Below are 57,671 nucleotides of genomic sequence, written 5' to 3'. Positions count from 1 at the left end.
CATTGGTCAACACTGCGAATGCAAGCTTCCGGTTGGGAATGAGATAAAGGATCGAGCTCGCACCCGGCTGCTCACCGGTATGGGCCATGACCTGCACTCCCTCATAGCTCCGAATCATCCACCCCAGACCATAATTGGTGGGTGTGACGTCAGTGGTGAACTGTGGCGTCCACATTTGTTGAATGAGTGTTGGGTCCAGCAACCTCCCCGATTCAAGCGCCATGGCGAAGCGGGTAAGATCGTCAGCGGTGGACAACAGCCCTCCTCCCGGAACCTTGTTGCTGGTGTCAGTGGGGCGCGCATTCTGAATATTGCCGTTCGATGCGAGTGAATACGAGCGGCTGCGGTGCGGAACAATCTCAAAAACATCATCGGTCCGGGTTGCAACCATCCCTGCCGGTTTGAAGACTACTTCCTGAAGCAAGTCAGAAAACGGCTTTTTTGATGCTCCCTCCAGCACGCAACCTATTACATCGTATCCGTAGTTGCTGGGCTCGAACTTTGTGCCGGGCGCGGCAATCAGAGGATCATCCGCAAAGATGGCCAGGCTGTCGGTGATGTTCGCGTAATGGATGTCGCTGAATAACTCCGGAACTGCGCCGGAGTCGGCGCGAAAATTCCGAACGCCGCTCAAATGCGACAGCAACTGTCGAGTCGTAACCCTCCATGGTTTCTGGGGAAATGCGGGGCAGTAATCCTGAATGGGCGCATCGAGGTTGAGCTTGCCTTGTTGCGACAGGACCATCGCGGCAGTCGAGGTGATCGGTTTTGCGATGGACCCGATACGGTACAGCGTATCGCGAGTGGCGGGCGTCTGATTCTCGAGATCGGCCCATCCATAGGCCCGCGAAAATACGGTCTTACCGTTGCGCATTACTGAAATTGATAACGCAGGAATCCTGTGCATCTGCATCTGCTTGCGCACAATTGTGTCAATCGTGCCCGCAAGCAACTTGGAACCAGTCCGCTCCTGTGCATTCATTGCAAACGGAAGTAAAAACAAGGACGCAAGTACGAAAAGGCGTGGCACGAAGAGGGTTGCAGCGGTCGGCATGAGCGCCCAGCATATCGCAAAGCAGGTTGTCCCGACATTCGCTTTTTATTTCTGAACAAGTTTTTATCTTCGGTTCAGAATCGTTTAATCCTGCGGGTATGTAGTAACACGGGCCAAGAAAGCCGGGAATTGAACGTGTAAATCAGCATGTGACTCATGACAAACTGGAGAAGCAAAATGCGACGAGTGCAATTGTTTTTTGTTGGTGTGGTTCTTCTGTGTATGTCTGCGTTGGCCGCCGAGCACCCAAAATTTAACGAGACGCTGCACGCCAAAGCCAACCCCAATCTCCCTGTTTATAAGAGCGCTGGAACCCTCTCCGGGTCTATGAAAAGTGTGGGCGCCGACACCATGGAAGCATTAATGAAGCTATGGATCGCCGATTTCCGCCAGATGTATCCTGATGTCACCATTGACATGGAAGCTAAGGCCTCGGGCACAGCCGCTCCTGCGCTCACCGAAGGCAGGGCCCAGCTCGGTCCGGTTGCGCGCGAGATGCTGCCCAACGAGATCGCTCCCTTCCAGCAAAAATTCGGATACGCGCCCTTCGCAGTGAGGGTCGCCGGGGGCAGCTTTCGGACTCCGGGCAAGACCCATGCGATTGCATTCCTGGTCAACGCCCAGAACCCGATTCACAAGCTTACGTTTGCGCAATTGGACGCAATTTATTCCAAGACCCGCAAGCGCGGCTACAAAGAGGTGACCACTTGGGGTGATGTGGGGGCGAAAGGTGAATGGGTCAACAAACCGATCCATCTCTGGGGCCTGATTCGGCCCAATGGTATTGCCAACTTTGTGCAGGAGCGGGTATTGGAAAACGGTGAATACAAAGACGGCATCACCGAACGCACGACTGTCGGTTCCCTGCCTGCTCTCGACGCGATCGCGCAAGGCGTCGCTGCTGACCCTTACGCCATTGGCTACTCGGGATTCAGCAGCGTCATAAAAGGCACGCAGCCGCTTGCTCTGGCCGTCAACGATAACGGCCCCTACTACAAAGGTACATTCCAGGAGGTGGTACCCCAGACGTATCCCTTGAGCCGCGTTGTTTACATTTACTTGAACCTCGCTCCAGGACAGGCACTCGACCCGAAGATCAGGGAATTTTTGAGATTTGTCCTGAGCAAACAGGGGCAGCAGGATGTGGAGAAAGAAGGAGTTTTCCTGCCGCTCCCCCAGCAAATGGTAAAAGAGGAACTTCAGAAAATCGAAGAACACTCAGGGCCAGATAAGGTAGGCCAGCATGCCAGAGTGAATGAACTCTCTCATGGCTACTGAGGCCGTCAGTGCATGAATGAATTTTCATCTTTTGTTCAGGATTGGTTCATTCCGGCAATTTATTGTGCTGAACGGTCACCGGAAAGACCGGCATTCCCTCACCGGAAGTAAGAAATCTATCTGAAACGAGGTATTCTTCATGTCCCTATCGAAGACAGGTACGTCGCGGGCCAGTGGCAGACCGCATCAATCCTTCAATCAAGAAAGCCTGTTTTTCCAGAGATCAGCTTCAGCAGCGGGCACAGCCGCCCAACGCAATTGGCTTTGTTCAGGGTATGGGCGGCAATTCTTCCAGGTGTCACTGCTTTGCCTCATGCTGCTGAGCGTTCGCGGCACTTCGTGGTGCCAGGCGGAAGGCGCAACCCTTCAGGGCACGGTCAGTGATCCAACAGATTCGGTCATTCCCCACGCAACCATCAGCATCACCAATGAAGCTACCGGCGCGATACGAAACTCAGAGACGAACTTTGCTGGAGTTTATTCTGCGCAAAATCTTGCAGCAGGAAGTTATCGCGTGGTGGCAACAGCAACCGGTTTCCATGAGAGAGGGATCACTGGATTAGTCCTGACCGTCGGCGCCGTCCGGACTGTTGATATTACTTTGAGTTTGGCGGCGAACACGACACAGGTTGAAGTAACTGCAACCAGCGGTTACAGCGCACCGGCTGTGGAAACTGCGACCTCTTCAGTCCAAGGGGTAGTGGATGATAAAACCGTGCGCGAGTTGCCGCTCAATGGGCGCGACTGGACCAGTCTTGCGGCGCTTCAGCCAGGCGTTTCGCAAATTTTCAACCTGTCAGGTGATATTGCAACCGGAAGCGCCCGCACCAACCGGGGACTTGCTTCACAACTGACCATTGGAGGCAACCGCCCGCAACAGAATAATTACCGGCTTGACGGCATCAGTGTGAACGACTATGCAAACGGCGGACCAGGAAGCGCCCTGGGAGCAACTCTGGGAGTTGACGCCGTCCAGGAGTTTTCCGTCATTACCAGCAATGCGCCCGCTCAGTACGGCCGCAGCTCGGGAGGGGTCATTAACTCCATCACTCGTTCCGGAACGAATTCGTTCCATGGGTCGGTATATGAATTCTTGCGCAACAGCGTCTTTGACGCACGTAATTTCTTTGACGGTCCCAGCGTGCCCTCGTTCCGCAGAAATCAATTTGGCGGCTCCATTGGCGGTCCGATCATCAGGAAGAAGACGTTCTTCTTTGCCGACTATGAAGGGGTCCGGCAGAGCCTCGGTGTCAGCCAGATTGCGATTGTGCCCACGGGCGCCGCTCGGCAAGGACACCTGGCCTCAGGCAACGTAATCGTGAACCCGAATGTAGTGCCCTACTTTTCTCTTTACGCATTGCCTAATGGCGCAATATCAGGCGACATCGGGCAATACAACTTTGTTGGGCAGCAAGTCACCAATGAAGACCTCATTACCACGCACCTGGACCACAATTTTTCCCAGAATGACACCTTCCGCGCAACAGCGCTTTATGACACCAGTTCCAGCAGTTCTCCAGATAACCTCGACGAACTGGTCCTCGGTGCAGTTTCACGCCGTGCGGCAGGCATTCTCGAAGAAACGCATGTTTTCTCGCCGCATCTCGCCAACGTGGTTCGTTTTGGGTATACGCGCTCTGCGGTGGGAGCGCCCACCACCGCGTCGGTTATCAATCCGGCGGCGGTCAACACCGCCCTCGGATTCATTCCCAACAGCCCTCCGGGGCAAATACTCATTACCGGCATCTCCCGGTTTGAAGGAGGGCCGGGAGGATTGGGGCCATTCTTCTATCACTACAACTCTTACCAGCTTTACGACGACGCAACTTTCGTTCACGGGCAGCAAACCATCTCGTTTGGCGGGTACGTCGAGCGGATTCAGAATAATGCTTTAGGCGGCGTGCTCCCGTTCGGCGAATACAGCTTCGGATCACTGAAGAGCTTTCTCCAGAATAAAGCGACATTCTACGAGTCCGCTCTGCCGGCGACGCCGCGCACTCCGCGTGATCTTCGGACAACGATTGCAGCCTTCTATGTGCAAGATGATTGGCGCGTGCGTGAAAACCTGACGTTGAATTTAGGTTTGCGCTACGAGATGGCCACTGTGCCCAGCGAAACCGCAGGAAGGCTCGGTGTCTTAAAGCAACTCACTGATCCACAACCTACAGTTGTGTCTGGCTATTTCTCCAATCCAACGCTTCACAATTTCGAGCCTCGTGTTGGCTTTGCTTGGACCCCCTTTCGCAAGGGCTTGACCGTTTTCAGAGGGGCCTTTGGCGTCTATGACGTGCTGCCACTGCCTTACCTTTTCAATTTGCCTGCGATCGGGTCGGCGCCATTTTATCTGGAAGGCCGCAATACCACTGTTCCGCTCGGCGCATTTCCGACCAACGGATTTGCCGGCAAGGTCCCACTGACGAAGCAAGCGTATATCCAGCCGAATCCGGGCCGTAATTATGTCATGCAGTGGACATTCAATATGCAGCAGCAACTCTCGCCCAGCACAGTCTTCACGCTTGGATACATTGGCTCCCATGGCATTCACCAGCCGTTCAACTCAAACGACATGAATATCGTTCTGCCAACAAGCAAGAGTCCGCTGGGATATCTCTGGCCGTCACCGGCCGGGAGCGGTACCGTGCAGAATCCGGCAGTCGGAGCAGTGACCGGGCTATTATGGGTAGGCAGTTCCACCTATCACTCCATGCAGGCCGAATTCAAATACAACCTCTTCAAAAGGCTTCAAGGCCGCGTCTCCTATACCTGGTCAAAGAGCATTGATGACAGCTCATCCTCAGTGGCCGGCGCTACCTTCTCGAATTCGGCGGCGAACTTGCCATACTTCGATATGTCCCTAAATAAAAGCCTGTCGGATTTCGATATTCGCCACGTCTTCTCGGCCAACTACCTGTATCAAATTCCCGCTCCGGGAAAACCTGCCTGGGCCTGGCCTTTACGCGGATGGACTTGGGGAGGTATATTTTCTGCTCGTACGGGCCTGCCTTTTACGGTTATTACCGGCGGTGATCCTTTGGGAACAAACAGCACCTCGTCGTTCGATTATCCTGACCGGGTCGCGGGATGCGGCAATCTTGTTCATCCACAAAGCGTCAACTACCTCAATTTGAGTTGCTTTTCTTTCCCTACGCCCAGTACCCGGCTTGGAAATAATCGCAGAAACAGCATCATCGGCCCTGGGTTGTTCGACGTGGATATGGCTCTCATCAAGGAGATTACTTTTACTGAGCGTTGGCGAATTCAATTCCAGGCGCAGGCATTCAATTTGCTGAACCGGGTTAACTTCGCGCCTCCACTAACCACGCAGCAGCAGATTTTCAATGGAGGCGGCAACCTCTTGCCCACGGCTGGCCAACTGACCAGCACGCTAACCAGCCCTCGGCAATTACAGTTTTCGCTAAAGGTGCTTTGGTAGAGGTTGCCGAAGGCCACAAACTTTGAGAGGAGAAAGAACAGTAATGACACGATTTAAGTATTTGGTTGGTTTATTTGCACTTCTGGCCGTTTTCGGCAGCGTTCATCCCGCTTTGTCGCAGACGCCAAAAAATAAAATCTACGCACAGAAACTGGTGGATGATGCTATTGCCAAGCACCCCGACTTGCTGGTGCTCGCCATGCATGTCACTCCGCCGAACGGCTCTGACAACATTATTATCGCTTCTAACATAGGACGAATTGGCAAGAAGGCCGACGAGGACGATCTCCGAGTGGTTCAAACCGGCAAGTCCAACCTGGAAATCAACAAAAAGGGAGACCGTTTCGAAGTAGAGTTGGTATTGCAGGACCGTTCTGGGAAGACAATCGGTGCCCTCGGTACGGTTTTCGCCTACAAGCCGGGCGACAAAGAGTCTGATTTTAACGACCGCGCTGAGAAGATCAGAAACGAGCTTCGCGTCCAGATCACTTCACTGGAAAAACTCTTCGATTCGGTTGAATAGAGCTATCTCGCTTTGTTGACATCTTTGGTTAGAGACGCAGTTTGCTGCGTCTCTATGCCACATTTCGATTATTTACGCGGATGTCATGCTTCGTGTGCCGTGTCGAGGAATTCCCAACCTGAACAGGATAGCTCTGGAGTTTCCCGCAAAAGTTGGCAGTTAGACTTTTGACGAACGAGAGGGTTACAATACGCCGGATTCGCTCGACGTCCAGGATTTAGCACCTATTTCACCCAATCGGAGACTCTCAATGAACAATGTTACCAGGCGTGGTTTCTTGAAGACTGCCAGCATTGCGGCGGCGGCGGGATCTATTCCAATTTCAGCCTTGCTTCCAGGACAACCGCTTCAGGCAGGAGTTAAGGAAGCTGCACGGAATCGCACTTTCCCATTCAGTTTTGGAATCGCATCCTACTCCTTTCGCACGTTCAAGCTGGAAGACGCCATCGAGATGACGAAACGCTTAGGGTTGAAGAAGCTCACCTTAAAGGAGATGCATCTCCCTTTGAATAGTTCGGATGAGCAAATCCAGGCGGCGGTGGAGAAGATCAAGCAGGCCGGGCTCGAAGCTGACTCCTGCGGTGTGGTTTACATGAAAACCGAGGAAGAGGTCCAACGAGCCTTCGCGTATGCGAAGAAGGCAGGCATGAAGATGATTATTGGCGGTCCGGAGCCAGCGCTGCTCCCAGCGGTCGAGCACGCAGCTAAAGAGACAGACATTATTTGTGCCATTCACAATCACGGGCCTACAGACCGCAACTTCCCCAGCCCGGAGAGCGTGTACAAGGCTGTCGCCAACATGGACAAGCGGATGGGGTTATGCATCGACATCGGGCACACACAGCGGATCGGGTTGGATCCGACGGAACAGTTCTCCAAGTGCTTTGATCGAGTACACGATTTTCACCTCAAGGACGAATCGGCGTCCCAGCCTAGCGGCACGACAGTTGAAATTGGCCGGGGCGTGATCGACGTCGCTAAATTGCTTCGGGAGGCAAACCGGCTCAAGTACTCGGGAACCTTCCACTATGAATTCGAGAAAGACGAGAAGGACCCGCTGCCCGGCCTGGCGGAATCGGTAGGTTACGTGAACGGTGTGTTGGCCGTTATGTGACGACGCGAGACGCGGGAATAGCTTCCGAATTACGGACACTCTCTAGTTTCAAGGCGCTTCAGCAACAGACAATAGGCGAATCGGTCCGAGCAAACCGGCGGGCACTGGCCGTATCTTGTCCATGTCCTGGGCTTCGAAGCGTACGCCATAACGCAAGTTGAGCAGCCGGTAATCGGGCAATGCGTGGCCAGCCATGTAGTTGACCGCGAGATTACCTACAACAATCTTCACGTGATTGTTGCCATGCTTCAGGTAAGACGTAATATCCAGCGAATATGGCGGCGACCAAACCGATCCCGCGCGACTGCCATTCACATAGACGACTGCTGCCTCGCGCACCGGGGCATCAAGCCAGGCCTGCATGCCTGCTCGCAGATTCTGTGGCGGAATGGGTTTCGCTTCCCCGAAGTCGAGCCGCACCGCGAGGCCGGGTTGCAGCATGTTTTCCGGCACGGTTACATCTTTCTCATATGTGGCAAGACCGGAAAAATAGCGCGTCTCTTTGTCATCGGTCCAGGATTCCAACCGGTCTATCGTTTTTGATTTGCTGTCTTGGCCGAACGAAATCTGCCAGCCCGTGCTCAGATCAACGGGGGCGGGAGTCACAGGCGCACGTCGCGCAGTGAGCGGCGGCAGAGAACGCCGTGAAAAAACCAGCACACGCGAAGCATAAGGCTCCAGGTTCAGCGGAATGGTTATTCCTCTTTTTGTCAGATCTTTTGTCTGAACCAGCGCTTTTGCCTTCGAAACTCTCCCAGTCATAGGGTCCCACCACTCTGCGTTCCCGGCTGCAACGCGAAAGGTGCCGTTCAAACTCACAGGTGTATTGCCGGTGTTCGCCACAAAATAAATTTCTGCGTCCTTGGTTCTACGGTGCACAAAACCGATATCCGGAGCAGGCGCGGAAAATGAGATGTCGCTCTGCAACAAGCTGGCCAGTTGTTTTCCAAGCTGCTTTTCGTCTTCGACGAAATGCGCGACAGCCGACGGGCCTTCGAACAAACTGCGCGAAAGATCACGAACCTGGCTGTTTTCCGCGTCGGCTGCCAGAAAGCCAGGGGCTAACGAAGGCAGGCGGCGTGTGGCAATCAACACCCCGCCACCGTGAGCAAAGTCCGCCAGTTTTTGCAGCGTCTCAAGCGGTATGCGTTCGACATCGGGCAGAATGACTACCCGGTATCTGCCCGGCCCAAGCGTCAGACTGTTTTTTTCCAGGTGGCCAGTTTGCTTGAGAGCATCGTCATCGAAAAAGTCCAAATTGAATCCAGCTTCGAAAACTTGCGGCATCACATCGATGCCAACTTGATCGCGAAGGGTCTCAATCAGGTGGACTCGCCCAGCGGAAAGGCTCGCCCAGGCATCGCTGTTGGGAAGATACAGAGCGACATCATTGGCAGGCTCTCCTTGTCGCAGCAGGAAGCTAAGCCGGTGCAGATACGCGGTCACATCGGGCATCACGATCCACCACGGATTTTTATCGTCCAGAGCACCCGAGGCATAGAAGCGCCATCCCGGATACTCGACACCCTCCGCGGTATAGGGCCAGCCATGCCCCACCAGTTGGTTGATTCCCTGCAGAAAGTGAAGATCTGCCTCAGCTTTGATGTCGAGAGGAGTCGCGCGAAAAACCGGCGAGTGGATCCAAGTCCAGGTTTCTGACGACGTTACCGGACGCCCATAAATATGGCTGGCCGAGGCAGCCCAGCGTGAACCGCGGACCACCTGCCACTGCGGCCCCTCGCCTTCTGGCAGATCTGACAGCGCATTGCTCGACATCTCAGCCGGAGGCATGCCATAACCTTGCATGCGAAATAATGTTTTATTTTGTTTGGCCCACCCCCGCATGGAAACAACGAAACGCTCGTTGAATAGCTCCGTAAGTGTCTTCCCCCAATCATGCCGAATGGCCCCGGTTTTTGGTCCGATATCGAATACCAGAGCAGGAAGATACCGCTTGAGGTCATAGCCTCTCCGCTTTTGGAACTCCTCCAGGAAGTCACCCGTCCAATCGGATTGAAATACTTCCAGGCTGTCGCAGAAAACTGCATACGGAGGTGTGCCGCGAAAAGCCTGCATGAGCCGGATACCAACTTTCTGTTGATACTCCGCAACAGCCGCAGCATCGTAATGATCCACCACGAACCCTTCGGCCCCTACTGCAGACCGCTTTACGGTCATTCCCGTGCGGCTCGAAATAAAGAAAAGTAGTTCGTGAGGCCCACTGAGGCCGGCAGGGAGTTCGACCAGGTTTTCTCCGTTGACGGTAAGCTCATGCAAACTTTCCGGTGCGATCGCCTGTCCCTGGATATCAGCCAGAAAAACCGCGAGCAATTTTTCGCCGGCAGTCATACTCGGCACCGACACGCGTTGCGAATCGCTCGCGACCTTCACACGCTGCAAGCGCAATTGCCCGGCGGCATGATTGATGGGAACTTGCGGCCCTCCGTAAGGCCACCCGCTTCCCAGGGTGAGATCCATTCGAAGTCCGAGCTCGTGTGCTTTTTCAGAGGTAAACTTCAGCACATCAAGAAACTCGTCGGAGAGGAAAGAAAGGTTTTTTATGCCGACATCCGGATCATCGGGAACAAGAGGATAAACCGGCTGCACCTCGAAACCGCCTATCCCCGCAGCTTTCATTTGCCGCATTTCACGCTCGAGCTCGGGCTTGGTCACTGCCGGCCCGAACCACCACCAGCGCATCATAATGCGGCTGTCATCAGGTGGATCTTGAAAGAGGCGCTGGAGTCCTCCTATTTCGGGATTGGTAAAGACCGGCGGAACCGACGCTTGTTGTGAAAACGCCGCAACTGAGAAAAGCATTAAGAATAGAATGTCCCATATTAGGAATTTAGCTGAGTCGCGAAAAATTCTTTTCAATCGCATTGATGCATCTTCCCGAGTCTGCAGGGTTTCACGCCGGCCATCTTCATTTCTTCGCTGTCCCCTGCTTGTTCTTCGCGAACCACTCACTTACTTCTGCATCTAATGCCTTCAAGTCCGGCTTCTTCTGGGCAATCGCGAGTGATTCCTGATATTCCTGATTCAGGTCGCCCAGGTCAACGCTCGAACCCACACGAATGAACAGCGGAATCTGGTAGAGTTCCGCATCAACGGTGACCGTCTGGCCACCCTGGTAAATCTTGTCTGGCCGCCAGGCATAACGCCATCGCTCACCAGCGGGCAGGTAGACTTCCTGGGTGCGCCTTCCCTTTTCCCATATTGGGGAGACAAGCAAATCTGGCCCATAAAGATACGTATGCCAGTTCGCCCACGCCTGTGAAGCCTTAGGATCAACCAGAAAAACCGGGCGCACGATTGGTGTACCTGTGTCATGCGCGGTCCGAGCGCTCTTGTAACTGTAGTCAGCCAGGCGCACATGCACCCTTCCGTAAAGCCGCCAGAGCGCGATCAGTACAGGGTCGTAACTCGGATCACGTGGCAGGTTCCAGAATCCAACGTTCTGGGTTGGACCGACCTCCATGATCGGGGTAAAGCTGCTGAAGGCCAGCCAGCGTCCGCAGACTTCCTGGTCAATTGCCTTATTGGTATAACCGCAGGTATCGGAACCCCAGTTGGGATAGCCCATCACAGCAGAACGCTGCACGGCGATGATCGCCGCCCGCAGGCCTTCCTGGGTGCCGGTAATGTCACCAGCCCAGAACACTCCGTAGGGTGAACTGCCGGTGTAGGCGGCACGAGGCATGAGGACGAAATCATCATCCTCGCGATATTTTTTTGTCACATCATATGTCGCCTTGAGGTACATGACGGGATAAGCATTGCGGTTTTCGCGGAGCGAGCGGCCATCAAAAACGTTGTAAGGACCGCCGTCTGGGATGTCCTCTTCAGCACGATCCATCTTAAATCCAACGACTCCCAGCTTAAGCAACTTCGCCACACCATCTTGCCAATACTTCTTTGCCGCCGGATTGGTCAAATCCGCCAGTGGATAGTTATTTCGTGTCGGCTTCTGGCCGGGCAAGGTATAGCCTTTCGCCATGGCTTCTTTCGCCATGTTGCCCTGGAAGAACGGGCCGATCCACATCATCATTTGCATATGTTTTTCATTGACCCAGCGGATCGTCTCAGGAAAATTGGGCAGACGCTTGGCATCAATTTCAAAATCGTCGTATCCCAATGGCCCTGGCCCCCACGGACGGTCAATCCAGTAAACACCGTCGGGAATGCCGAAGGCTTGCATCATCAGCACATCTTCCATGACCTGGGAGTTGAACGGACCCGTCACTGGCGTGCCGTCATAGTACTCCGACAACTGCGTGTGCTCGTCACGCCATCGCCAAGGCGTGTACATCCACTTAGGAGGCAGGAAGGGCGGGCCGGCATCGAGCGCATGCTCACGTACCAGTTCCATGGGGTCATCAGAGATATACACTTTGAATTCGAGACTTGGACCTTCAAATTCAATCTTGACCCGCTGGGGATCGCTCGCGGCGAAATCAACACGACCCGGCCACAGGCTCTTTACAAATAAACCATAGCCACGGGATGAAACATAGAATGGAGCATATATAGAGGTAGTGGGCTTGAGGATCATCTCAATGGTTTGCCCGCGTAGATCCATGGCCTGCTTCAGGCCAGGCGCCCATGAAGCCTGTTGCGGCCCGTCCACTACACGTTCCATGAGCCCGGTGTAGTATTCTTCCTGCGTCGAAGCCACGGCAAAGCCCCATTTGGTAATGCCGGAGTCAGGCTGAGCACCCAAGCGAATGATGAAATTGTGGCCTTCCCGTTTGACCGAGATATTCACCGTGCGGCCGTCAGCCATCTTGGCTTGGTTTTCGAATCCTTTGCTCTGAAGGCTTCGCTCCTTACCAGTAATTTGCGCGGGGAAGGTTGTGCGTCCCTCGGTGGTCTCATAGAAAAATCCGTCGAGCCGGAAGGCGCGTTTTCCACCGCCTTGATCCTGTGGCAAAACCAAAGCAGCCTCGCCGTCTCCAGTCTGAGAGGACGCAGCTTGCTGGCCAAAACCAACGGTTGACGAAAACAAAACCAGCAGCAAAGCTGCCAAACTTTCTCTGATCATCATTCTTCTCCTGAGCACTGTTAGCGTTTGCCGTCCGTTGGTCCCGGCCAATCATCACTGCGGAACGGGGCCGCCGGCAGTCCCGTTTCGTTGGTAAGGTTAGGATGCTGCGGATTATTGTTGAACGCATACCGCACTGCCTCGGGATGCGGCACCAGACGAGACCGAACTTCCACCCGATCTTTTCCAGCAATCGTCGCATCGACCCAATGCCATTGATGGTCCGCCCCGGCGATAGCAAACTCGTCGAGTTTGCTGCCATCTTTGATTTTCAATCCTTGCCCCACTTCGCCAAACGTAAGAATGATCTTCGACCCACTTATCTTTGCCTTGAGAAACATTGGGCCTGATTTCACCATCTTGCGGCCATACACATCCACCAGCGCCCATCGGCACATGCGCTTGCCAACTTCAAGCTTGTTTTTAGGATGAATGTCATGAGCTTCACCTATATCAATCGTTACAATGAGTCCACTTTTGGGAATTGTCAAAGCGGTGCGCCGCTGTGCCTCACGCAAAAAGCTCCAAGGCTCATCGGTGGGCTCGGGGCGGACGTCTCGATAGCTCGGAAGCTGGATAATGCCGAAGGGGAAATCTCCCTGTCCCCAGCGCTCTCGCCAAGCCCGAATCATTGTGGGCAAGAGGATGCCGTACTGTTGCGCACGGTCCTCGTTTGATTCTCCCTGATACCAAATCGCGCCGCGGATGGCGAATGGTATGAGTGGCTCAATCATGCCGTTGTAGATGGAAGCGGCAATGCGGTAGGGGCGCAGCGCATCCGGATCGCGCGGCGCGTTGGGTGCGCGAGTGCCGTTGGCCTTTGCCTTCTCGACCGCATCACGCCACTGTTTCATCTTTTCATCAAACTCAGCCTTGACCCGGGGCCTCTCTTCGTCCCAGATTTTGGTGCGCTCCACGCACGGACGAAGATCGTCCGATGCCAGAATATACTCCACCGGTGTCCAAGCTTCGGCCTGCGACCCGCCATATGACGAATTAATCAAACCAATAGGAACCTGCAGCTCTTTCTGCAACTCTACCCCGAAGTGATAACATGCCGCGGAGAATGGCTTGACTGACTCTGGCGAAGACACCTGCCACATCCCCAACTTGCCGGTCTTGCGTTTGAACGCAACCTCGCGGCTTACGTCGAAGAGAAGAATGGTGGGGTGATCGGCGGCCGCAATCGCGGCGTCGCCGTCATTGGTCTCGGGCAAGGTGCGCTGCATGTTCGACTGGCCTGAACAAAGCCAGACCTCGCCCACAAGAACATTTTTCAATTCGATCACGTTGTGTCCGGTGATTGTTATGGTGGCGGAGGCTGCATTGGCAGGCATGGGATCAAGGTCAACGCGCCATTTGCCTTCTTGGTCGGCTTTGGTTTTCTTGACCTGGCCCGCGAAGCTAACGGTAATGGCCTCATCCGGATCGGCCTTGCCCCAAACTGGTACACGCTGGTCGCGCTGGAGCACCATTCCATCACTCAAGATATCGGGCAGCGTGACATCCGCGTAAGCCGCGGAGACGAGCACCGTTATCGTTATTATTAGTGCCCAAGAAAGCTTCTTATTCCAATTCATCATGCAGGTCATTTATTTCTTCAATTGCCTTCTGGCTTTGCCTCCGTACTCATCGGACTTGTCGGCAAACTCCAGTCCGGAAGCGCGTCGGGATGGCGGGGATCAAAAGGCCGCAGGTCATCAACTAGGTATTTTGTAAGACCAAGCTTGTTCTCTTTGATGCCCTCGACCACGCATTTGGCCAGCTCATAGGCTCCGTAAGCATTGAAATGGGTATTGTCTTTAAGTTCGGCCTCCTGCCCCGGAAAAGTTCCCGCAGGATAGTGCACAAAAGCCTTCAATGTTCCGTCCGGTCCCATGGCTTCGAACAATGTTTTGCTCATGGCATTCAGGTCTATCAGCGGCACGTTTTCATCTTTGGCTAACAAGCGCATGGCCTCGGGATAGTCTCCGAGCGTGTTTACTATCTTTCCGTCTGCGTCGAAGTTTCGGCGGTGCATTGAAGTCACCAGCACTGGAATGGCCTTGCGCTTTCGTGCTTCATCAATGTAGAGCTTGAGAGTATCTCTATAAGTGGTGAATGGATCTACATGAGAAGAGCCCGGCTTCTGGTCATTATGCGCAAATTGGATGAACAGATAATCGCCGGCTTTGATCGTCTCCAGAACCTTCTCCAGACGGTGCTCTCCCATGAAGCTCTTCAGAGACTCTCCTGATTCAGCGTGATTGGCGATGGCGACACCCTGCTTAAAGAACCGGGGCAGCATTTGTCCCCAGGCGGCCCAGGGCTCCTTCGCTTGATCGGTCACGGTAGAGTCTCCCGCAATATAAACGGTGATGGCATCATCAGCCTTGCTGATCTCAAGCGTTTGAACACACGGATGGGTATTGTTGAATTCAAAGGTCAACTGGTCATCCCAATCCAGATTGGATTGCTCGTCGCGCTTTAATCTGACCATCTCGCCCGAGTTCAATTGACTACGCCGAACGTTGATCGTGAACTTTCGAGTTTCGAACTTCCCCGACGCCGTATGCACTTTTTCCAGCACCAAACGGCGCGCTTCCATCTTGAGAGTGGTTGTGGATTCGCTCGATTTATCGCCCAAGGTAACCGAAACGCTGTAATTCCCCTCGGGCACATCAACCGTAAACAAAAATGGTTTGCCGTCAGTACATAAGCTGCCAGGCGGCGTCTTCGCTTTACCCGGCTCTTTTGCGGGCACCGGCAAAGCGCCAATAAAACCGTACCCACGGTCTTTGACGTAGGCGGCGGTTGGCAAAACCTGGAGATAATCCCGTTCAGCCTTTCCCTGTCCGAAACTGAATTTGAAATTTGTCTTGCTGGGCTGGGCCAGGGCGGTTCTCGGGGCTATTCCCTGGAACAAGGCCATGGCGATTGCAACGACGGCGACAACCGAAAGGCGCCTTGTTTGCACTATTAAATCCTCCACGTGTAAATACTCTTACCTCCGCTATTTCTGCGGATATGTAATCAGGATCCACAATGCTTTAATGTCACTTTAAGCCAGGTTCTTGATTTTCTCGTAAAGCGCGTTCAGCGGCAGCGGCGGGTTTGATCCCACCACCGGCTGAAGAATTACGAAGGTGCTAATGTATGCTGCTTCGATCAGAAATAAAACTTTATACCGAACTGGATGTAACGCGGCAATCCGAGATCACGAAGTTGTCCGAAGTTGGGGTTGTAGGCTTGCCGCAGGCGCCATAGCTTGTACCCGTTTAAAGTTCTGATGTCGAAGGCATTTGCGTTTGTGGTGGCAAAGCCCGTGGGAAGCTGAATATGGAAGAAGTCCAGTGGCAACGCGCCCTTGCCACCGTTCGCCCGGAAACTGTCCACCATCGCTTCAATCGAGTTCAAGGTACCTGCTGACACCGGTTGCCCGTTGAAAGCCGCCCAAGCGGCGTATTCTGCGTTTGTGAGACTGGTGGGGGTTGCCACGCCCGACGGATAGGCGACACTGATAGTACCTTCATTGGGCGCGCCCATAAAGTCGGGACCGGAGTTACCGGAAGTCAACTGGAGGATAGGATGATTGAGAACGTTGACAGCATCCACGCGGATCTGCAATCTGCGCTTACCGTCGCCGCCGAGACTGAAAGTCTTCTGCACCGAGACGTCGAAGTATTGCTGTATCGGTCCACGGACATCAAGAGTACGAGAGGCATTCCCCAATTGGCCCTTCACGGGACGCATAAATGCCGCGGGATTGAGGTAAGGTTCGCAAACGCTGCTGGCTATGCAGTTGCGGTTGTAATTTGGGTTAATCAGCGGCACGCCGGGAACAATGTCTGGACGAACGGTGTGCGTCAGGGTAGCGTTCAGGCCGTTCGCGTCTGAGATTGTCGGCAAGAAAGGATATTCACTTTGCAGCCGGAAGACCCCGCTCGTAGTCCAGCCGCCCAGTAGAGTATTGAGCAGTGTCCCCGCATTGGTCAGGAACCTGTGGCCCTGCCCGAACGGGACGTCATAGATGTAAGTCGCGCTAAACGCATTCTTGACGTCGTAGGCAGATACCGAGCGATCAAGGCTAAGCGGCGCTCCAAAGGTTACATCACCGCCCTGCGTCGTGCCTGACGTAAGCACGTTCTTGTCAGGACCGGCGTCGGAGGCATTGTCAATGGATTTACCGTAGGTATAGTTGGCGGTAAACGTCAGGCCTGTGCCCACTCGCCGTTGCATACTTACATAGCCGGCATGAAGGATGCTGCTTCCCCCCGAATCAAAATAGGTAAAGAGATTATTGAAACCTCCATACACACTTGCCAGACTTCCTAGAGGTATCGAAAGCGGATTTCCAGCCAGATCTCTGCGGCCAAGTGGATCAACAATAGTGGTATCTGGCGTTGCCGGAGTACCGGTCTTCGTAGCACCGGGAGGTAGTTGCGTCGCGGTGTCCATGGCCTCGATAAGGTTGAAGTCACGAGGATTGGAATTAATCTGCGGCAGGAACAGATGCGTTCCTTTGCTGCCGAGATAGCCCAGTTGGAAGATGGTATTGCGGAACGGCTCCCACGTCATGGATAAATTCCAGTTCTGCACATAGGGGATCTTTGAATTATTCGAAACCGCGAATCCCGGAATACCCAAACTGCCCAGATAAACCAGCCCGTTTGTGGGGATGTTCAGCGCGGTCTGCGGCGTAAGCGAAGGATTCAAGAGCGGCGGATTGCTTGACAATCGTACCGCAGAGGTCGGATCAACTGCGCCGGTTGATCCGGTCGTCGTGGTTGATATATTGACCGTCCCGCCAAAATCAGGATTGGGTAGCCGGTTGTTTCCCGTAAGAGGAACGTGAGAAAGTCCGTAACCACCTCGAATCACAAGGCTTCGCCCTCCTGAGAATGGAGACCACGCGAAACCAATGCGCGGTTCGAAGTTGTAACGCTCGATTGGAGTGAGGTACTTTGACCGTCCACCAAGTCCGGCGTAAGCAAACGGGGGGACAATGATGGAGCTAACCACTTGTCCGCTGCCAGGAAGTGTGACCGGTGTAGTCAGCCCGAAGCTTTGTGCCAACTGCGGCAGGAACTCGCCCTGCAGATTGTTTTTCTCTACGCGCGGCAGTTGCAGGGAGTAACGCACGCCCAGATTCAGCGTAAGGTTGGGTTTCAGCTTCCAGTCATTCTGTATGAATGCAGCGGCGCTGTTCCAACGGTAGTGGTACGAAATCAGGACTGGGCGATCCAACACCAGGTTGGGTACTCCTAGCAGGAAGCTGGCAAACGGATTCCCTCCGTTGGCCGTGGACGTTGAGCCGAACACCATGCTGGTCTGGGCAGTCCTGAAGTCCCAGCGGCCGCCCGAGGCGCCGAAAAATGGAATCACATTCAGCAGCGAATGGTCCAGATCAATGCCGAACTTCCAGTTCATGTTGCCGCGGGTCATGTAAACCGTGTCCGCGATGTTGTATCGCTCTTCAACGTTGTAATTGTTCGTAGATCCCGAAGAACCGATATTAGTAAAGGCGTCGAACCCATTCGCATCCGTGCTGACTTGAAAGAGGGGCGTTCCACCCTTGGTAAGACTGGGGAGCCCCAACTCCGTGGCCAGGTTTTCGCCTGACTTGATGTTGAACCGCGGCGAAAAGTCGTTGCTGAATGTGCCGCGCGTGTAGTCGAGACGCACCTCGTTCATTATGCTGGACGAAAAGGTCTGAGTATCTGAAATCACAGCTTGCTGAGAATAGCTGTAGGATCCGCCATTGCCATTCACGTCACTGCCGAAACCAGTTGTGCCTACCGCCGGAACCAGCGTGTAGCGGAAGCTCATATGGTTCGAGTTGGTAAGGGTATGGTCTACCTTGGCTGTATAACGGGTTTCATTCTGCTGCACAAAGCGATGGACCAGAAAATTCTTTACGTTTCCATTCGCATCCAGGAAATATGCGCCCGCGTGCGGCATGAACTGCAGCGCCTTGAGCGCCGTTGGGTCCAAGTAGTTCTGGGGGATTACGTTAGGTGTGGCAAACTGGACAGGAGTGGTCAAAGGCGTCATTTGGCCATTGGCTCCGAGAGTGAACTGCCGAAAAATTGTGGCAGGCCCGACCGACGCGAGACTAAATTGCTGCGCCACACTGTTTGGCAGCCAGCCGCTGGTCGTGCGCGTTAAGCCGGTGAAGTCCCCGTTGCGCATGGCGTCAGTGGGAAGCAGTGAGCCCACCGTCAGGAAGTCCTGGCGCCAGCGGGGTTCGAAGGCAAAGAAGAAGAAAGTCCGATCATGGCCGTTATAAAGCTTTGGGATCACCACCGGTCCGCCCACCGTCAGCGAACCCTGGTTGCTGCGCAGATTGTTGGGAGGAGGATTGAGCTGTGTCGTAAACTGTCTTGCACTGGTCGAGGGGTTGCGTGTATACCACAGCGCCGTGCCGCGCAGATCATTCGTTCCCGATTTAGTAGTCGCGTTAATAACACCGCCACCGGTCTGGCCGTATTCCGCCGAATAGGCCGAGGTCTGTACGGTGAACTCCTGCACCGTCTCGGGCGTGAAGCTTACGACTTCGCGCGCAATTCCGATGCCCGTATTGTTGGCCCCATCGGCCAGGATCGCGGAGCTTCCCGGACGGCCGCCACCCAAACTCAAATTGAAACCAGGGACCGGTGCCCCCGCGGTGACGCCGGGATCTTCAGTGCCAACGACTCCATTCACCGTAGGAGCAGTGATGGCCAAGTCAAGCACGCTTCGGTTGTTCAGCGGAATGTCCGCGATCTGGCGCTCTGTAACGGTTTGGCCAACAGTGCCCGATTGGGTGTCAATCAGCGGCGCGTCCGAGGTGACATCAACCGTCTCAGTGGTCGCTCCCGGCTGCAGCACAACGTTCTTGGTTGCCGTTGTTGCGGTATCCACTTTGACGTTCTCAATGACTTCCTTTTTGAAGCCGCGCGCCTGTACCTCGATGCGGTAAATAACCGGCTCCAGGTTCTGGGCGCTGTATGAACCGGCGCTCGATAGATGCAGCCTTATCCCTTCGTTGGTGCCCACATTGGTAATCACTACGGTTGCATCCGCCACAATCAGACCATGCTGATCGGTAACCGTGCCGCTTATACCGCCTCGGTTGCTTTGGGCTGCGGCCCAGACGGACAGCAACAGAATCAAACCCATCACACATGTACAAACCAATTTGCTTCGATACGCTCTTAACATTGCGAGACTCCCCCCTCCGGAATCAACTTCGGTGCAGGAAAAAGTGGTTTGTTATCCCCACATTTCCAACCCAAGGGCCAGTTGTGCTGCGAACCCAGCGGCCGCAAAAGCAATCAACCACCCCAAACCCCCGCTGAACACTGCGCGGTGAGCATATTTACCCGCCTGTTTCGTTCAATCAAGCACTTTCTTCCAATAAGCCTGTGTTTTGCCCTACAAAACAGGATAAGGCGAACGCTGAGCTGGATAAGTACCTACAAACAAGGGAGTTGGATGCATGTAATCTTGCTGATAGGTGCGCCCCTTGCTTTAACACAGCCTGCAATTTTGTTATATACTGCGAAACGCGCTCGGGCATTCTTGGAGAGGAATTGCAAATAAAAAACGTGAATCCTTCAAATCACGATCGCTATATAGTTCAGTCGGTAATACACGCTTCGCAGGTTCTTGCCGCCTTTCACTACAAGGGCGAAGTGTTGCGATTGCGTGATGTTGTTGCCCGCACCGGGTTCAACAAGGGGCTGTGCTTCCGGCTTCTCTACACGCTGCACGCCTGCAACATCATCGAGAAAGTAGGTGTGAACGAATACCGGCTGGTATCTGATCTGCGTCCCGGCCGCCGCTACCGAATTGGGTATGCCGGGCATGGCCAGGATGCCTCGTTCCCGCGCGAGGTCGCTGCCAGCCTGGTTCGCGCTGCCGAAAGCGCACAGGTTGAATTGATCATGGTGAACAACCGCTATAACGCCAAGATTGCCCTGCGCAATGCTGATTACCTGCTTCGGGAAGCAGTTGATCTGGTGATTGAGTTCCAGGCAGATGAGGCAGTCGCGCCTGCGATTTCCAGAAAATATCTGGAGTGTAATATTCCCATCATCGCTATTGATATCCCACATCCCGGAGCAACTTATTTTGGCGCCAACAACTATGAAGCAGGCCTCCTGGGCGGACGACATCTGGGCCGCTGGGCTAGCAAGCATTGGCAAGGTGCAGCCGATGAGATTGTGCTGGTGGAAATCTCTCGTGCGGGTTCAGTACCGCAGGCACGAATTCGAGGCATGCTGACCGGCATTCATGAGGTGATGAGCGTCCCCGACTCCTGCCGCATCCTGCACATTGATGGCGACGGCCAGTTCGGGGTCAGCCAGGATCGCATGCGCAAACATCTTCGGCAATCGAAATCCAAGCGCATTCTTGTCGGTGCCGCCACCGACTCCAGCGCCCTGGGCGCGCTGCGCGCTTTTCAGGAGGCCGGACGCGCCTCCGAATGCGCCATCGTTGGCCACAACGCCGAACCCGAAGGTCGCGCAGAGTTACGTGAACTCAATACGCGTCTCATCGGTTCGATTGCTTATTTTCCGGAAAAATACGGCTCGAGCGTGATGCGGCTTGCTTTACAACTTCTGGACCACAAACTGACGCCGCCAGCCGTATTTATTCGGCACCAGTTGATTACTCCGGAAAACGTGGACCACATCTACCCCAACGACACACTCATGGGTTTAACTCCGCCCTCTTAGACGACGGGTCTCTTCAATTCTGCTGCAAAGAAACCCGAAACCCTTACACGTAGCTTACGGTCGCACCCAGATTGCGCTCCTTACGTTCGCGAGTAATACGTTCCAGGTAGCCACTCTCTTTGAAACTTTTGAGCGGATCTTCGGGCAACCCCTTGGCTTTTCTCCACTCACGGATTGCCGGGCGCACATCCTGCCAGAATGCGCCTCTAAGGGTCTCCTCGGCTTCCACCAAAGAGCAGTTTTTCTGGAACGCTGACAACCGCTCATGGTTTACAAGCGCTGCCTTTGCATAGAGCTCTTGCGCCGTGCACACCGTCTGAATCATCGCTTCAATCTTCCCTTTCAGATTGTGGCTTTGGTCCACCATGTAAGCAATATCTGCAGCGGCTTCGGTCTCCCACTGGTACATGAGAATCTCATGGAAAATCCGAAAGACTTGATAGGGGTCAATCGAACCTAGAGTCAGATCGTCATCGGCATAGCGCCGGTCGTTGAAGTGAAAGCCGCCAATCATCGTAAAGTGCAGCAGCCATGCCACGATCTGCTCGATATTCTGTGCCTGGTAATGGTGGCCGGTATCAACCAGCACGAGGGCCTGAGGACCAGCCGCCTTCGCCAACAGAAACGCCATGCCCCAATCGGCGATGTCGGTGTGATAGAAGGCTGGTTCAAAGGGCTTATATTCGATCAGCAAGCGTTGCCCAGGTTTGAGCGCAGAATGAACTTCTTTCAGTCCCTCTTCGAAGTATTCGATTCTCTTTCGCATGTTCTGCGTTCCCGGATAATTGGAACCATCCGCGAACCACGGAGAAATATCTCGGCAACCTAGAGCATCGGCGATGGAAATACATTCCAGGATGTGATCCAGCGCTTTGCGCCGAATCTCAGGATTTGGATTGCCGGCGGATCCGTACTTATATTCCTGGTCCTGGAAAACGTTCGGATTAATCGAACCTGGGCGGATGCCATATTTCTTGATCAGACCTTCAACCGCTCCAACGTCTTTTAATCCTCGGGGAAGGTCCCACTGCACGTGCAGTGCCAGAGTTGGGCAAGCACCCGTGACCGCATGCACCTGGGCAGCATCGCTGAACTTCTCTTCGATTGAAGTTGCCGCCGCTGACTGGATGAATTTCCCGAAACGGGTACCCGTATTGGCAAACCCCCACGATGGCAGTTCTACTTTCAGTTTATCGAGCGCTTGCCATACGACCGTTGCTGATTCATCTTTACTCATGGTGTCTCCAATCGAACACAGAAGCTTCAATCCAGCCGAGATTTCCGCTTATCGTGCTGCGCCTTCCAGAGAGCAGATTACAGGCTGTGCACCAAGCACTCCAGCCCATTGGGCGACCGATGAGTGTTTCACCCCGGCTGCAGTCATGTCGCCCCGAAGAGCAGCAAGCTGGATTGCAAAATTGCCAACCGTCGAACTCTCACTTGACCCAACCAGAACTTCCAGCCCGGTGCGCTCGGCTGTAAGTCGGTTCAAGTAATCATTTTTACTGCCACCACCCACGATATACAACCGGGTCATTTTCTTTTTGGTAGCGTCTGCAATGTCGTTCAATACGCTGGCGTAACGAAGGGCCAGGCTATGGAAAATGCTGTTGACCATGAGCGCTATGCCTTGGTCTCCCTCAGGAAAGGGTTGGTACCCGGCGTGTTGGCGCTGCGCATTGATTTTGTTGGGCATATCCCCGGATGAGAGCAAACCAGGAGCGTCCACATCGAAACAATAATCGGGCGCAGGCAGGGTCTCGCATTCTTTGATCAGCTCTGCAATGTCGCACTTCCATCCTCGAGATTCCCAATGTTGCAGGCACTGACGCAGGAGCCACATCCCATTTACATTTTTCAAAAAGCAGATCTTCCCGCCCGCGCCTCCCAGGTTCGTGAAGTTCTTAGAACGTGCCGCGTCATGCATACAGGGAGAATCGAGCAGCGTCCCAACCAGCGACCATGTCCCGGAACTGATGAATGCCCAGTCGTCGCCATCAGCAGAGATGCCCGCAATCGCAGATGCTGTGTCATGGCAAGCAGGGACAATAAGTTTCGTATTCTTGAATGCGGGCCGACCGGCTAATTTTCCCTCCATAGCTCCCACAACAGACCCGGTTGGCACGATTTCGGGAGCGGCAGAGAGGTCAAGCCCGGCAGCCTTAAAAATTTCCTCGCACCACTCATGTGTTCCAAGGCTTACCAATTGCGTGTGGGTTGCATTCGTGTACTCGGCAACGGGCTTGCCACCTAGTCGGTATGTGATGAATTCAGGCAAATTAAGCCACTTTGCGCTCTGGTCTGTCGCACTTGGCCCGTCTGCGTAGAGCTGGTACAGCGTGTTGAGAGAAAGCAACTGAATTCCTGTAAGTGCGTACAGTCGGTCTGGCAGAATGCGCTGACGGACTTCTTTCTCCGCTGCAATCGTTCGTTCGTCGCGATAGCAAAATGGATTACCAGCGATTTTCCCGTCTGGCATGAGACGAACGTAATCCACCGCCCAACCGTCCACACCGACCGCCGCGATTCCTTCTTCCGCAATGTTGGCGCAGAGCCGCAGTCCTTTCTCGACACCGAGCAAAATATTTTCCAAGTCCCATCGGAGTCCACCTCGCTCAGAGATCGGAGAGTTCGGGAATCTATGAACAAGCCGTATTTCTGGAATTCCGTTACTCCAGCGCAAGAGCGATACACGACAACTCTCAGCACCTAAATCAACGGCCACGTGGGCTTGTGTACTCATCTGCTCCCCCTCGGCTATCGAAGGAACGCCTCTGTAAGGCCACCGTCTACGGGAATCAGGTGGCCGGTCGTGCACCGCGATTGCGGTCCAGCAAGAAACAATATTGCCGCTGCGCAATCTTCCGGATCAATTGGCTGATGCGTCAGAGTTCGTTTGGCATAGAAGCCAGCCAGTAAATTACGGAGTTGATCGTAGGTAGCCGACGTCTCAAAGGGAATTCCATATTTCGTCAGCGAGGCTATCACGCGCTCTCGCGGAAACATGGTGGAACCCTTAACTACGGTTGCCGGACTGATCCCATTCACGCGCACCTTGGGCGCCAAAGAAATCGCCAATTCACGGACCAGATGGTTCACCGCGGCCTTGCTTACATCATAGGCTTCGCTGCCGCACTTCGGGACCACGGCGTTCGCTGAGCTGGTCAGCACGATACTCGCATCGAGGTTCTGCTCTTGAAAAACATATGCGGCTTCTTCAGCAAGCCGGTGATTGGCGGTAACGTTCAAATCGAGGGTCACGCCCCATTGAGCGTCTGAGATGCGCCCATCCGGCGACGCTGGAAATATCGCCGCTGTATTAATGAGAATATCTATGCCGCCATAGAACGCGATTGCCTCGCGCAAAGCTTTTCGGATCGCAACACGTTCCCGGATATCCATGGCAACAGCCATTGCACCTTCTTTGCCAATGCTCTTCTGCGCCTGCGAGGCAGCGTTACTCGCCGAATCTATGTCACGATCGGCAACCACGACATGTGCGCCGCGTTGCGCAGCAAGCTCGGCGACTGCTCGTCCGACTCCACTGCCACCGCCGACCACTACGAGTACGCGCCTGCTTAACTCCTTCTCCGGAGGCTGCCGGCGGATCTTCGCCTCTTCCAGTTGCCAGTACTCAATGCGAAACGCTTCCGATGGAGGCAACGCTACGTAGTTCGTATGCACGTTGAATGCACTCGTTTTCGCTGCAGGCGCGGCTTGCGGCAAGGTCTTGGGCACGCGTCCCGATTCCAGCGACGTCGCCCCTTCCATCACGTGAATTGCATTCGTATAAAACTCTCCGGTGATTCGCGCCTCGGTTTTGTTCTTCCCAAAACTGAACATGCCGATTCCCGGTATCAACACAACCGTGGGGCTCGCATCACGCATCTTGGGAGAGTCGGATCCAGCAAATGATTCGTAATATTGCTTGTATTCGTCACGATATTTTGTCAACGCTGCGTCAATGCTCTCCCGCAAGCCACCCAGGTTGCTGGTCGGCTCCCAGGAAACAAACAGCGGTCGAATCTTGGTCCGGATGAAGTGATCAGGGCAACTTGTCCCCAGGTGAGCAAGTTCCCCGGCATCCTGGGAGTTCACGAATTGCAGCACCTCTGGCAGATCATTGAAACTGCCGATCATCCGCTGGTTTTTGGAAACCCGGCCACGCACGAAAGGAAAAACATCGAGCGCTAGCTCATGATGGGTTTCCAAGGTTTTGCATCGGGTTCCACCGAATAGACCACTTCCCTTCTGCTCCACGTGCTCAAGAACGAATTGGCCCAACTGATCAATGATGGTGATCGTATTCAGGTAGCACTCGCGTTGCGTCTCACCCCAGGTGAACAGGCCATGCCCGCCCAGGACGATTCCAGTGCATTTCGGATTGGCCTCGACGGCCTTGCGCAGCATCATCGCCAGTTCGAACCCGGGACGCTGCCATGGCACCCATACCAGTTTTTGTTTGAAGCGGCGGTTGAATTCCTGCATTTTTTCCAATCCATTGGCCGCGGCTGCCAGCGCAATACCCCAATCAGGGTGCAGGTGGTCAATGTGCTCATACGGCAGGAACCCATGAAGCGGCGTATCAATAGAAGCAGCAACTGTATTGTTCCCAAATGCGCACAGCGGATACATCTCTACCATCTCATCTTCGAAATCTACACCGCGATAGCGGTCTGCCAGTGCGTGCAGCTTGCCAAGATACAGCGTCGCGAACCCTTTTCTGTGAATACTGCCAATGTCGCCACCGCTTCCCTTGATCCACAGCACCGTCTGCTTTGAGCCGTCAATAGGGTCGGCGTCAGTAATTTTTGAACTCGTGTTTCCCCCACCGAAGTTCGTGATGCGTAAATCTGAACCCAGCACATTCGAGCGGTAGCGAAGAAGGTCGGGAGCGTCAAGCGAGCGCGCAATCTGGTCATCCCAGCGATCTTCGAGATAGCGAAGCTTTTCTTGGACCTTCATAAACACCATCCTGCAACGAGAGCAAAAAATAAAATTAAGCGAAATAAAATTATGTATACACGAACTCACGCACATTCTCAAAAATTGAAGTTGTCAATGTTATTTTTATCGAACACAAATGGCGCGCCCAAGCGGACCTCATCGCCAACAACGTCAATTTTCCCGAGCCTTCCGGCTTTGATTCCGGTGTCGCCGCGCTTGAGCTCTCCCAAGCTCAGCGCGTTGGAGGCATAGACGGTCAGATAACCCAGATCAACCGTGTTCCACAAAATAATGCTCTTGATGGTGCCATCTTTGACGTAGGGCTTGCACATTGTGGGCAGTGACAGGCCGGTGACTTTGACGTCCGAGCGGCCCGATTGCTTCACTGCCTCGGCAGCTCCGGGGACCGCCGGCGCCGCAATCGCCATGATCACTTTCACCTGAGGATAGACCTTGAGCAGGGTTTGCGTCTCGGCAAACGCGCGGTCGCGATCGCCGTCACTGGGCTGGATGGCAACGAGCTTGACCTGAGGATACTTCTCCGCCAGCCGCTGCCTGATGTATTTGATCCACTCGTTCTGATTCGCTGCGCTCAGGCTAGCCGTGACGATTGCGAAGTCTCCCTTGCTGTTGAGAATTCCCGCGGCTTCGTCGGTCAGCGCGTAGCCGATGCCTTGCGGAGTCGCCTGATTGATCAGGAAATCGCGTGCATCCGGCTCGGCATCTGCATCCCATGTGATAACGCGGATGCCCTTGGCCCGGGCTTTGCGCAACACCGTCGAAATTGCGGCTTTGTTCTCGACACTGACCGCAATCACATCCACGCCGCGAGTGATCCATGATTCCACAACTTCGTTCTGCTTTGCCGGGTCGAGATCGGTCGGGCCATCCCACAGCAAATCAACGCCCAGCTCTTTGGCAGCCTCCTCAGCGCCCTGGCGGCAACTGATGAAATACGGATCACCCTTCGCTTTGGGCATCATAGCAATCTGGGTTCTGTGTGCTCGTGGAGTGCTTCCTGTTCCTGAAGCGGCGGACTCACTCTTGTGTCCATCTATGAGCTCCTGCCGCAACGAGTGCACGAGCAGCCAATTACTTCCTGCCACAATCAAGGCTCCGGCCAGAATCGCGGCAGTCAAGACCCCAACCTGCCAGTTCTTCATCTCTATCTCCTCTGAAGTAGTTTGTGCCGTCCGTCTGTCACTGGTAGAGAAACGCTTCAACCCAACCGTGGCCAGCAACAGCACACCCGTTAGGATGCCAGTCAGCTCCGCCGGTCCGCCGCTCATGCGCAATCCATTTTCCAGGATCACGATGGCATACAGACCCAACACCGTGCCGAGTACCGTGCCCCGGCCTCCTGTGATGGAAGCGCCGCCCAGCACAACTGCGGCGATCGCAATTAATTCGTATCCTGTTCCTGCATCGGATTTCGCTTGCCCGAGATGCGCCACGTAGATGATTGCCGCCAGGCTTGATGCCAGCCCTGATAACAGATATACAACGCTCAGGCGGCGGGCAACCGGCACTCCGGCATAACGCGTTCCTTCCACAGAGTACCCGATTGCATAAAGCGTACGGCCAAATGCCGTGCGATGCATGCACCAGACAGTCACTGCAACTGCCACCAGCAAGATCGACAACTGTGCCGGAACCACACTTCCAATATAACCCTGGCCCCAAAAAAGGAAGCCTGGCGGAAAACCCGAGTAGTTCTCAATGCCACGCGTCAGCCCTTCTGCCATACCGCGAAACAGCGAGAATGTACCCAGGGTCACAATCAGCGGAGGCAGCTTCAAACGGGCGATCAAGAGTGCATTCAATCCCCCGCCTGCCAGACCAACCAGCAGCGCAGCACCTGCAGCCACGGGCACTGGCAGGTGCGCGTCGCGCCACAAGCTTCCGAAGACCACTGCTGCCAGCCCCATCATGGAGCCTACCGAGAGATCAATACCGCCGGAGATAATCACCGGTGTGAGTGCCAGGGCAAGCAGTCCAATCTCCACGCTCGACCGGAGCACCTCGAATGCGTTGACCGAGCTGAGAAAATTGTTTCCCGTCAGGCTGAAGACGGCGCACTCAAAGAGCACGACCAGCAACAAAGTCCATTCGTAGTTCGGAAACAGCCGTTCCCGCCACGGCTCTCTAGTCTTGATGGAGGGCCGTGCAGAAGAAATTGAATCTGCCATGTTTCAGTTGTCCCAGCGTAGCATCAGAAACCGCTGCCGCCAGAATGATTGCTCCTTGAATCGCTTTTTCCCAAAATGGATTGATCCCGGCAAACGTCAGCGCGTTACCAATCGTGCCCAGCAGCGCTACACCGATGAAAGTTCCGAGCAGCGTACCGCGTCCACCACTGATCGCAGTCCCGCCGACTACAACCGCAGCGATTACCTTTAACTCCAGGCCAACACCTGCGTTGCTCGGCACCGCTGAAAAGCGCACCGCATTCAGAATTGCGGCCAGCCCCGTAAGCACACCCATCAGGATGAACACGCTGAAGACCGCGCGTTTCGGGCTGATGCCCGCCAACCGCGCTGCCTCTGTGTCAGAACCAACAGCGTACACCGCACGGCCGGCCACCAGATGACGCAGCCCCCAGGCAAAAATCAAGAACACGGCGAACGCAATCGCCACAATCAATGCTTCGCCAGTCTTCTGGCCAAGGCCAAACCATTGAAAATTATCCGGCAAGTCCTGAACCCAGGCGCCTTGTGTGATCCACTGCGATGAGTTGCGCCACACTGCCATGGTTGCCAGCGTCACGATGATCGAAGGTAACTGCAATCGCGCCACCAAAACACCATTCAGACTACCGATGATCGCACCCACAACAAGAACGCACGGTATCAGCAGGATGATCGGTACTCCAGCCTTCGCCAGCCATGCTGCCGTCAGACTGCATACCGCAAATTGCGAGCCAACTGAAATGTCAATCTCCGCCACCAGGATTACCAGGGTCATTCCAACTGCAACCACCAGTACGGGAATGTTGTTCATGATGAGATCGCGCCAGTTCGCAGCGCTGAAGAACGAAGGCGCAACCAAAGCGGCCACAGCCAGCAACGCGGCGTAGGCGAGCATGACCGCAAGCTCTCGGCGGTAACGGTTGAGGTAGAAACTCAGACGGCGTTGTTTGTGTTGGCTCATTACAGAACGCTGCCATCTGCCGCAGGTGTCATTGCTTCTCCGGCTCCATGCCCGAGCGCCAGCCCAAGAATTTTTTGTTGCGTAGCTTCATCGCGCTCCAGAATCCCGGCGATCACGCCGGCGCACATCACGGCAACCCGATCGCACATTCCAAGTATTTCCGGCAGCTCCGAAGAGATCATGAGGATGGCCATACCTTGAGCCGCAAGCTCGCCCATCAATGCGTGGATTTCCGACTTGGCGCCCACGTCTATGCCCTGGGTCGGCTCATCCAGGATTAACACTGCAGGCTTGGTTGCCAGCCACCTGCTCAGCACGACTTTTTGCTGGTTGCCGCCGGAGAGTGTCGCCACCGGAGCGAAAATTGCCGGCGTCTTGATGGCGAAGCGTCGCACGTAATCAATCGCTGTCTCTCTTTCGCTTTGAAAGTTGATGGCGCCTCGACGCACGAGTGCGTTGAGAGAAGCCAGCGTAATATTCGTGCTGATGGACATCTGAGGAATCACGCCGTGATGGCGCCGGTCTTCGGGCAGGTAAGCAATACCATGCCTGATCGCTTCTTCTGGAGTACGAACGCTGACGGCTTTGCCGTGTACCAGAATCTCTCCAGACTCCGCTGGCGTTAAACCGAAAATAGTTTTGGCCAGTCCGGTCCGCCCGGCGCCCACCAGTCCGGCAAATCCCACGATTTCACCTGCTCGAATTGAAAGATTCACTCCTGCGCCGCCCGTACTCGGGCGCTTGAACTGGCGAAGTTCCAAAACCGTTGCTCCAAGCGGGACGGTTTTTTTTGGGAAAACCGCGGAGAGCTCCCTCCCAACCATGAAATGAATCAACTCCTGACGGCTCACCTCAGACATGGAGCGCGTGGTGATGACCGAACCATCACGCAGCACTGTTACCCGATCGGCAATGACTGCCAGTTCATCCAGACGATGAGAAATGTAAATGATCCCCACACCCTGGGTACGCAACTCTTGCAAAATGCGGAAAAGACTTTCAGTATTTTTTTCGGAAAGGCATGCAGTTGGCTCATCCAGGATCAGGACTTTGGCATTGGCGCCGAGTGCCCGCGCGATTTCCATGAGCTGTTGCTGAGGCATGGTCAGTTCACTCGCCTCAGCATCGGGATCAATCTTCGCGCTGATCCGCTCCAGCAACTCGGAAGCGCGCCGGCGGCGGGTTTTCCAGTCCACCGTCCTCCAGAATTCCGTTTTTTCAAGGCCCAGTGCGATGTTCTCTGCGACCGTGAGGCCGGGAAAAACGCTTGGTTGCTGGTAGATGACTGCGATCCCTAATGATTTTGCAAGATTGGGCGAATTGTGCGTGATGGTCTTGCCGTTCACTTTGATCTGGCCGCAATCCGCCTGCACCGCGCCCGTGATGATCTTGATGAGCGTGGATTTGCCCGCTCCATTTTCACCCACCAGCGCATGCACCTCGCCTGCGCGAAGTTCAAAGGAAACGCCTTTGAGCGCACAAACCCCGTCGTAAGATTTTGTAATGTTGCTGGCGTGAAGCAAGCCGTTGTTACTCATGATTCGTATGTGACTTCTGATGTTCCTTTAGATGCAAACCAGCTTGTCTCTCACAAATGGGTTGCGGCTGTATCGTATGAGCTTTTTCGGTTAGCGGTCAAGTTTGTTAACTGAACAGCTTCAAAGTTCAATTGCCTCGAGGAGTTTGTGCCTGATGAATCTCCACCTCGACGATGCTCAGTGTTCCGTTGCTGGTGAGGCCCACGCCGGTAGCCGCGCCCTCCTTGGTATCCGCCAACTCGGTCAGATTGATTCCGCCTTGGCCCTGCGCGGGCGCGGTCAACTGGATGCGCATGTGTGTTCCCGTAACGGGTTTCAGCGGCAGGTGCACATATCCCAGGCTGACCGGCGTCGTACCCGCAAATACTTCTTTTCCGTTAACCGTAATGCGAATCGGATAGCACCGGTTGCGCCAGCTCATGAGTTTCATCACAACTTCGTCGGGCATCGCCGGATGATCAAACGCGTATTCGATCCATGCCGTATCCAACTTGCCATCGTTCTCCCAGTGAGTGGTTTCGTTGTCGTCGAAACTCCGAATGGCTTGTTCAGAGTTCGCGCCCGCGGTTGTTGAAGCGATGTGCACCATGGCACTCGACATCTGATACGAAGGACCAGCCGGGGTAGGGCCGCGCAGCAGATAGGTGTGCAAACCTGCGTCCCGCTGTTCGAGTGAGAGGCCTCCGGTCACCTGCACCGGCTGAGAAATAATCTCGGCCGAAGCCGGTCGAAGTCCATCGGATTTGGCAGTGAGCGTTATTTTTCCTGCTTGTGGCCCAGCCCTGAGGATCACACGATTTATGCCGCCCTCCACCGGCAGGTCTTTGGAGAGGATATAGTTTTCCGGTCCCTGCGCAATTCCACCGCGCCACTCCGCCGGCCCTTGAAGATCAAAATGAATCATGTTGAGGACCGTTGGGCAGCGATTGCCGTCTACATCCACAGCTTCAACATCCACCAAGGCCAGGTCGGAGCCGTTGGCCAGCAAACCCTGAGGTCCGGTATGTATTCTCAGGCGAATTGCCACAGGCGTACCTGTGGACTTCAACTCGGCTTCGGCGATCTTCTTACCGCTCGCATCATAGCCCACTGCTTTCACCGTGCCCTGCTGCCACTTGATATTGGAAAATGTGTAAAGAAATCGGTAGCTTTGCTCCCCGAACCCTTTTGATTCGCCATTGACGAACAATTCAACCTTCTCGGCGCTCGAAACCACATACACGTTCTTCTCCGCGCCGGGCGCATAATCCCAGTGCCCGATGATGTGTATCCGCGGCTCTTCGACATTCACCCAGCCATCCCACATCACCTGGTTGGCAAAATAGCCGTCTTTAGGAATGCGCATGGCATCCACTTCTCCACTGCGCCGGTAATTTTCCTCACCGCGAAAATGGGTGTTGGAATCGGAAAAGATGATGTTCACACCTCCGGCGTTCGTCCGCTCTCCCGTTCCCGGACGCTCACGCCAATAGTCGTACCAGCGCCGCACATCTTCGATGGCATGCGAATCTTGGTTCCGATTGTAATCCGGGCTGTCTTTGTGAAACGGAGGAGTGAAATCATCCCAGTATTTGCGCAGACCTTCATCGCGCGAGTATTCCATCGCCCACAGCGGCTTGGTAAGGCTCTTGTTGATGTAGAGCATTTCGCCGCCGTACTCGGCTACCTTGCTGTCGAGCATCTCGCGCGCACCTGCTGCCCGGCCGCCATGCGGATCAAACTGGTCGCGAAGCGCCTTCATCTGTCGCATGTGTTCCTCGGAAACGCCTTTGTTGCCCGATTCGTAGAACAGGATGCTGGGATTATTGCGGTTGTAGATGATGGTGTCGCGCATCAACTCCACGCGCATCTCCCAGTGCCGTCCGGTCGCGTCTCGTTCGGCGTCGCCTGCAGGCATCGCTTCCATCAATCCCACGCGGTCGCACGACTCCACGTCCTGCTTCCACGGGGTCACATGCATCCAGCGAATCAGGTTGCCGTTGCCTTCGACAATCAGACGATTGCTGAAGTCGCTCATCCACGCCGGCACGGAAAGCCCCACGGCCGGCCATTCGTTGGTAGTCCGCTGTGCATACCCTTTCAGATGGATCACGCGATCGTTCAACTTGACCATTCCGTTCGAAAATTCGGTCTTGCGAAAACCGGTGCGTATGGCCACATCATCAACCGCATGACCATCAACCTTGAGAACACTGTGGACCGTGTAAAGATAGCCGTACCCCCAACTCCAAAAGTGCAGCCCGCTCACTTTCGCCGAAGCCGTCAGGGTTTTCGTTTTGTCGGGCGCCAGCGTGTAGCTTCCTCCCGAAAAGGCCGCAACCGTCTTACCGTCCAGGTCCTCGAGCCTTATCTCGTACGTGAATTTCTTAGCAACGGAGTACTCATTCTTCACCTGCGATTCCGCCGTGATCCGCGCACTCCCACCCTTAATGTCGAAATCCTGCGCGTAGACATACACGCCCGTGGTGCCAAGCGTGGAATAAAGCGGCAGCGTCTGATACAAGCGGTCAGTCATGTGCAGGTAGACGCTCTTATTGATGCCGCCGTAGTTAGCGTAAAAGTTTCTGTCTGCCCACTCAAACGTCGAGTTGGATGCTTTTTCGCGATATGTCCAGGAGTTGTCAACGCGCGCCGTCAGAACATTTTCTTCGGGTGCGGGTTTCGCGGCATCGGTAATGTCGAAGCCAAAAGCCATGACGCCGTTCTCATGCCGCCCGATGAATTTGCCGTTGAGGTAGAACTCGCCCGCGTGACGAATGCCCTCAAACTCCAAAAAGATTTTCTGGTTCGCACTCCCGGGAGGAAGCGTGAAATGCTTGCGGTACCACGCAATACCCACCGGCAGATCGTGGATGCTCTTGCGAAACGCGTCATCTTCGTTCCACGCGTAGGGCGTCGAGACAGTCTTCCACGAGCTATCATCGAAGTCTGCCTTTTCAGCGCCGTCTAAGTCACCAGCCTTAACTTTCCAGTTCGGATTGAAATTGTATTTGGTCCTTTCTGCCGCGTCGGCGACAGTGACAAATGCCAGAAATACCAAACAGACTGCGGCTAGAAATTTCTTAAAGCGAATACCGACGACGCGCGATTGCGACATGCGCCCCATCTTATCCTGCAGCGAAGAAGTTTGAAAATCGGCAACGATGTAATTTCGCCCTGCGAAAAATATCACTCTGCCTTGATCATTCACTGTCTGCGCAGATAACATACGCGGGACAAAATTGCGAAGGTACCCGGTGTTGAGAAATAACACGCCAATTTGTGAGCGACAATGAAGAAAACCGTGATGACCGCTTTTTTAGTTTTGCTACTAACGGCAGGGTTCACTGCTACAGCCGCTGCCACGAACCACAAGAAAGCTTATGTCATCACCGACTTTGGCGCAGTTGGCGATGGTCGCACACTCAACACCAACGCGATCCAAACTGCAATTGATCGCTGCGCGGCCGCAGGTGGCGGAGTCGTGATAATACCAGTGGGCACATTCCTGAGCGGAGCGATATTCCTCAAACAAGGTGCTGATCTTTTTATTGAAAAAGACGGTGTGCTGAAAGGTTCCACGGACCTGAACGACTATCCGCTGGTCAACACTCGCTGGGAAGGAGTCGAGCGTGAATGGCCGGCGGCCCTGGTCAACGCCACCAATCTGACCGGCGTCGAACTTTCCGGCGAAGGGACGATCGATGGCTCGGGAGACCAATGGCTGCAACTTGTCCAGCCACATCAGGGCCCGGTGTCACCGGAAGATCCAAGCAGAAGGCGCCCACGACTGATTTGCTTTCAGGAAAGCCGCCGAGTGCGCATCAAGGGGCTGCACTTGCTAAACCAGGCGATCTGGTGCCTGCACGTCCTCTACAGCGAGGATGTAGTTGTGGAAGACCTCAACATTCGTGCTGCGCACAATATCCCCAGCTCAGATGGCATTGACGTGGATTCCAGCCGTCACGTTCGCATCCGCCGCTGCGACATTGACGTCAACGATGACGATATTTCCATCAAGTCGGGCAAAGATGCCGACGGGCTGCGGGTCAACCGGCCTAGCGAAGATATCGTGATCGAGAAATGCCGCTTCGCCTACGGACACGGCGGGGTCGCCATGGGAAGCGAAACTTCCGGTGGCATACGCAACGTTGAAGTACGTGATTCCATCGCCGAAGCGGACAACTGGGCCGTCGTCCGCTTTAAAACCCAGCCTAATCGTGGCGGCATCGTGGAAAACATTGTCTTCCGCAACATTCAGATGCGTGATGTGCGCCAGGCGTTTGAATTCAACATGGAGTGGCGAATGGTCCCACCCATCGCTCCACCGGCGAAGCCCTTGCCTGTATTCCGCAACATAACCCTCATCAACGTTACTGGCACAGCTAAGTCTGCAGGCGTGATCCGCGGTTTGAAAGATAGCCCGATTCAAAACATCAAGTTCAAGAATTGCAATGTGTCAGCAGAAAAAGGTCTGGTGATTGAACACGCCGAAAAACTCGACATCTCCGGGTTAAAGCTGACAGTTAAGCAGGGGGAACCCGTTATCAATCGAGATGCTCTTGGGGACAAACAATGAAGCGGCACCTTCATACACAACTCGCCATTTGTGCAGTATTTCAGATCTGGATTGCAGTTTCACTCGCTGTGGTTTCGGCGAGTGCTGTTCCGTCGGCCCAGCATTCAGAGCGAGTGCGTGTCAGCAACTCGTTCGACAGCGATTGGCGTTTCAGCAAGGGTGATTCTGCAGACGCGGAAACAAATCAATTTGATGATGCCGCATGGCACACTCTGAATGTTCCCCATGACTGGAGCATTGAAGGCCCCTTCGACGGTGCCAACCCTGCTGGCGCCGCTGGTGGTTTCCTGCCCGCTGGCATCGGCTGGTATCGCAAGCATTTCGCCCTGCCATCAGATTACTCTGATCGCCGCGTGTTTATTGATTTCGATGGTGTCATGGCGAACAGCGACGTCTGGATCAACGGCTTCCATCTCGGTAAGCGGCCCTATGGATACGTCAGCTTTCGCTATGAACTTACCGGGCACCTTAATTTCGGTGGCACCCAAAGCAACCTGATCGCTGTGCGGGCCGATAACTCAGGCCAACCCGCCTCTCGCTGGTACAGCGGCGCGGGCATTTACCGCCACGTTCGCATGGTGGTAACCAACCAAGTCCATTTCGAACATTACGGAACATTCATCACCACGCCCAATGTTACTGCCGGCCAAGCGACGGTACGCGTGCAGAGTAGTGTTGTCAATCAATCGGACACGCCACAGAACGTAACACTCGAAATCACTTTACTCGGTCCTGATCAGAGGCCGGTGCAAACCGTTAAAAGTAAATCGCAAACCATTGCGCCGGGCAAACCCGCCGACTTTCAGCAGGAGATCACCGTGCGTGCTCCATCGCTTTGGGATATCGAGCACCCGCATCTCTATCGCGCAATCGTTCGTCTGCGTTCCGGAGATGTCACTTTTGACGACGAAGACGTCACGTTTGGTATTCGTGATTTTCACTTCGATGCCGCAACCGGCTTCTGGCTCAACGGACGCAACCTGAAAATCAAAGGCGTTTGCCTGCACCACGATGCCAGCGCGCTGGGCGCGGCAGTACCTTTGCGTGCCTGGGAGCGCCGGCTGGAATTATTGAAACAACTGGGTGTGAATGCGATTCGCGCCGCGCACAATCCGCCAGCACCTGAATTTCTTGACTTGGCCGACCGCATGGGATTCCTGGTGATGGATGAAATGTTCGACGCCTGGACTGTCGCTAAGAATCCTTACGACTACCATCTCTACTTTCAAGACTGGTCCCTTCGCGATGCCGGCGACACCGTGCAGAGAGACCGCAATCATCCCAGCATCGTGATTTACAGTGTGGGCAATGAAATTCGTGATACCACAAATGCCGAATCTGCCAAACAGACGCTCAGTTCACTGGTCGCAGTGTGCCATAAGTTCGATCCTACGCGGCCAGTTACGCAAGCGCTCTTTCGGCCCAACGTAAGTCATGACTACGATAATGGCTTGGCTGACCTGCTCGATGTTGTCGGCCAGAACTATCGTGAGAACGAAATTCTCGCCGCTCATCAGGCCAAGCCGAGCCGTACAATTCTGGGCACTGAAAATGGCCACGATTACAAAGCCTGGCTGGCGTTGCGTGACAATCCTCCATATGCCGGCCAGTTCCTCTGGACCGGTGTTGATTACCTGGGTGAGGCGCATGTATGGCCTACCGTCGCTGCCGGAGCCGGATTGCTGGACCGCACCGGTACGCCACGCCCGCTTGCCTTCCAGAGACAAAGTTGGTGGAGCGAAAAACCGACGGTGTACATCACCCGGCGTGTGCATCCAATCAAGGTTGCACCGGCAGATGCTGGCAACGAAGCTTGGATGCAACGGCGTGTACAAGTATTGTTCCCTGATTGGACGCCGCAAACCAATACTGGGCGCGACCATGAAGAAGACGTTGAGGTATACAGCAACTGTGACAAAGTCGAGCTTTTCCTAAATGGGAAATCCCTGGGCTCGCAACCGCGTCCTTCCGATGACACACCACGTACCTGGACTGTCCCATTTGCACCAGGAACACTTAAAGCGGTGGGAACAAACCGCGGCAAAATCGCCGCTACTCACGAACTCCAGACTGCTGGCAAACCAGCAAAACTTTTGCTCACTACCGATCGCGAGAAAATTGTCGCTTCTTGGGATGATGTTTCTTACATTACAGCCACAATCGTAGATGAAAACGGAGTCCTGGTGCCCGATGCCGGTAATCTGATCAGCTTCAAAACCTCCGGCCCGGGAACAATTGTGGCCGTAGACAGCGGAGATAATGCCAGTCACGAGCCGTTCCAGGCTACTGAACGTCACGCCTTCCAGGGGCGGTGCTTTGCCATTCTCAGGGCAAGCGGTTCCTCCGGCCCGATTGTTATCAATGCTTCGGCGCCCGGTCTTGCTAATGGCACGCTCACAATACAGACCGTTCCACAAGCTACTGGCAATGAATAACGAAGCTTTTGACGTTTCGTCCAATAAAACAGGATAGCGATCTCGCTGCCGTGCTTGAAATTCCACACCAAACCTCTAACCGACTCATTCAAGACTGCTTATGCCATCTAGTTTGGGTTCAATTTGTTTTGCATTGAAAAACGCACTCATTTGTGAGGAAAGAAGTTGCACTCTGCCAGCAGAAGCGATATACGACTGAGCCTGGCTACAAAACTAATAGGCACTCGAATTAATAAGCACACGAAAAGCTGAGCAACGCTGGCTGAGCAATTTCTGAGGGAAGTCAATATGCGCATGATGATCAAACCAGACCGCTATCAACCAAGCGAAGTTGCGGACCCGCCCCATCATTGGCGCTATAAGCCTTCGAGTCTGTTAACAATCTTGAGATTTTATGGTGACAAATTCGTGCGGCTTGTCCGTGGGATAGATTACATTCGCACCCTGGTCGAGTATGGAGGCGGCTGCGGAGAAGCCGAAGATATGATTCCTCTTGAAGCCATTAACTTGGTGCTTCCTTCTTACCAGGAAATAGAACAATACTGTGATCAGTTAGGCCTGCATGATACCGGAGAACATGTTCGCAGAGTCATGAAAGAGCTGCGCTCTTCCCATAACGTTCGTACCTACAGTCAGTCCATCATCGAACTGCAAAGCCGTCTGGCGGAAGAACTCTCAGATCATGTTTTTCTGCGCATGGAAAGACCTCACTACTACGGAAAGAATCCGCGCTTTTCTCCGCTCGTGGCTGAAATATATCCAGAAATTGCCAATGACATCGTGGAAGCGGGGAATTGCCTGGCCGTGGGCCGGGGAACCGCCTGTGTCTTCCATCTCATGCGGATCATGGATTTCGGACTGCAGAAAATGGGTCCCAAACTGAAGACCCAGAAAATGCAAAACAAGAACTGGCAGCAGATATTGAGCCAGTTCAATGGAGCTGTCAGTCGAATGCCGGAGAGCACCTCTGCCTTAAAAAAGAAGAAAGAAGTCTATACCGAAATGGTCTCTCTGCTTGAGAGCGTGAAGACAGCCTGGGGCGATGCTGCAATGACACCTAAGCAGGTCTATACCGTAAAAGAAGCCGAGACATTGCTGGGTGCAGTAAATGAATTCATTGTTCATGCTGCTGCCATCCTGAATCCTAAATCTTTCAAAACGCCTGTTAGCAAGACTCGAAGCATATCAATAACGCCTTATCTGCAAAGCCTGCAAAGTCTGTCGTTGAAAGCCGCGGCGGTTCGTTAAAGCTGGATGCTTTGATCGCCCGAATTCCAACTATGCCTACGGTGTGCCGTGACCGAATACTGCCGGTCCGTGTTTCAATTTTGTGTTTGAGCCGCCAGGCGAAACCCTGAGCAAGAAACTGATGAGCTTTTGATGAGCGCCGTCCCGCGCGAATCAAAAGCCAGGGTGTAGCAGCCTTGTTTTGGCTGCCTTTGATATTAGATAAATGGTGAGCGGGGAAGGAATCGAACCTTCAACCTACTGATTAAGAGTCAGGTTTCCCGATTGGTTGCCCAGATACTAAGTGCAGTTCTAACACTAACTTGACAACTAAATGCCCGCATGGACGGATTCCAGCAAGCGTTGAAAAAGTTGGGAAAATCGAATGGAGTATGACTGCGAAGGACACAAAAAGGACACAATTCCCTATCTCTGGCGAGCGATCTGAGGCTGACTTCTGAGTTTTCAGATTCGTTGAAAGCACGATGACGGCCGTGCCCTCTTCCTGTACTCACTAAGTGCGGTGGCAGCAAGGGTTTTGGGCCTTACCTTCAGAGAAGACCATCTTATAGGGATATATATTAAGGATAGATAAGACAAAGCCGTCGCGTGGGCACGTTAGGCCCACTGCCGTGATAGAAACGCTTTCTGATGGTACTCACTAGCCCTGTTGAAGTACGTTAATGTAATCTTTCGTATATCTTATTGGACCCAGATTTTCCTGGGCCTTGACTCATTCTTAGTCTGAGGTATCGCCGTGAAAGGGCGATACCGTAACGGGCTTTACAACAAACTTAGTGGGCGCAGGTGGCTCAGTAAGTACGTCTAAGACCCAGCAAGAACACCTTATCGTTACATTATTGTTACGTAAAAACGGAGGACATCTCGAAGAGGGTTACCGTTTCGCCGCGCGAATGGGCTTGGGCCGCACGACGCCAGATGTTACTCGTCTCTTTCTTTCCAGAAAAGCCACACCATGTTCCCATTTATACCGCGGGGAGGTTGAAGGCAGGGTGCAGTTGCGGGACGCTTCACAATTCCGGATTCGCAGGGTTCTAGCAAACGATAAAGTGCAAAATGTCGATCGTTCAGAGAACTGCTTGGCATCAAGGAGTAGAGTTACATACTCAGAAGTGGCTTTGTCGCCGAACGAGCGCCCTCCGTGGTGGATGGAGTTGGAATGCGCTCGGCGGGCACGATGAAAAATCGCGCCCGCTGAGCGTTGCAGCGGCGGTTACTGGACCTCAATGCCGCTGATGAGGGCCTTGTCGGTGACGCTGGTGAATACGATCACGTATTGGCCGTTCGAGTTGGCGTTGGACATGAACGACTGGATGAGTGCGCGGTTCTGCCCACCCGCCGTCTTGAAGACATCGAAGTTGGGGAGTACCTGCGTCCCGTTGAGGCTCACGTTAAACACGCGCTGACCGACCGCTGTCCAGAACGTTTCGCAGAAGTGCAGCCGCACGGTGTGGCTCGATCCCGCGGTAAAGCCGGGAATCGTGTAGCTGAACGTCGTGCCCGCGCCGGGCGTCGCCGTCACACGCGCCGTCTGGTATACCGCCGCGGGCGCCGGGTTGGGCTGGCCATTCAAGTTGATGGCGTTGGCGTGATTGATCGTCGCGCCTCCGGTGAAATCCACGTCGGCGGAGAACGGCGCCACCGCCGGCCCGCCCGCGTTGATCTGCACGCCCGCGCAGGGCGACGTTGTCGCGCTGGCCGGACTCGACGCTGCCGAGGAACCGAATGCGTCTGCCGCCGTCACCGTGTACGTGTAGGCCGTGTTGCAGGCCAGCCCAGTATCACCGAACATCGTGCCGGTGAGGCCGCTCGCGGCCGCCGCCCCGTTGCGCGTAACACTGTAGGTGATCGTGCAGCCAGACGGAGCCGTGCTCGCCGTCCAGCCCAGGTTGATCGCGCTGCTCGATGCCGCCGTCGCGCTCAGCCCAGTAGGCGTGGTCGGCGCAGCACTGCAAGCACAGGCCTGGGTTGTGGCCGTGGCCTGGTTCGACGCCGCCGAGGAACCGAATGCGTCTGCCGCCACCACCAGGTAGTAGTAGGGGGTACTGCAGGTCAGCGCCGTGTCCGAATACGCCGTAGTGGTCAAGCCGCTGGCCACCTGGTTGGCACTCGAAGGCGTGAAGCCCGCTGTCGTACTGCGGTACACGTTGTAGGTGATGGTGCAGTTCGACGGAGCCGTGCTCGCCGTCCAGCCCAGGTTGATCGCGCTGGTCGAGATGGCCGTGGCGCTCAGCCCAGTAGGCGTAGTGGGCGCACCGCCGCATGCAGCCGGCTGCGTGGTGGCATTGGCCTGGTTCGACGCCGCCGACATGCCGCCGGAGGTCACCGCCACCACCAGGTAGTAGTAAGTGGTCGAAGCGCTCAACCCAGTATCGGAGAACGCCGTGGTGGTCAACCCGCTGGCCACCAGATTGGCCGACGACGGCGTGAAGCTGGGCGTGGTGCTGCGGTACACGTTGTAGGTCGGCGTGCAGGACGAGCTGCTCGCCGTCCAGGTCAGATTGATCTGGCTGCTGGAAACGGCCGTGGCCGCCAGATTCGTGGGCGTGCTCGGGGGCGTGCATGTAGTGCTGGTTTCGCCCGCCATCACTTCGATGCCGCTCACCAGCGCCTTGTCGGTGACCGTGGTGAACAGGATCACGTAATTGCCGTTGGCATCGGCGTTGGCCGTGAACTCCTTGATCACCGCTTTGTTGGCCGCGTTGCCGGCCGCCGCGAAGATGTCGAAGTTGGCCTGCACTTGCGTGCCGTTGATGCTTATGTTGAAGACGCGTGAGCCAACCGTGGTGTGGAATGTTTCGGCAAAGTGCAGGCGCACGAGCTGGCTTGATCCGGGAACGAAGCCCGGAATCGTGTAGCTGAACGTCGTGCCCGCGCCGACCGCCGCCGTGACCCGAGCCGTCTGATACACGGCCATGGGCGCCGGATTGGTCACCCCGCTCAGGTCAATCGTGTTGGCGTGGTTGATGGTCGCGCCGCCGGAGAAGTCCGCGTCGGCCACGAACGGAGCCACCGCCGGGCCGCCCGCGTTGATTTGCACCGGCGGAATCACCCGGATGATGGCCATCATCCCACTGTCCTCATGGGACAGAATGTGGCAGTGGTAGACGAAGTCCCCGATGTCCAGCCCGCGGAAGTCCATGCGCACGGTCACGTTCGGATACGGCCCTGTTCCCGTCCACGCCGGAATGTGCACCGTGTCCAGATACTGCATGTCATCGGTGGAGACGGCCACGCCGTCGCGCTGCAACAGCAGGAAGTGAATCTGGTGAATGTGGAAGTCGTGCACCTCGGTGGTGCGGTTCTCCACCGTCCAGTCTTCGACCGATCCTTGCGTGGTCACGATCGCCGGCGGATTGTTGGGATTGAAGACCGCGGGCGTGGCCCCGTTGACGGTGATGAAGAAGTCCGGACTCGACTCGGAGAAGTACAGCGAGCGCGTGGTGTTCGGCGTCGCCGCTGCCAATCCCGCGAAGCGCTGCGGTCCCGCCTTGCCGACTGCCGCCGAGTGCACCGGCGCCAGCGCCGTAGCGCTGAGCTGAATGTTGGCCAGCGTGCGCTGCGGAACGCTGGCTCCGGACGCTCCTGTATCCACGGCCAGTGTGATCAGCGAAGCGCTGCTGACCGAGGCCGTTGGTCCGGTCATGATGAACTCGGCGCGGCCGGCTGGCGAAAGCAAAATGTCCTGCTTGGTGATGGCTGTGCCCTGCCCGCCTCCGTCCTGCGAGCCGGTGGGCACGCCGTCCAGCGCCACTACCGTCAGCGGCTGCACCACGCCGTCATACACGAGCTGCAAGTCCATGGGCGTATCCGCCGACGCGTTCAGCACGCGCCAGAACTGCTGCTCGCCCGCTTTCATCTGGATGATCGCCGGCGTCTCCGACGGCGAATCAATGGCCACGTAGTTGAGTGACAGGTCCTTCGAGGGCGATCCCGCTCCGCCCGTCCCCGCCAGCGTGTTGTCGCGCACCACGAGAATGCGCGTGGGCAACCCGGCCACCGCTGGCACTAAGTTCTGAATCCCCTCGACCACGATCGCGCCCGTGGCTCCGCCCAGCACTCCCGTTTCCGAATTCATGTGCACGTGCGGGTGATACCAGTAGAGTCCGGGCGGCTCGTCGGTTGGAAACGTTACGTTGTAGGTGAAGCTCTGTCCCGAATTCACCAGCGTGTGGATCACTTCATCCTGATGGCACGCCGGGGACATGTTCGTCCCGTGGTAGTGAATATTCACCGACGAGGCGTTCATCAGCGACGACGGCCCGCAGGGACTGTTCACCGTCATCCCGCCGGTGGCCGGCGGCAATGCGTTGGTCAAATTGATCGTCAAATGATCGCCTGGATTCACATGCAGCGTCGGCGACTCCGCCCCAGTGGACGTGGTGAAGCAGTAGACCGTTCGCCCGGCCGCATCTGTATCCGTGTTGTACGCCAAGTTCACCGTCAGCGTCCCGCCCGAGCTGAATAGATCGACTGGCGGATTCACCACGCTCCCCGGCGCAAATCGCGGACACACATTCCCCGGCGGCAGAGTTGTCGCGGAAGCCTGGTTCGACGCGGCCGAGGTGCCGCCGGTGTCGACTGCTTCAACCAAGTAGAAATACGTAGTTGAAGCCGTCAGTCCCGAGTCGACGAAGGAGGCCGTCGTCACCCCGCTGGCGACCTGATTGCTGGTGGAAGGCGTGAAGCCGCTGGTCGTGCTGCGGAACACGTCGTACGTCACCCCACCCGTACACGTCGTCGTGACCGCCCCCCAACTTAAACTAATCGCGTTACTTGAAGTCGCCGTGGCAGCAAGCCCACTCGGCGCCGTCGGCGGCATGCAGCCTGAAGGAGTTGTCGCAGAGGCCTGGTTGGATGCTGGAGAGCTTCCAGCGGAATTGACTCCTTCGACAACGTAAAAGTATGTTGTGCTGGGCTGAGCCGTGGTGTCGCTGAAAGTGGTTCCGTTTACTCCGCTGGAAATCTGGTTGCTGCTGGAAGGCGTGAAGCCGCTGGTCGTGCTGCGGAAGATGTTGTAAACAACGCCTCCCGTGCAGGTCGTAGTGCTGGCCGTCCAGCTCAGGTTCACCTGATTGCTTGAAACAGCTGACGCCGCCAGACCGCTCGGCGCCGTCGGCACCGTAGTGCAAGTGTTTACCGAGCCATAGGCGATGATCGTGTTGCCGGCCGGCACATAAACCTTGCCGTTCGCGATGGCAAGGTATTGAAATGCCCCGCCCGCTCCCGTGGCATCACCGGAGGACATATTGCTGTTCCAATAATCGGGAGCGGAAACATCCGCCGGATTCATGGCGTGCAGCTCGCTGCCTCCAAAAGCCCACAGAATGGCGCTCCCGCCGGTAGGCGTCGAGGAGATGGCCAGCGTGCCGCCGCCGGTAAACGAGGATTGCTTGCACGGCCCGCTGCCGGTGTTTCCTCCGGCATAGCAGAACTGCTGGAGGGCACTTCCGCTAGCCCAAATGTAGGCATACTGCGCGGAACCGGAATTCCAAGCGATCGGGGAATGGCCAATGGTCGAATTCGTGCTGTAGGTGTTGATGGCGGCGTTGCCAAGATGCGCTGAATCCACCAGATACAGGGAGCCATACTTGCTCGGTCCCTGGAAGATCTTGCCTCCGGTCCCCGGCATGATCACCATGCCACCGCCGTTCAGATCCTGGTCACTGTTGCTATGGGTTTGCGCATTTGGCGGCAGGAAGGAGGAGGTCACGGTGCCAAGCGCGGATGGGCTTATCTGCACGATGCTCATCGACCAGTCCCCGTTACCAATCGAGCCGTTGCCGGTTTCGACAAAGATGTTCGTCCCATCATAGGCGGTGCCGTCGCCGCCCCCCCAAAGCCCGCCCTGGTTTCCGGCGTTGGCGCAGGTGTCGCACCATACGCCGTTCTGGCTGAAGCCAGAGCCGTTCGTGTATTTGTAGCCGATCAGCCAGCCGTGATAGGTGCCTGAGTCCGTCATGTGGCAGAACGCTACATAAATGGTGCCGTTTATGTCCAAGAGCGCCGCGCGGGCATTCTCCTGGCCCGAATTGAAGCCGACTCCGTTGGACGTGGCCGAGATGGTGATTGGGCTTCCGGGGAGTTCGGCTCCGGCAATAACATCAATCGCATGCAAGCTGTTCGTATTGGTGGCGCTATCCTTGGTCACCACGAAGAGCGCCCCATGCGGGCCCAAATTGGGGTCCAACACGGGCGTCGCCGTATTGAAAGGGGCGTTGGTTCCCAGACCCAATCGCCAGAGTTGCCTTCCTGTGTCCGCGTCGAATGCATAGGCGCTTGTTCCGCCCGCGTTATGGTTCGGCGAGGTGGCAACCAAAAGGATGTTGGTTGGAAAGCCAGACACGTTCACTCCGCCGAGAATCAGCGCCTGTCCCATCACGGGGTCGTCGAGCGTCGTCGTAGTAAAGAGCTTGTGGATGGTGGAGGTCGGCGTAAGCTGTATCTCATTGCTGTAGACTGCATCGCGCTCGGTATCGGCGTTTTGGGTCAGGACACTAACCTGCCCAAGCGCTGGAAGGCCCAGGAGTCCCAGCAGGACAACGAGAATGAATGGAAGTGCCGCCAATTGGCCAGCTTGTTTTATTGCCTTGCCCGCGGGAATTTGCTGAAGGGTAAGAGTCATTCGCTGTAACATGGGTTCTCCTAGGAATTTACCTCTGCCGACGTTTTCACGGTCTTCATGGTCTTTCTCTGCGCTTACCCGACCCCCTGGAAGAGCATTTCCGCCCCGATGCATCCTTGAAAGTTTAAGCAGTGCCAAACTCACAAAAGCACACACTTCCGCCAGTGTCGTCTTAAATTGTCTAGCTGTCTGTTAGGGCCTCGATATTCTCCGTCTAGGACCCAGTTGAGTCAAGTTTCATAGGGTTAATCTAACAATTTGAAAAGTTAACCTAACAGGCTGGTACCTGAAAACAGTTCATGGTTTTACCCCCTGGATACCTCTGACTTGGTTCGGTACTGAATGCTTCAGCAGGGATCTCCGCTCAATGGAGATACCGGCCCTTCAATATGCTTGCAGAATCTTCAGGCGCCACGTATGGCTGCAGGAACTTGAGGCACCAGCCTTCATTCCAAAGGGCATCGTATTCATTGCGGTAGTGGTCGTAGGTCCAGCCGTTGGCTGGAACTCGCCCTCCATGCTTGGCTGCTAGACCGCGTTTTTTTGGGTCATCCCACGAGATTGCTATCTCGGGCACACGTCTGCAAGATGGGGTTCGGATATCGCTCGCAAAGTTTTGGATGATGAGCCGGGCAAAAACAAAGGAGTAGGGCTCCGGGATATTCTTGCGAAGTTGTCATCAGTTATGATCAACCGGTTGCAGCCGGCTCGAAGCGCATCGTTGTTTTCGATTGAATTAAACGTGTGGCCAGTCGGGTTCTACGCGATGCCCACGATGTCGTCGAGTTTTTTAGTAATCCAATTTCTAACTGCTCAATCGGCTCAAATTTTAGTATAGCCGAAGGTTACGGTGTGCTGCCGGGGCGCAGCCCAGACAACCGTGCACGTTGTTGCAAAGAAGAAAATGCTTCGGAAGAGGGCTCTCATCGGTGCGAATATTTTAATTGGTCGCTGCCTCACCCACACAATTCATGATAATCCTGCCAATCCGCGTGGAACGATCCGCGTTCGATATCGCCATTTTTGAATTTCAGCTCATAACTTCCTGAAACCGAGTTTTCATCATAACTCGTGAAGGTAATCGTAGCGCTAGTGGCAGTCTCGCACTTTTCAAGGCTGAGACAGCGCGTTGCTATACCTACTCCTCCGGTGCGCAAGGGAATGGGTTTGTCGGTGGGCGGCGGCAATCCGCGCCATACCGATATGTTGAGGGAAGGCGCAGGAACCTCGTGTTCCCTGGCTTCCGATTGGGTCAGGTGAATTCCAATCGCTGGCCCATCCCAGGGCGCGCACTCGTGGCGGATAACTGCATAAGGATATTCTGCCTTGGCCGCCGGCGCAGCGTTGACGCAGCGATTTTCACGGCACTTCGCTTGAAAAGAAATCGGCGAGCATGCCGGACGCTGGTTCCAGGAATCGGCGCATGCCTCGCGAACCTCATCTTGCAGCTTTAATAGTTGTGGTTCCTGTGCCTTGATGACTCCCGGCTTGGCCATGGCTACGGGAGGGGCACAAGCGTCAACGCTAAGGTAATATCCGTCGCACTCAGCATCCTGGACGCAATGGTTTGGTTGCGCGTTGAGAAATATTTCTAACGCAGCCTGCTTGGCGCTGCAGCTATCGCTTGCCCAGGCCGGCGGAAGCATGACGGCCAGAACAATGAAAGCGGCCAGTCCTCGACAAGCAAATGTCTTCCAGGCAGGTCCATGCAAAATCAAAGTAGCCATATTCCTTAGAACGGCGCACGCTTGCGAACTTGCCTGCTGTTTGTAAGCAGGGTAAGCGCCCGAATTTGCATTTTTCATTTTGGTCCTCCTAATCTGATCAACGGCGCGATTCAGTGCCTGGCAATTATTCAATGGTACCAAGGAGATAGCCTTTGACGCCCCAGATTATGTTCTCAGTCGGTTACGTTTAGGGCAGGAACTGACCATCCGGACAGAGAATGACGCCGCTCCTGTGAAGGGGCGCGTCACTGGCATCTCCCCTGTCATTGCCAAAAAGTGATCTGTCCCCATTTGGCATGAGCGCAGGGTCACGATTGACTCGGATTGCACATCGGAGCCACCGCGGCCAGTCGTTTCGGCTGATAAGTTGCCTTGAGCACGGACCTAGGTGTTTGGTTTTGGTCTCACCGGGTGATCTCCGTGGTCGCCGCGGAATAGCTAGATCCTCATCCGCGGTATTAGTGCCCGATGAGGAGAGTATAGAGTGGGCCGCCACCAGGAACTGTAATGATCTGCGACGGCTTGGTCGCACCCGGCGGATAGACAGTCACCCGGCCATCTATATTGCCGGCATACAAGCAACCGCCTGCGTCGAGAGCGATCAAACCCGAGTGGTTTAAACCAGTCGTGATCGTGCGGACCAGCGTCAGGTTCCTGTCTACTTCATACTGGTAGGCCGCATTGTTGTCGTTCGTGGCGGCATAAAGATCGTCATCCCTAACCGCGACACCGGGAGCAGACTGCGCGGAGGGTCCCGTGAATACCACAGCGCTAGCACGCGGCGAAGGTTGATCCGGGGCGAACACATTGATAAAATCTCCGCCTCCCATCTCAGGTCCGGTGGCGGCTCCGCTGGCATATACCGTGCCATCGGACCCAACAACAAAGGGTCCGCCGAGAATTTGCCCGCCAAAGGGCGGCAACGTGTCTGGTGGCTTCAGAGTGAGAGTCAAGGGAGTAGCGGCCGGCGAGCCGGAAGAGAACTGCAGGATTTCTCCCAATCCTGATTCCGCTACATAGAGACTTGTACCGCTGACCGCCAACCGGTCAGGGCTTGTAATGCCCTTGTCAAAGACCAGAAACGGAGTGACTTGACCGGGGTGATAGACCGAAACTGTGTTGCGGTAATATGAGCTCACGAACACGTTTCCCTGGGCGTCAACGGCCACGCCCGAAGCAGAGAACGCACCCACTGTCCTCGTGAACGTCGGCGAAGTATGCCCGCGCTCATATTCAGTGACAGAGCTGTCTGCGTAACTCGGCCCAGTACCGAAATTGCTGACGTAGCGCTTTCCCGCTGCATCTGTCGCAATCTGTGTGACGCTGGCAAGGCCGCCGGTAATGATCAGGCGCGGACTGGTCTCTCCAAGGGAGTAGACAAAGACCTTGTTGCTCGTGGCCACGTAGAGTGTCTGGCTGCTTTGCCCGGCACCGCTACATGCGGGGTTGTTCGGGGCGGCATGCGTGGGCTTAGCCGCCAGTAAAATGAGGACTCCTGCGAGCAACGCGCTGGCCCGTAGTAAAATGCGCCTTACTGATGTCATTGGCGTCTCCTTATTCTTCTTAATTCTCTTGTTGCAAAAGATGGTGCTTCATTACATTTTCATGCATAGACAAGCTCTGGGTTTGGCGCGAGGGGGCCACGACTGCCCCGTACGAGCATCAGCGAATCAGTCACCAGGGCCTCCCAAGGCTGCTCGGAGGATCGCTTCCTCAAGAGGCCAACATATGAAACAGTTAACCTGGAACTCTGTTGCGAGAACCTGTAGTTCTCGCAACAGAGTCCTCCCCCACAGTTCAGAAGTTGAACTTCAAAGCGAACTGGAGCTGGCGTGGAGGTGCAGATGAGGTGATGATGCCGAGACCTCCTGAGGCACTCGTGCCTGGATTGCCCCAATTGGAGTGATTGAAGACGTTAAAGAGATCTAACTGAAACATCAGATTCATGCCTTCGTGGGGCAGGTTAAACTTCTTGCGCGCGGAAACATCCCAGTTGAAGTATCCCGGACCGATGATGTTTCCTGTCGGGGCATCGCCGATCTGAGTGGCGAGGGTTGGATCCAACGCGCCCGATGTCAGGAAAGCAGGTGTGTTATTGATCGTCAGTTTGGTGATAGGGTCCTTGACAACCCCCGGATTGAACCAGCACTTGGTCACCGACGGGCAGGTATATCCGGAATATAACGGTGCACCCGGGAAGAAATCTGCGCGGCGAGTGAAGGGCAAGTTTCCAACATTTAGATTGCCGGCCGTTACGGTCAAGGGTGCGCCGGTCTGGAAGCGGGTAATGCCGCCTAACTCCCAACCTCCAAGAGCAACCCCGAGAGGACCTTGCTGGGCCCGGAAGAACGGGAATGCGTAGTTGTAGGTAAATACCAGGACGTGCTGCCGGTCAAAGGTCAGCGGCCCGTAGTCGAATTGCCGCCAGGTTATAGCCTGTCCGTTGGGCAGAATGCAGGAGAAAGCGCATTCCGGTTCAGGGTTGTCATTGATGCCGCTGGTATCGCCCAGCGCTCTCGACCAGGTGTAGCTGACGCTGGCCAGGAGGTTGCCTTTCCGCTTGGTGGCAAAAAACTGCAGGCCGTTGTAGTTCGAGTTGCTGTCGCTGCGGAATTGGGTGATATCCGTATAGCCCACGAAGGGACGTAACTGATTGGTCTGCATGGTTGGATTGGCATCGGTCAGAGTCAATGATGGTACATTGATATTGGGCTGGCGAACCTCATGCCGTCCCTGGTTGCCGACGTAGCTCACCTCTCCCAGCACTCCATACGGAAGCTCATGCTGTATACCAAAGCTGTACTGCATGGAATAGGCGTTCTTGAAGTTCGGGTCGACCGCACTCATGCCGAAAATGGTCGGAGCCGACCCAGCGCCGCCGGTAATGTTCGACAGATTGCTATTGTTGTATTGCACCGACGACAGAAAGGGCACTACCCCGGTTTGCCCGAAGATAATGTTGCCCTCGGGCTTATCGTAGAAGATACCGAAACCCCCGCGAATCACCGTCTTGTCATCGTTAAACGGCGAGAAGGAAAAACCAAAACGGGGCGCAAAGAGGTTTTTTGGAGCATAGAGTCCGCGGGAACCTCCACTAGTAGTAGCCAATACGATAGGGCTGTTTCCGCCAGGCACACGAACCAATTGGTCTGCAGGCACACTCCCCGGGCGCACTAACCCGTTGAGCAAAATTGGACCTGTTGGCGTGTTGAAGAGACCAGGACTGCCGGCACCAGGGATGTTGGCATTTTTGCCCGTCACGGTCACGCCAGGAACATAGAGGGCAGGGTCAAAGTTGGCGACGTTATTGCCTTGAACGTAAGTCGCCCCTATGTACTGATAACGAAGACCTATTTCCAGGCTCAATTTCCGGGCAACCTTCCAACTGTCGTTGACATAGCCCTCGGTGTTGTCGTAGCGGAAATGGCCGACCGGGTCAGCTGACGGCTGTGAGAAACTCTGGAAGTTTCCCATGAGCGCATCGGCGACAGGATCACCCGTAGAAGTGACGCCAGTTGTGGCTGCACTGGTCGCGAAAACTATTCTGCCGTCATAAGAGTCCGTGCGCGAATTCTGGTCCTTACGATTGCGGGCAAACATCATCCCGAACTTCAGAGTGTGGCTTCCCAGCGTCCAAGTCAGGTTATCGGTAGGGCTGATATCAACGGTAGGAGCGAGCAACGAGAAGAATGGACCCGGGATCCCGGCAGGTCCTGACGTGGCTGCGGCGCCTCCGAGCCCGTTAAAGGTTATGTGAGGAATTCCATTGGGGAAGGTTCCCACGAACCCGAGCGGCGGGGTGAACTGGAACCCATAAGTTGACCGCTCCCACAGGGTTCCCGAAGGCGGAATGCGCTGTTTATTCCAGGAAACGTTGAACTTCGCCTCGTTGATGAGATGCGGATTGATGGTCCATACGTCTGAAGCCTGGATGGAATATCCGGGACGTATGCGGTTGGTGGGAGTGGTAGGCAGGCTGTTGCCAGGCACAAACGTTCCAAACGCATCAATCAGGTTAAGGTCGTCGTGAATGTAGCGGCCAAAGATGGCGTGGGCGCTGTTCAGCTGATAGTCAACACGAGCGATATCTTCCCGCCAGTTTTGCGGATTGTTGGGCTGAAAAATCGCGTTTGAAGCCTGGTCCGTATTACTGAATGTGGAAGCCACCGTCGCCATCTTTGTAAAGACCGCGGCAATGGCAGCCCCGTCGGGCGTGATGCATTGCGGCGACAGCACATTGGCGGTGATGGTGCAGCCTGGCGGGAGACTTCCTGCAGCTGTCGGCGCCTTGAGGGTCACTCCTGCACCCGTGAAGTTGCCCGCCAGTTCGGCCGTAGTTGGCAGCGTGAGGTTTTGCGTCTGTGCCAGCTGACGAATCCGCTTCCACTCTTGCCCAACAAAGAAGAACAGCTTCTTGTGAACGATGGGCCCGCCAAAGTTCCATCCGAAGTCGTTGTAGTGCAGAATGCTCTCCAGGCTCTTGGTGGTCGCGCCCGCAGGTATGTTGACTTTGTTGATCGAAGGAATGGCGTCAAACTGGTTGTTCCGCAAATACTCGAACAAGCCCCCGTGGAACCGGTCGCCTCCGCTGCGGGTCACCACGTTAACCGAGGCGCCGTCATTACGACCGTACTCGGCGGAAAAGTTGGAGGTTTTAATAGAAACCTCTTCAATAAAATCTATGCCCACATTGTTGAGCTGGGTGGCATTGGAGCCCGAATCCATGTTGAAGCCGCCATCCACAGTAAAGTTGTTTCCGTCGGCGCGGCGGCCGTTGAGGCTGGAGGCGGTGGTCGACATTCCGGTGGTCAGCGCAGTTTGGTCAAAGGCAGTAAGGGCGGCGCCCGGGACAAGCGAGACCAACTGGACGTAGTTGCGCTCATTCAAGGCGAGCGTCCGCACCTGTAACGAATCCACCGTCCTCGCGAGCTCACCGGAGACCGTATTGACGGTCTCACCTGTTGCGGTCACCTCTACGACATCGGTAGTGGCGCCGACCTGCAGCTTTATGTCAACGGTCAGGCGCGTGCCTGCAGTTAAATCATTGCCCGTTTTCTTGAAGGCCTTAAATCCGTGTTCCGCAGTCGCACCTACTGTATAGAGCCCCACGGGCAGATCATCGGCGACATAGAAGCCGTTGGCATCGGTCTTAAGGATCCGTGAGAGCTTGGTTTGCTCGTTGGTAATCGTGATGTTCGCATCGGGAATAACGGCACCCTGTGTATCCGTCACCGTCCCGGAGATACGTCCGAAGACGTCTTGGGCAGCGGCAGGCTGTACAAATGCGGCCAAGCATAAGGCCGTTACTATAACCGCGAAAGCCGCCAGCGCAAACCAGCGGAATTGTTTCCCCGTTTGTAAAAAGACTGGGCTCTGCAAATACCCGCGATTGGCCATGCCCGCGTGTAGCCCTTGTTTCGACTGTCGTTTGATTTTCATAAGCTGTTCTCTCCTCCAGAAGTTTTCCCAAGTTTTTACTGTCTCTACTATGTTTTGTTTTGTATTTAACTAATTCGGGCTCAAGTAGTCACTCGTACAGGTTTTTGCACAGAGCGGCTTGCTGAATCTAGAATTGGCCAGATTGCGCTATTGTCTTGCTCCCCAAAGATAGCCTCTTCCTGGTAGTGGTGTGCGTGCTCGGCGAACCTGAGGCTCTGCTGATCATTCACCAGCAGAGCCTGTAAGGAACACCTCCGATTACGGCCCGCACTTTTGTCGCGTGCAGTCTCTCCCGCCACACGAGGCATAGTCAAGTTTCATGGGGTTAAATTGTCTTTGTTTAACGGGTTAACTTAACGACCCTCTCTTAGGCTTAACAATCTATTTCGGCGCGCTCTTGAACCCAAAGCCGGAAGAAGTTGGTTCAGTGTCAGGGGCATTAAGGTCGCGAATCGCAACAAAAATCTACGCTGGAAGGATCAAACTCTCGTGCGTGAAATGATGTGGATTACTTGTTGTTGTTCCAAGTGCTGGCCATGTGTCGACGCGGACTACAGATCTTAAAAATCCGGACCCTAGGGAAGAATCCGCAGGAGAGCGACTTCTTCCCTTGGAGGGCGCGGAGGGAATCCTTGCCTTTTGCTGCGTTAGTTTACGCCTTACAGCACAGCCGAAGCGTAAGAGTTAATCTCACAACTCAGCGAGATTTCATCGAATCCGGGTTTTTGCCAAATCATTCTACTCCACCTCCTTTAGTCCCATTGGGAATGGGATGGGCTCTGATACAGTTCTGACATTTCCATCCTCCATGTGGTTTCTCATCCAAGCCACATGGAGGATGATTTCCTGAACGGTCAAACCTGTTCAACTCGCACAGGTCGAACCAGTGGGTACCCAACACCTGAACTACTGAACCTCGATTCCGCTCAGCAGGGATTTATCTGTGACCGCGGTGAACTGAATCACGTACTGCCCGGCCGCATTGGCATTGACCGTGAACTGCTGGATCGTTGCCTTATTCATGGCGCCCGCCGCTGCAAAGATGTCGAAGTTGGTAAGCACCTGCGTTCCGTTAATGGAAACATTGAACCTGCGCTTGCCCGCTGCCGTCCAGAAGGTCTCGGCAAAGTGCAGGCGCACGGTATGACTCGATCCGGCGGTACCCCCCGGAATCGTGTACGTAAAGTTCCCAATCCGCGCCGTCTGATACACCTGCATGGGCGCCGGATTGGTTACCCCGGTCAGATTGATCGTGTTGGCGTGATTGATGGTCGTGCCGCCAACGAAGTCCATATCGGCCGCGAACGGGCTTACCGCCGGTCCTCCGGCATTGATGGCAATCACGGGTCCACTCGCTGGAGTAGCCGAAACCTCGTTAGAGTTAGGGCTTTCGCCAGCCGCGTTCTGTGCCGAGACTACATAAAAGTACTTCGTGCCGTTGGTCACGGTCGTATCGGTAAAGCTGGTGGCAGTCAACCCTGATGCTACAACCGCATAGTTGGCGCCGCTGGTCAAGGTGCGTTTTACGTTGTAGGTGCTGGCGCCTGCCGAGGCCGACCAGGAGAGACTTACCTGATTGTTGCCCGCAGTTGGCGTTGCCAGCGTCGGCGCCGTGGGCGGTGTTACCCCACCCGTTGGCGTAGCGGAGACCTCGTTCGAGTTAGCGCTCTCGCCGGCCGCGTTCTGTGCCGAGACCACATAAAAGTACTTCGTGCCATTGGTCACGGTCGTATCGGTGAAGCTGGTTGCAGTCACGCCCGATGCTACAAGCGCATAGTTCATGCCGCTGGTCAAGGTGCGTTTTACGTTGTAGCTGCTGGCGCCCGTCGAGGCCGACCAGGAGAGACTTACCTGGTTGTTACCCGCACTTGGCGTTGCCAGCGCCGGCGCTGGTGGCGGGTTGCCGCCGCTGGAAGGCAAGCCAAAGGCCAATAGCCGGCCGCCTGTAGCTCCAAACCCATCTGTGATGTAAAGCATGCCATTGACTACAACTGGGCTGGACCAGTGACGTCCGTTTGTCGTTGCAGACCACAACTGCGCTCCTGTCGTGAGGTTCAGGGCGAAAACCTGTCCAGCCTCGTTGGCACCGAAGACCACGCCATTGGCTACAACGGGAGAAGTGACCCAGCCATTGGTGAGATGCCATTTCGGTATCAGGGTCGGTTGATTTGCCGCGTTCAGCGTATATACGAGACCGGCGATGCCATGTGTACTTGGGGCAATGACCCAATGGGTGCCGTCTGGAGCGGTGTACAACGCAATCTGGGAGAACGCCTCGCCTCCCTGGGGCAGCGGGGTATCCGAGAGATCGCCTCCGGTGAAACCAGGACCATTGTGGCCGTTCAAATTATTCGCATTGAGCAACCGCATCTGGGCGTCTTTTCCACACATTAACACCACATGGGCGACAGTGCTGCCCGGCAAGTCAGGCATTATAGTCGGATTGTTGCTGCCGTAGTCAATATCGCCGGCGATTTCACTCGCAAAATTTGTAGGGGTATTGCTGTCGACCGGATTACCGTTATTGGTGGTGCCGTCCGGGTTGATTGCCAGCAGCGTCTGCGACCAGCGGTGTGTAGATGGACTGAAAGCGCCAAATTCAGCGGTGGCGACATAAATCAGGTTCGTGGCGGGATCATAAACTTCTCCGGCGCGTGACCACACTCCTGAACCCCCGTTAGCGCAACCTGTGATGCCGGGCGTCCCGACGTGCCCATCGACGTTGCTGCATGCCGCGTTGAACACATGTTGTGTGCCGGTAGCCAGGTCGATAGCCGTAATGCTTCCGTGGGGACAGGCGCCAAAACCCGAACTCGAACCGTAAAGCCTGGTAACACCACTCGCGTCGGTTGCAATTCCCAGTGCTGACGGAATCTTGGTTCCGCTGCATGAGGTTACCATCGCCGGAAAACCGCCACCCTTGACTTCGACGCCATCCGCCACGTTAAATTTATGAGCGAAACCATCTGCTCCTGGAAAATAGACAAACTGTCGATTTGGATCGATGGCCGGACTGGAATTATTGAAACCTCCCGCCGCTTTTGCCGTCCATACTACCGCCCCCGTCTTCGCATCAAGCGCATAGAAATCTCCTAGCTTGCTATTAACAAAGACCAGATCTCTAACGCCGCTGGATGTCGAAACGCCCGTGAGAGCGACAACGGATGCATCGGTGCCCGCTGCCAGGTTAAACGTGAAGACATTTTTAAGGCCACTCACGTTGCTTGCATTAATTATGGTCTCACTATTGTTGGCGCCCGAATGCGTTGGGTCGCCGCCGAATTGCTGCCAATCGGTAATGGTGGGACCGGATTGGGCCCTTACAACCTTGGGTGGATTCAAGTACCCACGAAGAGAAAGCATGACAAAGAACGTCAAGGCCAAAAAAAGGCTCATCAATACCGGACGAAACGCACGTTTTAGTTGGAAGGCATTCATTTTCAGCTCCTTTTAGCGAACAACGGCTCTCACAATTTTGGACAGACTCGGCGGACTGCGACCTGACCCCAAGGTCGACCCGAGTAGGGTATGCGAGACTTACTTTCAGCCTCTGCCCTATTCCGCCACACGCTTTCCTGTAGCTCTGTTACTTAGGCTTGGTACTAGTTCAACGGCGAGTTTGGCATCCAGGTGATTTCCATGACCAACATCACGGACTCACAGCTTTCACTGTGAGTCCGTGCACCCGAAAACAATTATTGGATCTCGATTCCGCTCACCAGTGACTTATCTATGACCGCGGTGAACTGAATCACGTATTGCCCGGCCGCATTGGCATTGACCGTGAACTGCTGGATCGTTGCCTTATTCATGGCTCCCGCTGTTGCAAAGATGTCGAAGTTGGTAAGCACCTGCGTCCCATTAATCGACACATTGAACCTGCGTTTGCCCGCTGCCGTCCAGAAGGTCTCGGCAAAGTGCAGCCGCACGGTATGACTCGATCCCGCGGTACTCCCCGGAATCGTGTAGGTAAAGTTCCCTATCCGCGCCGTCTGATACACCTGCATAGGCGCCGGATTGGTTACCCCGGTCAGATTGATCGTGTTGGCGTGATTGATCGTAGTGCCGCCCGCGAAGTCCATATCGGCAACGAACGGACTTATCGCTGGCCCACCGCAATTAATCGCGATGCTAAAGGCAGTAGGAGTCAGTTTCACTTCGTTGGAGTTGGGACTTTCACCAACTGCGTTCAGCGCAGAAACCACATAAAAGTATGTCGTCCCATTTGTCACCGTAGTATCGACAAAGTTCGTGACGGTGCCCGAATTAACCAGCGAGTAAGGACCACCCGTTACCAGGCTCCGCTTTACGTCATAACTCGTGGCGCCTGACGAAGTTGTCCATGAGAGGTTCACTTGCGCATTGCCGGCGGTTCCTGTCAGACTTGGCGCCGCCGGTGCGCCGGCGACGGTTAGAGTGACAGTTGTTGAATGCGACAAACTTCCACTTGTACCGGTGATGGTGAGCGTAGTCGTCCCGGCTGGCGTCGCGGTCGAAGTCGTAACCGTTAGCGTGGAGGAATTTGTGCCACTCACCGAGGCAGGAGTGAAGAAATCGCTTGCCCCACTGGGCAAGCCGCTTAACCCCAAGTTTACGGTGCCGGTGAAGCCATTCGATCCGGTAACATTCACCGTATAGGTGGTCATGCTCCCCGCATTTATGGTTTGCGAAGACGGCGTTGCCGAGATGGAGAAATCGGGCGGGGGCGGTACTTGGCTTCCCTGAGCCGCACCACGGTCGGGCGCGCCGCTCGGCAAGGCTGTTCCAAAGAAATCGCGGCCACCATTATTGGCGATTACCGCGCCAGAACCCGCAGCGGGCGATCCCGCTTTAAGGTGATAACCATCCACCGTATT

27 protein-coding genes (1 of these 27 running past the window's edge) are annotated in these 57,671 nt (G+C 55.1%); 8 read left to right on the top strand and 19 right to left on the bottom strand.

Translation table 11 applies throughout. From position 1 onward, the window contains the following. A protein-coding gene (locus VK738_02035; protein ID HTD21402.1) for a serine hydrolase domain-containing protein crosses the window boundary here: on the bottom strand, positions 1–982 show its 5' portion. The gene continues 89 nt to the left of window position 1, outside the view; only the first 982 of its 1,071 coding nucleotides appear in the window; it begins with the start codon at positions 980–982; its stop codon lies beyond the left edge, outside the window. Positions 983–1,231: 249 nt separating this feature from the next. Here VK738_02035 and VK738_02030 point away from each other — a divergent pair, with 249 nt between their 5' ends. The 4 genes from VK738_02030 to VK738_02015 all read left to right on the top strand — a co-directional run bounded on the left by VK738_02030 (position 1,232) and on the right by VK738_02015 (position 7,402). After that, positions 1,232–2,332, top strand: coding sequence for a PstS family phosphate ABC transporter substrate-binding protein (locus VK738_02030; protein ID HTD21401.1), 1,101 nt, complete (start codon positions 1,232–1,234; stop codon positions 2,330–2,332). Between the two features lie 139 nt (positions 2,333–2,471). Continuing rightward, entirely contained in the window at positions 2,472–5,765 is a 3,294-nt protein-coding gene (locus tag VK738_02025) for a carboxypeptidase regulatory-like domain-containing protein (protein ID HTD21400.1), read from the top strand. A 43-nt stretch (positions 5,766–5,808) separates the two neighbouring features. Further along, positions 5,809–6,288 carry a hypothetical protein gene (locus tag VK738_02020; protein ID HTD21399.1) on the top strand — a complete coding sequence of 160 codons (480 nt, stop codon included), beginning with the start codon at positions 5,809–5,811 and terminating at the stop codon, positions 6,286–6,288. A gap of 250 nt (positions 6,289–6,538) precedes the next feature. After that, complete coding sequence (locus VK738_02015) at positions 6,539–7,402, top strand: sugar phosphate isomerase/epimerase (protein ID HTD21398.1); 864 nt, start codon at positions 6,539–6,541, stop codon at positions 7,400–7,402. Between the two features lie 48 nt (positions 7,403–7,450). Here VK738_02015 and VK738_02010 read toward each other — a convergent pair whose 3' ends face one another. The 5 genes from VK738_02010 to VK738_01990 all read right to left on the bottom strand — a co-directional run bounded on the left by VK738_02010 (position 7,451) and on the right by VK738_01990 (position 19,580). Next, a complete protein-coding gene (locus VK738_02010) occupies positions 7,451–10,222 on the bottom strand; it encodes a glycosyl hydrolase (protein ID HTD21397.1) in 2,772 nt (923 codons plus the stop codon). A gap of 106 nt (positions 10,223–10,328) precedes the next feature. Further along, entirely contained in the window at positions 10,329–12,449 is a 2,121-nt protein-coding gene (locus tag VK738_02005) for a TIM-barrel domain-containing protein (GenBank protein HTD21396.1), read from the bottom strand. A 17-nt stretch (positions 12,450–12,466) separates the two neighbouring features. Continuing rightward, the gene (locus tag VK738_02000) at positions 12,467–14,029 is read right to left on the bottom strand and encodes a sialate O-acetylesterase (protein HTD21395.1); all 1,563 of its coding nucleotides are present in this window, start codon (positions 14,027–14,029) and stop codon (positions 12,467–12,469) included. Positions 14,030–14,046: 17 nt separating this feature from the next. Continuing rightward, positions 14,047–15,402: a rhamnogalacturonan acetylesterase gene (locus tag VK738_01995; protein HTD21394.1), complete on the bottom strand. Its 1,356-nt coding sequence runs from the start codon at positions 15,400–15,402 to the stop codon at positions 14,047–14,049. 191 nt (positions 15,403–15,593) lie between these two features. Beyond that, positions 15,594–19,580, bottom strand: coding sequence for a carboxypeptidase regulatory-like domain-containing protein (locus tag VK738_01990; protein ID HTD21393.1), 3,987 nt, complete (start codon positions 19,578–19,580; stop codon positions 15,594–15,596). Positions 19,581–19,999: 419 nt separating this feature from the next. On the opposite strand from VK738_01990, the gene VK738_01985 reads away from it, so the two are divergent. After that, positions 20,000–21,148, top strand: coding sequence for a substrate-binding domain-containing protein (locus VK738_01985; protein ID HTD21392.1), 1,149 nt, complete (start codon positions 20,000–20,002; stop codon positions 21,146–21,148). A 43-nt stretch (positions 21,149–21,191) separates the two neighbouring features. On the opposite strand, the gene VK738_01980 is transcribed toward VK738_01985, so the two are convergent. The 7 genes from VK738_01980 to VK738_01950 form a co-directional block, all read right to left on the bottom strand. Further along, complete coding sequence (locus tag VK738_01980) at positions 21,192–22,385, bottom strand: TIM barrel protein (protein ID HTD21391.1); 1,194 nt, start codon at positions 22,383–22,385, stop codon at positions 21,192–21,194. Positions 22,386–22,433: 48 nt separating this feature from the next. Continuing rightward, positions 22,434–23,891, bottom strand: coding sequence for an FGGY-family carbohydrate kinase (locus tag VK738_01975; GenBank protein HTD21390.1), 1,458 nt, complete (start codon positions 23,889–23,891; stop codon positions 22,434–22,436). Positions 23,892–23,905: 14 nt separating this feature from the next. Further along, the gene (locus VK738_01970) at positions 23,906–26,113 is read right to left on the bottom strand and encodes a bifunctional rhamnulose-1-phosphate aldolase/short-chain dehydrogenase (GenBank protein ID HTD21389.1); all 2,208 of its coding nucleotides are present in this window, start codon (positions 26,111–26,113) and stop codon (positions 23,906–23,908) included. 77 nt (positions 26,114–26,190) lie between these two features. Beyond that, complete coding sequence (locus VK738_01965; protein ID HTD21388.1) at positions 26,191–28,284, bottom strand: substrate-binding domain-containing protein; 2,094 nt, start codon at positions 28,282–28,284, stop codon at positions 26,191–26,193. Further along, positions 28,241–29,245, bottom strand: a complete 1,005-nt coding sequence (locus VK738_01960) for an ABC transporter permease (protein HTD21387.1) — start codon at positions 29,243–29,245, stop codon at positions 28,241–28,243. The genes VK738_01965 and VK738_01960 overlap by 44 nt, the downstream gene beginning before the upstream one ends. Then, entirely contained in the window at positions 29,245–30,783 is a 1,539-nt protein-coding gene (locus VK738_01955) for a sugar ABC transporter ATP-binding protein (GenBank protein ID HTD21386.1), read from the bottom strand. The genes VK738_01960 and VK738_01955 overlap by 1 nt, the downstream gene beginning before the upstream one ends. A gap of 127 nt (positions 30,784–30,910) precedes the next feature. Further along, entirely contained in the window at positions 30,911–33,880 is a 2,970-nt protein-coding gene (locus VK738_01950; GenBank protein ID HTD21385.1) for a DUF4982 domain-containing protein, read from the bottom strand. Positions 33,881–34,054: 174 nt separating this feature from the next. Between VK738_01950 and VK738_01945 the strand changes: the two genes are divergently transcribed. From VK738_01945 to VK738_01935, 3 genes are all read left to right on the top strand, one after another. Further along, positions 34,055–35,341 (top strand): glycoside hydrolase family 28 protein, encoded by a 1,287-nt coding sequence (locus tag VK738_01945; GenBank protein ID HTD21384.1) that lies wholly within the window; start codon positions 34,055–34,057, stop codon positions 35,339–35,341. Continuing rightward, positions 35,338–37,776, top strand: a complete 2,439-nt coding sequence (locus tag VK738_01940) for a glycoside hydrolase family 2 TIM barrel-domain containing protein (GenBank protein ID HTD21383.1) — start codon at positions 35,338–35,340, stop codon at positions 37,774–37,776. The genes VK738_01945 and VK738_01940 overlap by 4 nt, the downstream gene beginning before the upstream one ends. Positions 37,777–38,070: 294 nt before the next feature. Continuing rightward, entirely contained in the window at positions 38,071–39,024 is a 954-nt protein-coding gene (locus VK738_01935) for a hypothetical protein (protein HTD21382.1), read from the top strand. A 1,213-nt stretch (positions 39,025–40,237) separates the two neighbouring features. Here the strand turns inward: VK738_01935 and VK738_01930 are convergent. The 6 genes from VK738_01930 to VK738_01905 all read right to left on the bottom strand — a co-directional run. After that, a complete protein-coding gene (locus VK738_01930; protein ID HTD21381.1) occupies positions 40,238–45,661 on the bottom strand; it encodes a malectin domain-containing carbohydrate-binding protein in 5,424 nt (1,807 codons plus the stop codon). Between the two features lie 944 nt (positions 45,662–46,605). After that, positions 46,606–47,454, bottom strand: a complete 849-nt coding sequence (locus tag VK738_01925) for a hypothetical protein (GenBank protein HTD21380.1) — start codon at positions 47,452–47,454, stop codon at positions 46,606–46,608. Between the two features lie 380 nt (positions 47,455–47,834). Further along, positions 47,835–48,920, bottom strand: a complete 1,086-nt coding sequence (locus tag VK738_01920; protein HTD21379.1) for a hypothetical protein — start codon at positions 48,918–48,920, stop codon at positions 47,835–47,837. Between the two features lie 253 nt (positions 48,921–49,173). Then, positions 49,174–52,815, bottom strand: a complete 3,642-nt coding sequence (locus VK738_01915) for a carboxypeptidase regulatory-like domain-containing protein (protein ID HTD21378.1) — start codon at positions 52,813–52,815, stop codon at positions 49,174–49,176. A gap of 906 nt (positions 52,816–53,721) precedes the next feature. Beyond that, positions 53,722–56,253, bottom strand: a complete 2,532-nt coding sequence (locus VK738_01910; protein HTD21377.1) for a malectin domain-containing carbohydrate-binding protein — start codon at positions 56,251–56,253, stop codon at positions 53,722–53,724. Positions 56,254–56,510: 257 nt separating this feature from the next. After that, the coding region (locus VK738_01905) for a malectin domain-containing carbohydrate-binding protein (GenBank protein HTD21376.1) at positions 56,511–57,671 on the bottom strand (1,161 nt) is incomplete at its 5' end.

This window comes from Terriglobales bacterium (assembly GCA_035487355.1).
Taxonomy (GTDB): domain Bacteria; phylum Acidobacteriota; class Terriglobia; order Terriglobales; family Acidobacteriaceae; genus QIAW01.
This window is presented reverse-complemented; position numbering and strand designations above follow the sequence as displayed.

Coding starts and splice junctions, on each gene's coding strand:
- VK738_02030 (HTD21401.1), top strand. CDS start 1,232: ATGCGACGAGTGCAATTGTTTTTTGTTGGTGTGGTTCTTCTGTGTATG.
- VK738_02025 (HTD21400.1), top strand. CDS start 2,472: ATGTCCCTATCGAAGACAGGTACGTCGCGGGCCAGTGGCAGACCGCAT.
- VK738_02020 (HTD21399.1), top strand. CDS start 5,809: ATGACACGATTTAAGTATTTGGTTGGTTTATTTGCACTTCTGGCCGTT.
- VK738_02015 (HTD21398.1), top strand. CDS start 6,539: ATGAACAATGTTACCAGGCGTGGTTTCTTGAAGACTGCCAGCATTGCG.
- VK738_02010 (HTD21397.1), bottom strand. CDS start 10,222: ATGCTTTTCTCAGTTGCGGCGTTTTCACAACAAGCGTCGGTTCCGCCG.
- VK738_02005 (HTD21396.1), bottom strand. CDS start 12,449: ATGATGATCAGAGAAAGTTTGGCAGCTTTGCTGCTGGTTTTGTTTTCG.
- VK738_02000 (HTD21395.1), bottom strand. CDS start 14,029: ATGATGAATTGGAATAAGAAGCTTTCTTGGGCACTAATAATAACGATA.
- VK738_01980 (HTD21391.1), bottom strand. CDS start 22,385: ATGAGTAAAGATGAATCAGCAACGGTCGTATGGCAAGCGCTCGATAAA.
- VK738_01975 (HTD21390.1), bottom strand. CDS start 23,891: ATGAGTACACAAGCCCACGTGGCCGTTGATTTAGGTGCTGAGAGTTGT.
- VK738_01970 (HTD21389.1), bottom strand. CDS start 26,113: ATGAAGGTCCAAGAAAAGCTTCGCTATCTCGAAGATCGCTGGGATGAC.
- VK738_01965 (HTD21388.1), bottom strand. CDS start 28,284: ATGGCAGATTCAATTTCTTCTGCACGGCCCTCCATCAAGACTAGAGAG.
- VK738_01960 (HTD21387.1), bottom strand. CDS start 29,245: ATGAGCCAACACAAACAACGCCGTCTGAGTTTCTACCTCAACCGTTAC.
- VK738_01955 (HTD21386.1), bottom strand. CDS start 30,783: ATGAGTAACAACGGCTTGCTTCACGCCAGCAACATTACAAAATCTTAC.
- VK738_01950 (HTD21385.1), bottom strand. CDS start 33,880: ATGTCGCAATCGCGCGTCGTCGGTATTCGCTTTAAGAAATTTCTAGCC.
- VK738_01945 (HTD21384.1), top strand. CDS start 34,055: ATGAAGAAAACCGTGATGACCGCTTTTTTAGTTTTGCTACTAACGGCA.
- VK738_01940 (HTD21383.1), top strand. CDS start 35,338: ATGAAGCGGCACCTTCATACACAACTCGCCATTTGTGCAGTATTTCAG.
- VK738_01935 (HTD21382.1), top strand. CDS start 38,071: ATGATGATCAAACCAGACCGCTATCAACCAAGCGAAGTTGCGGACCCG.
- VK738_01930 (HTD21381.1), bottom strand. CDS start 45,661: ATGTTACAGCGAATGACTCTTACCCTTCAGCAAATTCCCGCGGGCAAG.
- VK738_01925 (HTD21380.1), bottom strand. CDS start 47,454: ATGAAAAATGCAAATTCGGGCGCTTACCCTGCTTACAAACAGCAGGCA.
- VK738_01920 (HTD21379.1), bottom strand. CDS start 48,920: ATGACATCAGTAAGGCGCATTTTACTACGGGCCAGCGCGTTGCTCGCA.
- VK738_01915 (HTD21378.1), bottom strand. CDS start 52,815: ATGAAAATCAAACGACAGTCGAAACAAGGGCTACACGCGGGCATGGCC.
- VK738_01910 (HTD21377.1), bottom strand. CDS start 56,253: ATGAATGCCTTCCAACTAAAACGTGCGTTTCGTCCGGTATTGATGAGC.